This is a genomic window from Chitinophaga sp. Cy-1792, assembly GCF_011752935.1.
Classification (GTDB): domain Bacteria; phylum Bacteroidota; class Bacteroidia; order Chitinophagales; family Chitinophagaceae; genus Chitinophaga.
The window spans coordinates 57,672-115,342 of sequence record NZ_VWWO01000002.1 but is presented as its reverse complement, the minus strand read 5'-3'; the positions used below and the strand labels follow the sequence as shown (position 1 = coordinate 115,342).

At 45.3% G+C, this 57,671-nt stretch carries 58 protein-coding genes (2 of these 58 cut by a window edge); 17 read left to right on the top strand and 41 right to left on the bottom strand.

From position 1 onward, the window contains the following. From F3J22_RS14790 to F3J22_RS14685, 22 genes are all read right to left on the bottom strand, one after another. A protein-coding gene (locus tag F3J22_RS14790) for a baseplate J/gp47 family protein (protein WP_167018687.1) crosses the window boundary here: on the bottom strand, positions 1-145 show its beginning. The gene continues 1,061 nt to the left of window position 1, outside the view; only the first 145 of its 1,206 coding nucleotides appear in the window; it begins with the start codon at positions 143-145; the stop codon falls past the left edge of the window. 2 nt (positions 146-147) lie between these two features. Continuing rightward, positions 148-1,077 carry a hypothetical protein gene (locus tag F3J22_RS14785; protein WP_167018685.1) on the bottom strand — a complete coding sequence of 310 codons (930 nt, stop codon included), beginning with the start codon at positions 1,075-1,077 and terminating at the stop codon, positions 148-150. Next, positions 1,046-1,813, bottom strand: a complete 768-nt coding sequence (locus F3J22_RS14780) for a hypothetical protein (protein ID WP_167018683.1) — start codon at positions 1,811-1,813, stop codon at positions 1,046-1,048. The genes F3J22_RS14785 and F3J22_RS14780 overlap by 32 nt, the downstream gene beginning before the upstream one ends. Next, entirely contained in the window at positions 1,814-2,056 is a 243-nt protein-coding gene (locus F3J22_RS14775; protein ID WP_167018681.1) for a hypothetical protein, read from the bottom strand. A 7-nt stretch (positions 2,057-2,063) separates the two neighbouring features. Beyond that, positions 2,064-2,906, bottom strand: coding sequence for a hypothetical protein (locus F3J22_RS14770; protein WP_167018679.1), 843 nt, complete (start codon positions 2,904-2,906; stop codon positions 2,064-2,066). Between the two features lie 10 nt (positions 2,907-2,916). Further along, entirely contained in the window at positions 2,917-6,390 is a 3,474-nt protein-coding gene (locus tag F3J22_RS14765; protein ID WP_167018677.1) for a hypothetical protein, read from the bottom strand. A gap of 21 nt (positions 6,391-6,411) precedes the next feature. Continuing rightward, a complete protein-coding gene (locus F3J22_RS14760; protein WP_167018675.1) occupies positions 6,412-8,496 on the bottom strand; it encodes a hypothetical protein in 2,085 nt (694 codons plus the stop codon). 4 nt (positions 8,497-8,500) lie between these two features. Beyond that, positions 8,501-8,821, bottom strand: coding sequence for a hypothetical protein (locus F3J22_RS14755; protein ID WP_167018673.1), 321 nt, complete (start codon positions 8,819-8,821; stop codon positions 8,501-8,503). Next, positions 8,821-9,204: a hypothetical protein gene (locus F3J22_RS14750; protein ID WP_167018671.1), complete on the bottom strand. Its 384-nt coding sequence runs from the start codon at positions 9,202-9,204 to the stop codon at positions 8,821-8,823. The genes F3J22_RS14755 and F3J22_RS14750 overlap by 1 nt, the downstream gene beginning before the upstream one ends. Before the next feature lie 53 nt (positions 9,205-9,257). Further along, the gene (locus tag F3J22_RS14745; protein WP_167018669.1) at positions 9,258-9,758 is read right to left on the bottom strand and encodes a hypothetical protein; all 501 of its coding nucleotides are present in this window, start codon (positions 9,756-9,758) and stop codon (positions 9,258-9,260) included. Between the two features lie 49 nt (positions 9,759-9,807). After that, complete coding sequence (locus tag F3J22_RS14740; protein WP_167018667.1) at positions 9,808-11,445, bottom strand: hypothetical protein; 1,638 nt, start codon at positions 11,443-11,445, stop codon at positions 9,808-9,810. A 79-nt stretch (positions 11,446-11,524) separates the two neighbouring features. After that, positions 11,525-12,136: a hypothetical protein gene (locus F3J22_RS14735; protein ID WP_167018665.1), complete on the bottom strand. Its 612-nt coding sequence runs from the start codon at positions 12,134-12,136 to the stop codon at positions 11,525-11,527. Between the two features lie 267 nt (positions 12,137-12,403). Further along, positions 12,404-12,691 carry a hypothetical protein gene (locus tag F3J22_RS14730; RefSeq protein WP_167018663.1) on the bottom strand — a complete coding sequence of 96 codons (288 nt, stop codon included), beginning with the start codon at positions 12,689-12,691 and terminating at the stop codon, positions 12,404-12,406. Beyond that, positions 12,691-13,269 (bottom strand): N-acetylmuramidase family protein, encoded by a 579-nt coding sequence (locus tag F3J22_RS14725; protein ID WP_167018661.1) that lies wholly within the window; start codon positions 13,267-13,269, stop codon positions 12,691-12,693. The genes F3J22_RS14730 and F3J22_RS14725 overlap by 1 nt, the downstream gene beginning before the upstream one ends. Then, a complete protein-coding gene (locus F3J22_RS14720) occupies positions 13,266-13,748 on the bottom strand; it encodes a hypothetical protein (RefSeq protein WP_167018659.1) in 483 nt (160 codons plus the stop codon). Before F3J22_RS14720 ends, F3J22_RS14725 begins: the two co-directional genes overlap by 4 nt. A gap of 3 nt (positions 13,749-13,751) precedes the next feature. Further along, on the bottom strand, positions 13,752-13,982 hold the full coding sequence (locus tag F3J22_RS14715; protein WP_167018657.1) for a hypothetical protein: 231 nt from the start codon (positions 13,980-13,982) through the stop codon (positions 13,752-13,754). After that, positions 13,979-14,296: a hypothetical protein gene (locus F3J22_RS14710; RefSeq protein WP_167018655.1), complete on the bottom strand. Its 318-nt coding sequence runs from the start codon at positions 14,294-14,296 to the stop codon at positions 13,979-13,981. Before F3J22_RS14710 ends, F3J22_RS14715 begins: the two co-directional genes overlap by 4 nt. A gap of 69 nt (positions 14,297-14,365) precedes the next feature. Then, a complete protein-coding gene (locus F3J22_RS14705; protein ID WP_167018653.1) occupies positions 14,366-14,572 on the bottom strand; it encodes a hypothetical protein in 207 nt (68 codons plus the stop codon). A 27-nt stretch (positions 14,573-14,599) separates the two neighbouring features. Then, positions 14,600-14,812 (bottom strand): hypothetical protein, encoded by a 213-nt coding sequence (locus F3J22_RS14700; protein ID WP_167018651.1) that lies wholly within the window; start codon positions 14,810-14,812, stop codon positions 14,600-14,602. Position 14,813: 1 nt separating this feature from the next. Continuing rightward, positions 14,814-15,320, bottom strand: a complete 507-nt coding sequence (locus F3J22_RS14695; RefSeq protein WP_167018649.1) for a hypothetical protein — start codon at positions 15,318-15,320, stop codon at positions 14,814-14,816. Positions 15,321-15,364: 44 nt separating this feature from the next. Continuing rightward, entirely contained in the window at positions 15,365-15,649 is a 285-nt protein-coding gene (locus tag F3J22_RS14690; protein WP_167018647.1) for a hypothetical protein, read from the bottom strand. Between the two features lie 602 nt (positions 15,650-16,251). Continuing rightward, positions 16,252-16,818, bottom strand: coding sequence for a Crp/Fnr family transcriptional regulator (locus tag F3J22_RS14685; protein ID WP_167018645.1), 567 nt, complete (start codon positions 16,816-16,818; stop codon positions 16,252-16,254). Between the two features lie 44 nt (positions 16,819-16,862). On the opposite strand from F3J22_RS14685, the gene F3J22_RS14680 reads away from it, so the two are divergent. Next, positions 16,863-17,597 (top strand): HAD family hydrolase, encoded by a 735-nt coding sequence (locus F3J22_RS14680; RefSeq protein WP_240155106.1) that lies wholly within the window; start codon positions 16,863-16,865, stop codon positions 17,595-17,597. 55 nt (positions 17,598-17,652) lie between these two features. Here the strand turns inward: F3J22_RS14680 and F3J22_RS14675 are convergent, their stop codons facing one another. Beyond that, positions 17,653-18,513, bottom strand: coding sequence for a fumarylacetoacetate hydrolase family protein (locus tag F3J22_RS14675; protein ID WP_167018643.1), 861 nt, complete (start codon positions 18,511-18,513; stop codon positions 17,653-17,655). Further along, entirely contained in the window at positions 18,514-20,025 is a 1,512-nt protein-coding gene (gene mqo, locus F3J22_RS14670) for a malate dehydrogenase (quinone) (RefSeq protein WP_167018641.1), read from the bottom strand. It lies immediately after the preceding gene. Between the two features lie 96 nt (positions 20,026-20,121). Between mqo and F3J22_RS14665 the strand changes: the two genes are divergently transcribed. Continuing rightward, positions 20,122-20,757: a hypothetical protein gene (locus F3J22_RS14665; protein WP_167018639.1), complete on the top strand. Its 636-nt coding sequence runs from the start codon at positions 20,122-20,124 to the stop codon at positions 20,755-20,757. Between the two features lie 118 nt (positions 20,758-20,875). Here F3J22_RS14665 and F3J22_RS14660 read toward each other — a convergent pair whose 3' ends face one another. Then, positions 20,876-25,936 carry a DUF4132 domain-containing protein gene (locus F3J22_RS14660; RefSeq protein WP_167018637.1) on the bottom strand — a complete coding sequence of 1,687 codons (5,061 nt, stop codon included), beginning with the start codon at positions 25,934-25,936 and terminating at the stop codon, positions 20,876-20,878. 27 nt (positions 25,937-25,963) lie between these two features. Further along, positions 25,964-26,389: a hypothetical protein gene (locus F3J22_RS14655; RefSeq protein WP_167018635.1), complete on the bottom strand. Its 426-nt coding sequence runs from the start codon at positions 26,387-26,389 to the stop codon at positions 25,964-25,966. A 216-nt stretch (positions 26,390-26,605) separates the two neighbouring features. Between F3J22_RS14655 and F3J22_RS14650 the strand changes: the two genes are divergently transcribed. Both F3J22_RS14650 and F3J22_RS14645 read left to right on the top strand, forming a co-directional pair. Beyond that, on the top strand, positions 26,606-27,157 hold the full coding sequence (locus F3J22_RS14650; protein WP_167018633.1) for a 2OG-Fe(II) oxygenase: 552 nt from the start codon (positions 26,606-26,608) through the stop codon (positions 27,155-27,157). A 27-nt stretch (positions 27,158-27,184) separates the two neighbouring features. Next, complete coding sequence (locus tag F3J22_RS14645; protein WP_167018632.1) at positions 27,185-28,189, top strand: phosphotransferase enzyme family protein; 1,005 nt, start codon at positions 27,185-27,187, stop codon at positions 28,187-28,189. Here the strand turns inward: F3J22_RS14645 and F3J22_RS14640 are convergent, their stop codons facing one another. After that, positions 28,190-29,680, bottom strand: a complete 1,491-nt coding sequence (locus tag F3J22_RS14640) for a PLP-dependent aminotransferase family protein (protein ID WP_167018630.1) — start codon at positions 29,678-29,680, stop codon at positions 28,190-28,192. It abuts the gene before it with no gap. 132 nt (positions 29,681-29,812) lie between these two features. Between F3J22_RS14640 and F3J22_RS14635 the strand changes: the two genes are divergently transcribed. The 3 genes from F3J22_RS14635 to F3J22_RS14625 all read left to right on the top strand — a co-directional run bounded on the left by F3J22_RS14635 (position 29,813) and on the right by F3J22_RS14625 (position 32,657). Next, positions 29,813-30,424, top strand: coding sequence for a hypothetical protein (locus F3J22_RS14635; protein ID WP_167018628.1), 612 nt, complete (start codon positions 29,813-29,815; stop codon positions 30,422-30,424). 24 nt (positions 30,425-30,448) lie between these two features. Next, the gene (gene bioB / locus F3J22_RS14630) at positions 30,449-31,432 is read left to right on the top strand and encodes a biotin synthase BioB (protein WP_167018626.1); all 984 of its coding nucleotides are present in this window, start codon (positions 30,449-30,451) and stop codon (positions 31,430-31,432) included. 223 nt (positions 31,433-31,655) lie between these two features. Next, positions 31,656-32,657, top strand: a complete 1,002-nt coding sequence (locus tag F3J22_RS14625) for a hypothetical protein (protein WP_167018624.1) — start codon at positions 31,656-31,658, stop codon at positions 32,655-32,657. 71 nt (positions 32,658-32,728) lie between these two features. Here F3J22_RS14625 and F3J22_RS14620 read toward each other — a convergent pair whose 3' ends face one another. From F3J22_RS14620 to F3J22_RS14585, 8 genes are all read right to left on the bottom strand, one after another. Beyond that, positions 32,729-33,523: a sterol desaturase family protein gene (locus F3J22_RS14620; protein ID WP_167018622.1), complete on the bottom strand. Its 795-nt coding sequence runs from the start codon at positions 33,521-33,523 to the stop codon at positions 32,729-32,731. Positions 33,524-33,618: 95 nt separating this feature from the next. Further along, a complete protein-coding gene (locus F3J22_RS14615; RefSeq protein ID WP_167018620.1) occupies positions 33,619-34,218 on the bottom strand; it encodes a Crp/Fnr family transcriptional regulator in 600 nt (199 codons plus the stop codon). 127 nt (positions 34,219-34,345) lie between these two features. Next, on the bottom strand, positions 34,346-35,080 hold the full coding sequence (locus tag F3J22_RS14610; RefSeq protein WP_167018618.1) for a dienelactone hydrolase family protein: 735 nt from the start codon (positions 35,078-35,080) through the stop codon (positions 34,346-34,348). Positions 35,081-35,345: 265 nt separating this feature from the next. Further along, complete coding sequence (locus F3J22_RS14605) at positions 35,346-36,284, bottom strand: hypothetical protein (protein WP_167018616.1); 939 nt, start codon at positions 36,282-36,284, stop codon at positions 35,346-35,348. A gap of 254 nt (positions 36,285-36,538) precedes the next feature. Then, positions 36,539-37,825 (bottom strand): TolC family protein, encoded by a 1,287-nt coding sequence (locus F3J22_RS14600; RefSeq protein WP_167018614.1) that lies wholly within the window; start codon positions 37,823-37,825, stop codon positions 36,539-36,541. Positions 37,826-37,838: 13 nt separating this feature from the next. After that, a complete protein-coding gene (locus tag F3J22_RS14595) occupies positions 37,839-40,949 on the bottom strand; it encodes an efflux RND transporter permease subunit (RefSeq protein WP_167018611.1) in 3,111 nt (1,036 codons plus the stop codon). Between the two features lie 14 nt (positions 40,950-40,963). After that, positions 40,964-42,109 carry an efflux RND transporter periplasmic adaptor subunit gene (locus F3J22_RS14590; protein ID WP_167018609.1) on the bottom strand — a complete coding sequence of 382 codons (1,146 nt, stop codon included), beginning with the start codon at positions 42,107-42,109 and terminating at the stop codon, positions 40,964-40,966. Positions 42,110-42,445: 336 nt separating this feature from the next. Further along, complete coding sequence (locus F3J22_RS14585; RefSeq protein WP_167018607.1) at positions 42,446-42,838, bottom strand: helix-turn-helix domain-containing protein; 393 nt, start codon at positions 42,836-42,838, stop codon at positions 42,446-42,448. A 97-nt stretch (positions 42,839-42,935) separates the two neighbouring features. Between F3J22_RS14585 and F3J22_RS14580 the strand changes: the two genes are divergently transcribed. The 3 genes from F3J22_RS14580 (at position 42,936) to F3J22_RS14570 (ending at position 46,990) form a co-directional block, all read left to right on the top strand. Next, positions 42,936-44,180, top strand: coding sequence for a serine hydrolase (locus F3J22_RS14580; protein ID WP_167018605.1), 1,245 nt, complete (start codon positions 42,936-42,938; stop codon positions 44,178-44,180). A 31-nt stretch (positions 44,181-44,211) separates the two neighbouring features. Beyond that, the gene (locus tag F3J22_RS14575; protein WP_167018603.1) at positions 44,212-45,384 is read left to right on the top strand and encodes an MFS transporter; all 1,173 of its coding nucleotides are present in this window, start codon (positions 44,212-44,214) and stop codon (positions 45,382-45,384) included. 160 nt (positions 45,385-45,544) lie between these two features. Then, complete coding sequence (locus F3J22_RS14570) at positions 45,545-46,990, top strand: hypothetical protein (RefSeq protein WP_167018602.1); 1,446 nt, start codon at positions 45,545-45,547, stop codon at positions 46,988-46,990. A gap of 163 nt (positions 46,991-47,153) precedes the next feature. Here the strand turns inward: F3J22_RS14570 and F3J22_RS14565 are convergent, their stop codons facing one another. From F3J22_RS14565 to F3J22_RS14550, 4 genes are all read right to left on the bottom strand, one after another. Then, on the bottom strand, positions 47,154-47,651 hold the full coding sequence (locus F3J22_RS14565; protein ID WP_167018600.1) for a ferritin: 498 nt from the start codon (positions 47,649-47,651) through the stop codon (positions 47,154-47,156). A gap of 168 nt (positions 47,652-47,819) precedes the next feature. Further along, positions 47,820-49,628, bottom strand: coding sequence for a DUF885 family protein (locus F3J22_RS14560; RefSeq protein WP_167018597.1), 1,809 nt, complete (start codon positions 49,626-49,628; stop codon positions 47,820-47,822). A 94-nt stretch (positions 49,629-49,722) separates the two neighbouring features. Continuing rightward, positions 49,723-50,532 carry an AraC family transcriptional regulator gene (locus F3J22_RS14555; protein WP_167018595.1) on the bottom strand — a complete coding sequence of 270 codons (810 nt, stop codon included), beginning with the start codon at positions 50,530-50,532 and terminating at the stop codon, positions 49,723-49,725. 105 nt (positions 50,533-50,637) lie between these two features. Continuing rightward, entirely contained in the window at positions 50,638-51,858 is a 1,221-nt protein-coding gene (locus F3J22_RS14550; RefSeq protein WP_167018593.1) for a M57 family metalloprotease, read from the bottom strand. A gap of 233 nt (positions 51,859-52,091) precedes the next feature. Here F3J22_RS14550 and F3J22_RS14545 point away from each other — a divergent pair, with 233 nt between their 5' ends. After that, positions 52,092-52,691: a short chain dehydrogenase gene (locus tag F3J22_RS14545; RefSeq protein ID WP_167018591.1), complete on the top strand. Its 600-nt coding sequence runs from the start codon at positions 52,092-52,094 to the stop codon at positions 52,689-52,691. 63 nt (positions 52,692-52,754) lie between these two features. Here F3J22_RS14545 and F3J22_RS14540 read toward each other — a convergent pair whose 3' ends face one another. Together F3J22_RS14540 and F3J22_RS14535 are read right to left on the bottom strand one after the other, a co-directional pair. Beyond that, complete coding sequence (locus F3J22_RS14540) at positions 52,755-53,192, bottom strand: carboxymuconolactone decarboxylase family protein (protein ID WP_167018589.1); 438 nt, start codon at positions 53,190-53,192, stop codon at positions 52,755-52,757. Positions 53,193-53,268: 76 nt separating this feature from the next. Further along, positions 53,269-53,841 (bottom strand): Crp/Fnr family transcriptional regulator, encoded by a 573-nt coding sequence (locus F3J22_RS14535; RefSeq protein WP_167018587.1) that lies wholly within the window; start codon positions 53,839-53,841, stop codon positions 53,269-53,271. Between the two features lie 119 nt (positions 53,842-53,960). Between F3J22_RS14535 and F3J22_RS14530 the strand changes: the two genes are divergently transcribed. The 6 genes from F3J22_RS14530 to F3J22_RS14505 form a co-directional block, all read left to right on the top strand. After that, a complete protein-coding gene (locus F3J22_RS14530; protein WP_167018584.1) occupies positions 53,961-54,548 on the top strand; it encodes a Crp/Fnr family transcriptional regulator in 588 nt (195 codons plus the stop codon). Between the two features lie 74 nt (positions 54,549-54,622). After that, positions 54,623-55,159 (top strand): YceI family protein, encoded by a 537-nt coding sequence (locus tag F3J22_RS14525; RefSeq protein ID WP_167018582.1) that lies wholly within the window; start codon positions 54,623-54,625, stop codon positions 55,157-55,159. Positions 55,160-55,169: 10 nt separating this feature from the next. Beyond that, positions 55,170-55,388, top strand: coding sequence for a 4-oxalocrotonate tautomerase family protein (locus F3J22_RS14520; RefSeq protein WP_167018580.1), 219 nt, complete (start codon positions 55,170-55,172; stop codon positions 55,386-55,388). 4 nt (positions 55,389-55,392) lie between these two features. After that, positions 55,393-56,127 carry an SDR family NAD(P)-dependent oxidoreductase gene (locus tag F3J22_RS14515; protein ID WP_167018578.1) on the top strand — a complete coding sequence of 245 codons (735 nt, stop codon included), beginning with the start codon at positions 55,393-55,395 and terminating at the stop codon, positions 56,125-56,127. A gap of 1 nt (position 56,128) precedes the next feature. Continuing rightward, positions 56,129-56,896, top strand: coding sequence for a nuclear transport factor 2 family protein (locus F3J22_RS14510; RefSeq protein WP_167018576.1), 768 nt, complete (start codon positions 56,129-56,131; stop codon positions 56,894-56,896). A gap of 4 nt (positions 56,897-56,900) precedes the next feature. Continuing rightward, positions 56,901-57,671: the 5' portion of a nitronate monooxygenase family protein gene (locus tag F3J22_RS14505; protein ID WP_167018574.1), read on the top strand. The gene runs 300 nt beyond the window's last position; the window shows 771 of its 1,071 coding nt (coding positions 1-771); its start codon is at positions 56,901-56,903; its stop codon lies off the right edge, out of view.

Genomic DNA, 57,671 nt, shown 5'->3' with positions numbered 1-57,671 from the left:
CCACAATTTTGGATATACCGGTAGCGATACCGGAAAGCACAGAGTTATCTGCTACTTTGGTTACTTTATCCGTGGTATTAATCAGTGTTTCAAGGAAAAGTAATCTCCTTTCAACGGAGGTGGAAGGTTTAATATCCAGAGCCATGATTATATTGTAATACTAGCGTCGATCGTTTCATTCAATCTTGTACTCACCTGGTAATTGATCTGCAAGGTGTCATTTACCACTTTAATTTCTTTAATGGTAAATCCTTGCAGTGTATCATCAGATGCAAAGGTGGCAGTCATCTGCCGGGAGATCACAGGAAAATTGAGCGATGCCCTGTTGCCGCCAATAATTACAGCTGTTTGCAAACCATCATTCGGAGCATGTGGGTTATCGTTGACCTTCAGCGCTGCCAGGATCTCCACACTCTGAAATACGGTATCATCTTCAGAAAGTGCGAGCAAGTCATTATCAGCAAATTGAAGGGCTCTGTGCAGATCTTTTCCGAGAATACGTTTTCCCTCCATAGAATCTACTACTGCAGCCACATTTATCGCTCCTCCGCTGCGTGGTACTGTCAGTTTCAGGCTCACACCACCATCAGGCGTGTAATCTTCCTCACGAATGTTATTGCGGATAGCAATATCTGCCCAATCATCTTCTGACAAGGTATCTTTAAGAAGATCTTTTGAAATCCGCTCCAGTGTTTGTCCGGCAGGCATCACATAATCAAAGTTCATTTGTGCATCGTATGCTGCGATCCCTCGGGTAGAACGGGCCCATCGATTAATATTCCTAACCGTTTTGAGCCGGTTGTCAATGTTCTCGACTTGTTCCAGCAGGTACCACCATTGGCTGTTCGTGAATTGTTTGCCATATGTCTGGAATACTGTCAGATAGATCTGGGTTTCCGATTCCAATGCTGTAAGGCTGGCGAACGGATCACTTTTTACACTGTTTAGGTTACCAGCGTAGTAAGCTGCCAGGAGCGGATAATCATACTGAAAGAAGCTGAGCGCCCGTTGAAAATAGTCGCGGATAGACTTCCCGGTAATACGCTCAAAGTTCATTAAGGTATTTAAGTTGATCATTTTTAATGTTTAATATGCCTGCCAGTTGATTAACAGTCGAGTCCATCTTTTCCTGTACCTGATGTGCTGCTTCCAGTTCCATATATCTTTTTGCGGAATAGCCGCCTGCTGCCAGTGGTGCAATCGCCTTCAGGGCAAGGGTGTAATTATGTAACATGTTATTTTCCTCTGTCATCGATATTTTGAATGACATGGGTTTTACATAATAGCTGTTGCCAAAGGCGAGGTTATAGAAGATAAGAAACCTGGGGCCTTTTTCATCCACCCTGTCTGCATCCTGTATCAGCTCCTCCATTACTTTCAGGCAGCCATACCCCGTTTTAACACGATCGTCAAAAACCTGTCTGGCAGCATCTTTCACCTTTTCCAACAGGTTAGCACCTTTGGGTTTTCTGAAAGAACTGACAAAGTCTGTGAAGTTGGATCCCAGAAGGATTCTAAACTTTCGTCCAAACGTTCCTGACAGGGAAATGTCCACTGGCGAAAAAGTAGTACTGGACATAGCTACAATGCCACCCAATGACCGTTTGAAAATAGTTGGTTTGGGCTGCGATTCTTCCAGACTGGAAGGCATTACGGGGAATATGAAATACTTCAGCGTACTCCCATCTCCATCCACCAGTTCAAGTGCACAAATGTATTGTTCAAACTCTGTGGGGTACATTACATTTATGCCTTCCCTGCCGCTTTGTTCTAGCAGTGCATCTCTGGTTTGCACTGCGGTTTGTATACTCATCTATTTTACAGTTGATTCTAAAACAATCGGTGTCACATTGGCGGCCGGCCCCATCGCTGTTTGTACGATAATGGCTCCAGGTGGAATGGTGATGGTAATGCTTCGCATGGCATTGTATACAGCTGATTCCAGGTATTCACAATGAGCGGTGATAGCAGCTGAGGCATCTTCCTGTTTCTGGTTATTGGCACTTTGAATTTGCGCCTTGAGGCTTTCTGAAAATTTCTTTGGGATTAACGGCATAGATTAATTATTTATTTATAAATCCAACATTACTCAGAAAATCATCGGTCTTATTTTTGAAAGCTGCAATCTGCGTTGCATTCAATAATGGTTGCTGACCAATAGCAGTAGCGACAGTAGTTTTACTCAGTTCATCAATAAGATCAGACAAAAAGCTCTTTAATTTATTTCCGAGTACCAATGGTTCTTCCCCACTATTGATGATAAACTTTTCACCCTTAAAAATATTCTGGCCCGGGTATTGCTCAAATACTGCAGCTTTACTGTCATCTCCTGATTCAGCGGTTCTATCAACAGTTGTACTTCTAAAAGCCCCCTGTTGACGAAACGAAACTTCCTCAGACGTGCTGCAAACCATGCTTCCCTTTACCATAGTGGATAACTGACCATTCTGCTTACCATTTACGAGCAGCATCATAGTACCTTCAGCTTCCCCACCGTTAACAGATAACACCAGGTTTCTATTCTTTGGTGAACCGTGTATATCAACATACGCATCTTCCAAAGTGCGAGACCACTTCATGTCCCACTCTGTGTTGTCACCCATTTGCTCCGAAGCCAGGAATCTGGCTATAACGAGTGGCTGACTCTGACTTTCCTCTGTAACATAAACCACCGGAGAGCCCAGCTTATCAACCGTTGCCGGAAATTCCAGGTGATTCATTACCTCCGGGGAAACCGGTAACCGGTTCATAAAACTCCCGTCATCTCCCCAAACACTGATGGTGTGATTTCTGAAACAATCCTGTATGTATAGCTCTCTGTCAATATCAGTGGGAATAGCAACATAGGCAATCCCTATCGCGTATTTGAGGTCAGACAATGGTGTTCTGCCAAGTGTGTATGACATAAGAAAATATTTATTGTTTTTTGATCCGTTTGGCAGTTACTTCAAATGGAGTAGCGTCATCGTCGCCTACCACCCGCATATCAGCACTATTTAGCGTCTGGTACAGCGGATTCATCTGGAGCCGGTTCAGGAAATAGTTAAATACCGGTTTATTTACTTTGAAGTATTTAAACACATCTTCAATATTGGAAACATTCTTTTCTACCGGTGCGGATTGTTCTGTGTTGAGCACCTCTTTAGGCGGATCGGAGCGTTTAGGTGTTTCACCTTTAGCCAATGCTGCCAGTACAGTATCCTTGATCTGAAAATGCACCGGGTCATAGTATGGCGTACCACTACTGCTTGCGAAGTTCCCATATCCTCTGCCATCAGTCCATTGCATTCCAACCCTGTCACCTGCCTGTACTACCTTCGATGCACGCCATGCACTCAGCGACGAGCTCTTAGAGATCACTGCCCTCGTTATTTTATGACGGAGAGAGATATCCAGTGCGGCACTTTTCTCATGCCTGCTGGTACCCGGGCGGGCGTTCTTCTTGTTCTTATTGTGTAACCTGACCTGATCCTCATATGTTCTCGGACCTGCATCTGGAATGATGATCACCCAGTAATCTGTAGTGTTATTTATTTCACGAATGAAATCACGGATGATCGGCCATTGTTTTTCCGGATACCGCTCCAGCACACCAGGGCTGATTTCGTTACGACTATCCAATTCTCCTCTTCGTCCTGTACGACCTGATGTGGATGTAGTTTCTTTTTTTACATCATTTTCCGCTGTAGTTTTCGCAGTAGCGGCTGGAGCAGGCTTGTTTGTGTCTGCAACAGGCTCCGTTGCTTTATTTCCTCTTAATTCAGCATATTTTTTTTCAGAGATGGTTTCAATGATGTTGAAATAAGAAACATATGTATTTCCGGAATCTGCTGCGCCGGGGATATCCTCTGCGGGTAATCCGTAAATCAACTGCTCCACCATTCCTCGACTTACCTGTATGGACGTAGTGGCATCTACACCGGTATCAGTTACTACCAGGTTATGTTGTACACCTTCAACGAAAAATATTTCGCCAGTAGGCTCAAATCTAATAAAGTTGCCCGCTTTTATTCTCCTGTCGCGCAGGATCGTGATAGTCCCCTGCCTCGTAAAAGGTAGGTAGGCAGTGGATTCGATCATATGTTTGAGATCGAATACAGCTTGCGACTCTATCACATTCATATCCGTTTCGGAACCTCCATTGAAGAAGGTAGCAGGCAGGTAATTATGTGTAAGTTGCATAGCGCGGGAACCGAAGTACTCTGCATATTCTTTAAAATACAGCGCAGGGATCATAGACATAGCCATGGCATTAGAACGTCCGAACGGGCTGGACCTCGGAATCAACTGGTACCAGGACACTGCTTCAGCATCTGAGAATTCGAGTGACTCTGCCAGCACCTGTGTTGTTTCAATAGTTACGACCACCGGTTTCCTGAACGTGGTAGTAGTCGATTCACCATCTGCTCCGCCTTTTGTTTTCTCCGTTCTGCTGCTGCCTTTCAGCGCGCTTAAAATAGACTTACGGTCAAATGGCGGCTTCCGCAGCATGATGTAAAACATGTCACCATAGGTATCCATTTGAAACTCTAAAAAAGGATGCTGGCATACCTTTCTAAAGAAATTGATCAAACTTCCGGATGCGGTTGACAGTGAGCTGTCAATCAAAATACGGTTGCGGATGCCATCATCTGTAACGAGCTTTACGATTTGCCAGATTCCTCTGGCTGCTGTTTCTATCACCTCGGGCTTATATGCCGGCTGACTGCTTTCCAAATCTATATAGGCATCTACCTCTGGCATCCAGACATCGGCGTAGAACGATTTCATGGTGGGATCCTCGTGGTTAATGAAAGCATATACATCCGTAACCAGATAGGAAGGTAACCTGTCTTCCGGCACTTCCTCATTTCCACCACCTTTCTTCACGTAGATGTTTTTTTTCCATCCCGTGGTTTTATTACCAGTTACTTTACGTACCTTCTTTTCCCGGATATGCTTGAAATAGCGTACTACTTCCGAAAATGCTTCCTCTAACTTTTTAGTTTCGACACCAGGATCATCATATGCCAGTCCCTGTTGCCTGCGGATACTTTTAAAACGATCGATTACTATCTTTTTATGCACATTCAGCTTCCCTCTCAGCTGTTCATTGAAGTCAACATTTGCAGGCACCGGGTTAAACCTTGTATTCAACCTTTCACCTTTTTCTTTATATGCACTAAACAGGTCATCAGGAACGATCTTAATCGTTGAGAGTTGCTGAATAATGAACTGGATAATGTTTTCCGGCGTCCTGAAATGGTAAGTTCCAAGTAATGGCAATGCTTGTTTGCTATTTACCCTGGCCATCAACGGATCATCGTTGGCGGCTGTTCCAGGCATTGCCTGTTTCCCGTTTGCAAATTCGTTGGGGAAGAAGTAGGTGCCGTCATCATAGATCAACTTAGAAAGGTCGCGTCCTGTTACATCAATACTCACATCGTTGTTGCCTCCATTTATGCTGATATTCGTTTTATCCACCAGGCCGATCATATCATAGATACGGCCGGGAAGATTTTTTTTACTGATGATGTCAGCCATTTGATCCTTTTCACGTTGGTCCTTCTCCATTTCCAGGGTTTCCAGGCGGATGAAAACAACATCGTTAGGGGTGATAATGTTATTGAAGAGGAAAGTACTTCTGGTCAAAGCCCGGGAACCATCACTACCCACTGCTCCGTTTACTTTGAACATATTTGAATTGGCAAAGAACTGCTGCTGACCGTTATTACCTGACAGGTCGAAGTCTTTGCGGTCCGCTGTTCGCAGCACCCAGGCATTATTCACCATTTCACAGCGTATAGGCGCCAGCGATAGCTGAAAGCGTCCACCACCAGACCTGGTTACACTGGTGGATAGGCGGATGATATAAGGCGTGAGGTCAAATATTTTCCCATTCTTTGTTTCTGAATCAAAATCAGACAAAGCTTTCGTCCAGATCCAGACAGTAGCGCCAGGATACCGTTGCATCGCTTGCCCAAGCCAATTCATATTATCCACAGTATCCAGGTCTACAGCCCTTTTGTAACCGTCGTCTGATTCCAGTTCCGCCAGTTTATCAGCTTTAAACATGGTGATATCATTGCTGACAATTTCGATACCTTCTGTCATTAAAGCACATCTGTCTATTTTAGCGACTTCCACTGCTACCTTGGTATATGGCAGAAGTATCAGCTCTTCAAACCTCTTATTATCTACCTTTTCCTGTTCCTTTTTACGGTCCTCATCCAGCAGATGAGCGGCAATAATAGCCGATGTGTTGCTGACTCCCTGGTCATTTAAAACTTTACCAAACGCTTCAATATCGTTACGATAGGCCGCAGCGGGCGACTCTGGCGCTTTCACAAAATCACCCAGGGTTTTTAATGCGGGATTTGTGTGTGTTATGATATAAATTCTGTCGTTCATATCTAAAATTTAGTCGTCATCCTACAACATCACATGGTTGGAATACCATTGCAGAGAATTCTGGAATGCTTTACCAGTCAATGATTTCTCATTGGATTTTGCCGGTGTTTTATTGAACGATATTTCACCGTTATCCAGCTTAATGGTAGCTCCTTCAAATACGGTTGTGATGGCAGCAGCAATCTGGGCAGCGGTGGCATTTGGATCCAGCACCTTCTTTTCTTCGGCGATACCTTTCAGCTTTTCATCCCTGCTTTCTGCCGTTTCCCGATTCATCTGGGTGGTATTACCCCTGGCAAGATTGTCAATCTTATTACTATTGATAAATTTGTCCAGGTACTCATTATTGGTAGCTCCTTTAAAGGCATCAGTGTTGTTGTACAATTCTTCTGCAGCCGCCAGTGGCATGTTAGGGAAAGCCTCTGCGACAAAGGCCTTGCCATAATCATCATTCCCCATTTTATGGGACATCTTCAGCATGGCATTCATGTATTCGATACCGTGGTCGCCACCGAGGCCCTGCTCTTTCATCTTCATCAACTCGAACATGCCTGCATTAGGTGCGATACTTCGCAGGGCAGCAAAAGACATCGTGTCCATTACTTCCGAGCCTGGGTGCGACAAACCTTCCTGTACCGCCATCGCATTGCTCATTCCACGGGGATCTGTCATGCTGAACATACCACCCACTGCCTGAAACCGGCCCATAATATCAGCGGTTCTTCCGGTAGGCATATACAGCTGGTTTTCCAGAAATGCCTTTTGCAACGTAGTATGTTTGCCGATGAGATCTGCTAGTCCGGTGTAATCATTGGACTTAAGCATGCCTGATTTCACACTTTTATCTGCGAACCTGCTCACAAAGCCTGTCAGGGAGTTATAGCCGTCCTTATTGGTACCTTGCAGTGATACTACCTCTGTCAGTTTATCCATCGGAAGGGAGTAGGCCTTGTTGAGACTTACGGCTTCTCTGGTATACCTGTTCGAGTCGGCCATGCTGCTGTTCTTGGCCATTTCGCCTTTTATCTGGGCTACTTCTTTACGGCTAATACCATACTGGTTGAGGGTAGGTATTTCAATGTTGCCGGCGCCACCTGTAAGTCCGTTCAGATAATTAATCTGCTCCTGAAACTCTTGCTGCGCAATGGCTTTTTTCTGATCTTGTTCTCCGACGGCACCTCCCAATGATTTACCAATCTGGTATCCTGCCATACCACCGATTACCGGGTTACCCGCAAAGAACCCTATTGCTGCACCAGCCACTGCACCTACGCCTCCCCAGATATTTTCCGAATTATATTTGATTTTCTGGAAACTATTCTCAGCGTTGCTATAGTTAGTATACTGCTCCGCCGCCATTGATGCGAGACCGGTATAGGTATCAGGATTGTTTTTCGCAGCAAGAAATGAAAGCCTTGCTGCCGCATTTCGAGGAGACCTGCCAGGGTTACTGATCAGGTGCTGGGCCAATTCAGCTTTATCGTACCGGTATCCATCCAGATCCGGACCGTCTCCTCCTCCGCCGCCACTACCACCGGCGCCAGAAATGCTACCGCCCAGATTTTTCACTTCCTCTTTCACCGCTTCAATAGCGGCTACGATAGAAGTTGAACTGGAGGACATCTGGTTAATCTGCAATTGTGAGGCATTTCTGATGGCATCTGTAGTATCGTTTACTGCACGTGTCAGTTCATCAAATTGCTCAGAACCCTGGCGTCCTGCATCCAGGCCCATGTTTTGCCGGCTGGTGGAATAACTCCAGTCTACCCGACCTACACCTGAGAGGGATAAAGGGTTAGATACATTTGCGGAGAACACATTTTTTGCACGTATGCGCTGCAAATCCAGTTCTGCCTGTCGTTGATCCCGGTAAAAATCATTCCGGCGGCGAGCCATAGTGATTTCGAGATTGCTCAGTTTAGTGAGAGTGTTCAACTGGTCGTTGAGCAGTTTCAGCTGGTCTTGTGCGATTCTGTTCTGCACTTTTCCATCATCCTGTAACTTCCTGTTGGTGTCTGTTGCCTGTTTCTGCAACTTTACGAGATAGGCTGTCAGGTCTGTTCCACCATTACTAATCGTAACTTGAATACTGTTTTCTCCAGCCATAAGATTAATATTGAATAGTGTTTAAATCGATATTGGACAGGTCAACGAAAAGTTTATTTTCCTGTTCAGGATCCTTGCGTTCTTTTATCCAGATACCTTCTTTCAATTCTTTTTCATTCTCTTTCTGGTTCAAATAGAATTCCCGTGATTCCTCAAAGGCCAGCTCTTCCAGGTATTCGACCAGGATATTGATCTGGCACAGCTCACGATGAGCGGCCGTGCCAAATCCTACCTGGTATTTTTTCCTGAACCATTTGTCCAATGGGAAACGATTATTCCATTTTACAGCATATGACTTCAAGTTATCCAATGCCGGGCGTTTCATTATGGTTGTTTGTCATTGGGATTTGCAAGCAGCTGATCCCATTCTTCAAACCAGGGTACTATTTTAGCGATATATTCGCTGAGCACCATTTCCATTTTGTCACGGTCCAGGGCAAAGAGTGACTTCACCGTCAGATCTTCTTTGAGCTGTGGCAGCAACACATTAAGTGTGGCTACAGCATCGATGGTCACTGCGCTACGCAGAAAACCTGCGTCATAGCTGTACTTCAGCTTTTCATAATTGCCTCCGGAGAACTGTGCCTTTAAAACGTCAATATCAATTAATTGACCGGTGTTAGGATAGTTAATGGTATAATCGTTATTACCGATACGGACAGATACAGATCTGAGCGGCATTTTCTTTTCGTTTGTGCCTTCGTTCATTATGAAAAAGCGGTTAAATTGTGTACGATCTTATTAGGGTCAATGAATACTTATTATTGGATATAAGTAATCGGGGTCAGGTATTTGAATGACTGGTTATGTCCTGCGATAGCGGCTTCGCTGATGTTGAAGCTGTCGGATTCGATCAGACAGTTTTTCACGCTGGCGTATGGCTGTAACTTAGGTTTGATCACACCTTGTGCATCAATTACGTCAGAAACTTTTTTGAAGATGTCCAACTGAACACCATCTGTATCGAGGATCAGCTGATCTTCGAAGGAAGATCCGTCATTGAGTACCTGGGAACCGATACTTGGGAATGCTCTTTTGATTGCATTTTTGATTCCTGTTTTATCGAAGCGTACTTCCATAAATTCACAGGTGAGGGTACCTTCCCATTCGGTAACTGCCTGCTCCGATGCCATAATGGTACCGATACCTCTTACAGGTACCCTACGGATATTTTCGGTAGCGGTAACGTTACGCATTAAACCGATTACTTCTCCTTCACTCTTAATTAAAGCAATAGCTCCAGTAAAAACCTTTTCTGCCATTTAAAAAAATATAAAAAAATAGCGATCTTCAATCTTTAAAGGGGAAGAACTATGCTTCCAGGATCACACCGGTGATCACGATTTTATTCACTTCGAAGTTTGGTACGAACTCGTACTGCACGTAGTAGTTATCGCCGGAAACGGAGGCACTTACATTACCGAAACGAATGATCAGGTTATCTGTGAGTGCGTTGGCTGTTCTGCTTTGCAGGAAGCCTTCCAGCCAGGCTTTCAGGTCAGCTTCGGTAACGCTGTTACGGTTAGGACCAACGTTATCTTTACCGAAGAACTTACGTTTAGCATTCACCACAATCTCTTTGTTGAGTTGTGCAGTGATACGTTTCACGGCAATGCTTGGAGAGGTACCGTCTTCATTCACCAGGTACTCATTCTGCTGCAGGGTATTGATGCCCTGAAGAATTACATAGTCATCCAGTTCGTAATCGTAGTGGGTAACGAGCAGACCGCTATCGTTAGCCAGTTCCAGCTCTGCATTTTCCAGTTTGTGTACTTCACCGTTGATGGCTATACGTTTAAAGGTAGCAGGTGTCTGTGGCGCCAGACCGGCGATACGGCCCAGTACAGCAGCAGCTTTATACAGCTGGCTTACCAGTTTAAAACCGGTAGAAGTGGTCAGCTTTGCAGCGCCATGCACCAGGATAACGCGGTCACTGTTATAGTAATGAGCAGCAGCAATGCTGGCGTTTTCACCTGTATTGAATCCTGCTTTATCTGCCTGTGCAGCAGCTACCATAAAGCGTTCGTATTTGGATTCACCACTGGTGATGAAGTCGAGCAGTTTCTGGTTATTGGCATGTTTCACTTCGTCTGCATAGCGGGTGCTGAAGAAGAAGGAGAAGTCTTTCGTATTCAGGGCACTCAGTGCTGCGTCAAAAGCTGCCGGAGTATACGTTTCCGTAGCGCCGGTTGCCAGTACATAATCCGGGTAGGTTGCCAGGTCGGCTGCAACGATAGCACCGGTGGTAGTTACCGCTGAATCTTTCAGGCGGAAGCCGGTTTTAAAAGCGTTGCTGGCATTCATCCAGGTTACCAGTTCAGTGATGCTGGCTACTTCAGGAGAAGAAACGATTTGTGCGGCCCTGGTGTCTGCGGCAGCGATACCATCGAATGGTAAGTTATTCAGGGTATCAGTACCTTTGAAAGCACCGTGATAAAAAGACACTACAAATTTGTTCTTATCGGAAACACCTGCGCTGAGTTTAGCGGCATAACCACTTACCAGTTTACCAGCTGCCAGCGTACCGTTGGCATTCAGGCCTTCATCCAGGGTTACGATTTCCAGGCTACCATTAGCCAGTTGCAGTTTGATATTTGCAGGTGCCGTTTCCCTTGCATGGATCAGAAACACCTTACTGACACCGTTGATAGGCTCAGCAGAAGATCTGGCAGGTTTGAACAGCGGTAAAGCCAGGTTCCACAGCTCACCACCTTTCACGAAATCACGCATGGCCTGCAGGGAAGAAAATTCGTAGATACTGTCGGCGCCCTGCTGTGCAGTACCCAGCACACCTGTTCCAGCGCCAAAACCAGCCCCGATACCATCATCAATAATCACAATGTTGCCATAAGATAAATTACTTGGAGGGTTAACAATGCCTGACTTGGTAATTGCATATACGCCTGGTAACGACGTCAGCTTTCCGTTAATGTTTACTTTTGTTGCCATTAAAAATTCTAATCAATAATGATAGCAATCTTTACTAAAGATGTTGTGAAGCGATCTTTTATGTGGAAATAATCCTGCTTTATTGCAGCCCCGCAGGAATGGAAGGAGCGCTGTAGTTATACTCAAAGTTTAACAGGATACTCCTGTTAGATATGGCGGGTAATAACGCCTCATAACGCGCACTGCTTCCTCCTCCTATCGTTAGCTGCTCCAGCCCCGATAAATGCAGATGTAATTGTATTGACAATAGCATTCCGGTGACAGCGGCATACAACATTGCCACTTCTGCAGGATTATCGGATAGTATCGTCAGCGACATCGTCGCCTTTTTACGCCTGGTGAAATAAGTCGACTCACCGTCTCCCAATACCAGATCGTCCGCGGTAACAAACCCCTGGCCCAATGCCAGCCATTCATTCGTAGTAGCAGGTTCCTCACTTTCTGTAGAGATGATCATCACAGGACCAGCCGTATGTTGTGCATCATAACCATAAGCCATCAACAACTTCCGGCCCCCGGCCTCTTCTACCAGTAATTGCTTCGCCTGCTGATAAAAATTATATCCATCCAGCGCCATCCCATTCAGCAACACCGCCAGGTAATCCGTGCTACTGCTTTTTATATGAGACAATGCCTTACCAATACTTTCCTTCACCAATGCTTCAGGAAAAATATTCAATGATTCCGCCATAAAAAATACAATTGAAAACTAATCCCCGGTGCTAACAAAACCCTGTAGTTTTAATGGTTAAACAAACAAATAACAAGGATAATATTTCATCTGAAAAAATTCACTTCTGTAATAAAAAAAATGAAAGTTGCATCTCTTGAAACGTGCTACAGGAAAGTATTTAAAGGGATTAAATTATTTGGTTAACTAACAATCTTTTGATAAGTCAAAGATAGAAATTACGAAGAAGAAAAACAAACATTTTCATTAAAAATTTTCAACTTTTTTTTACATCATCGTAGTTGCTGAACGCAGATACTGTACCACAGGCACATCATTAATATCTGCAAAGATTTTCAGGTGCAGTCCATGAATTTCTGCAAAATAAATAAACTCATTTAATGTGTAAGGAACACCCTTACTCCAGCAGTAAAACAGCTGCTGATCAAGGTAAGAAATAATCCCGTTAATGGCAGACAGATAGAACTGTTCATCCTTATTCACAGGATCTTTCAGGGTAGTAGCCATCGTCACGTAGATCTTTCTTTCTACATCGGTAAATGTCAGCTGATGCATTAACTCTTATTTTTAATTTGTAAATAATACGTTTGCATTTTAGTATCATATGCATTCAACGCATACGAAGGACCATTGTATTTTTTAGCAAACGTGGTGAAATCTTTTTGCTGTAATGCCACATGCAGTTTATTTGATTGTATAAACTTTACAAAACCCTGTAGCTGCGCATCTTCTCCGGTATTGAATGCGACTACCATATCCGCCACTGTATTAAATCCCGCCGCTTCATGGTTGAATCCCATTATCTGAAACATACCGTAACTGGCACTTTTCATAGCCGCCTCTTCATTTATCTGCCTGGCACGATTTAACTTATCCCATTGTACATTATAAGATCCATGGTCCTGCTTATACTGTGCATACAATACGTCCTTGTAAGTAGCCGCATATCGCTCCGGATTAATTTTCTTTATCAACAGCTGCTGCCAGAAAATATGCGGTTCAAACAGGACTTTCAATTTTCCCGAACTATCAAATCCGGCGCCTGCTGATTCTATTTTGGCAACTGCTTTAATGACGGCCACTTCACAACCAATGGTAGCAGCGGCCTGCCCGAATGCTGTTTCGCTAATCATAATTTTTTTAGTTTATTGAAGATCATCCAAATCAAAGCCAATGCAATCAATAAGCCCCACCACCACTTTCTAATGCCATCGGATACACGCTTTTGTTCGATAGTTTGCTGCTGTTGCTGATGGCTACCTGTACTATCTGTTTGCGTCACGGTCCGGGAAATAATCACCGGCACCTGGCGGGGATCTGTATATATTTTTGCCTGCAGCTGCTTTGTCCTGGTATTAAAAACAGCATGCAAATGGAGGCCATTCTCCTCTACCTTTCGCTCTACCAGTGAATCGCTGCAGGAATCACCACCAAGATCCAGGATGGCACTCATACTGTCACCTTTTATTTCCACCAGTGTATCCAGTTTTGTGGAAGTTGTAGTGGTATGAACAGCTGCCCAGGAAGCAGTACTTTGCGTCTGCTGCACGGACCTCGTCACTTTTGAACACGCTGCCAATGCTATCGGCAGCAATAACAACCCGTATTTCATAGGTTAGGATTTAGCATGTTGATCGATGAGCATCGTGATTTCTGCATACTGTACAGCAGCCTGTTGCAACTGGTTAATCGCAGTATCCAGTTGTTGAAAATTCTGATTACGCTTCGTCACAATCATGCTGTCGATAGGCCGGAAGACTTCCGGCGTAATATCCTCCGGCATGGAGGCCGAAGGGGAAGCACTCATGGTGATCATCACCAGTACTACTACAATTATTGGCTTCATTTATTGGTGTCTTGTTTTATTTGTTCTTCTATCTTTTTACGGATAGCTGTCACTTTCTTCAGCTCCATGGCTGCTTTCAGGCGCAGACTGTCAATCTCACGATCTTTTTCATCCAGTTTTTGCTGTGTCTGTTGCTGCAGGGTTACCGCAAAAGCCGCAAACTTTTCATTACACCGGATCGTTTGAATTTCATTGTGTACTCCCCAGGAAAACAGTGCGATGATCGCTGCTATACATCCCATAAATGCGCCTATAACGAAATCTTTTCTCAGGCTTTTGTCGAGTGTGTCATAAATACTTTTTTTGATACTCATTGAATTGTTTTAAAAGGATACCATTCTTTTTCATGCATGACTACTGCCCACCTGCCGGTCAGCAGGCGGTCATATCATGGCACAACGCTCAAAGCGGGTCCAGTCAATAATATGACCGCCTCCTGCATGTAGAAAAAACGGGCGTTCTTCCTGAATGATAACCAGCAGGTTTTCATAGGATACAGGCAGTTGCATGTCACTTGTGATCATATCGGCCAGTTCTTCATCTGTGGACCATTGATCATCTGCGAGTACATCTGCAATCTGCTGTTTCATTTTCAAGGTTAGGGACATTTGTTTATCTTATTGCGCAGCCACAAGTATAAATCCATACTGTTCTTCATAGTCGTTATACTCATGCCTTCCATCCAGGGAAATCGTTCCTGATGCCTCTGTTTCAATCTTTATTTTACCCTGCCACACCCGCCCGTCAAAAGAAGTAAACCTGGTGATCACATCCAGTATTTCCTCATTGTACAAAGGAGTGTTGGTCACTATCACATCTGGCTGTTGCATCCTATAATTTACTTTCCGGTGTTGCTTTCTCTGTCAATGTTCGCGACTGAAATTCATAAAAGCGCTTTTTATCGATCGTATAAACCACCGTACTTCCTTTATGCACCGCTGCAAAACGCCCGGCATCAAATGCCCGTAGCAGCGATAATTTCAGGAGTTCCAGCCCTTGCGTATATGCATAGGTATAGGCTGTCTGCCTGTGCGGAAAAATCTCCTCCGGCTTATCATCCGGTACATACAAAAGTGTTCGGTTTACTTTTACCAGGCCTGCATGCAGACTATCCTTTGCCGTAACGGGAATATAAAATGGAGCACGTATCACCAATGTTTCTATGTGCAATTGCTGTTCCTGCAATTGTTGTTTTGCTGTAAATACCGGCACCATTCTTTCTTCTGCCGGATGTTGCACCCGGCTGCTGATATTGGCAATAATGTTTTCCCATATCTCATCAAAGTGCGCGCGCTGCCTGCCAGACAGGCTATGGCCTATCGGATGTATCTTCTTCATAAAAAGCGGATTAAATGGTGAATAAATTTTGAGGAAGCAAACAGCTATCCGGGCACGCCATACAGTACCGGCTGATTAATACCAGCACGGACCTGCTGCGTTATCACGCCTATTCTTAACAGTTGCTTTAATTGTGTAGTACCCCACACTGCCGCTACGTCGTACCTGATGCCGAAGTCGAGTCCCACCGTCACCGGGTGTACAAACGTTCCTTTACGGTTAATTAAATATTGGTAAATCCGGTACAGTACTTCCGGTACGTTATTATTGAGGATGGTATAAGCAATAGCAGCCCCTTCTTCCCTGCGGGAAATCACATCTGCTTTCATTAAAAACGGTTATTTAAGTATAGACAAACAATGTCCGGCATGTCCGTTCAGAAAGGACATGGCACTTCCATAGCATATACTCTTTGCAGGGTATAGCACAGGTAGTTGCTCACCGGAGCAAACCAGATTAATATAGGAATTTACTTGTCAACAGTCATGACACGATCTGTAAAACAATCTGCGATCTACAATACTTGAAAGTCCAGATAAGTGGGGTAATCTGAGAAAAGATGTTTCGGATAGCAATCTGCATTTTACAACGCGAATTATAGAGTACAACATCACAAATTTAAATTAAAAACAGGTTCACACAAAATTATCCGGCACGAAAAAACAACATTTTTTTGCATGGTTATTCAACTATCGTTGGTTGTTTTTCAGTGGGTAACAATACAAAGTAAGCAATTCGCTACGCATTGTATTTGCGTAATGAATAAAAATCTGTCGTAGAATTTATGTAGAAAAGAATAGTTGTGAAAGCAAATAAATGACCGGCTGCATCTCCCCTATGAGATTGCGTTTTACACGCTTTTAGCCGCCTGCTGCATTCCTGAGTCAGCTTCTCTAATATGTTCAATTTCATCCTTTTGTAAAGACCACAATTATTGTTGCAGGTTTTTCAGCGCACGGTTCAAACTTCGTATAGTCACGCCCAGGTAAGCAGCCATATTTTCCTTGGAGATTTTCAGCTGCTGCTGTTCCTGTACCTGTAGCAGGTTCTTCAGAGCATGTTCCAGCGTATAGAGCTGTTGGGAAGATATACGGGTACAGGTATTGTACAAACGATCCGCCAATTCACTGATTACCATATTTTTAAATTCCTGCTCCTGCTGCAGCAGCTCTCTGAACAGCTGCACGGAAACAACATATGCAGCAACAGCTGTAATGGCTTCTACACTGCATAAATAACGGGCATCGCGGATAACTTCCAGTTCTCCCATTATCTGGCCTATACCCAGAAATTCAAAAATATAATCTTTGCCATTATCTTCACTGATATAGCACTTGGTAATGCCGCTTTTCAGGATAAAGACATTTCGTGGCTGCTCCTGTTGCAGCAGCAGGAATTCACCCGGCGTATATGTTTTCAGGGAGATATGGCCGCCTTTTGCCTGCTGTTCGTATAATTTCTCTATAAACAGCAAAAAAAATTCATTTGTTCTTAACATAAAAGTTCAACTTCGGGACAAATGTCCTTTTAAATTTCAGTAGCATGTCGGAATTTTGTAGTAATTGCTACAACAGCAAAGATACTATGAGAGATAAAATAAAAACCATCGCCTTTGATGCGGACGATACGCTCTGGGTGAACGAGCCATACTTCAGGGAAACAGAGGTAAAATTCTGTGAGCTGCTATCCTCCTACCTCCCGGCCGATCAGGTAACAAAAATCCTGTTCGAAACAGAAATTAAGAACCTCAAACTGTATGGCTATGGCATAAAGGGATTTATGCTGAGTATGATCGAAACATTACACCACATCACCAAAGGAAATCACCCGGCAGACCTGATTCCCGAAATTATCCGTATGGGCCAGGAACAGCTGCAAAAGCCCGTTGAGATCCTGGATGGCGTACCAACCGTTCTGGAACAGCTGAGTGGTAAATACCGCCTCGTAGTGGCCACCAAGGGTGATCTCCTGGACCAGCAGCGAAAGTTGAAAACATCAGGCCTGGAGCAATATTTTCAGCATGTGGAAATCATGAGCGACAAAAAAGCGAATGACTATTCCAAACTGCTGAAACAACTGAACTGTGCACCGGGCAACTTCCTGATGCTGGGCAACTCAGTAAAATCGGATGTTTTGCCGGTATTGGAGCTGGAAGGATATGCCTCACACATTCCTTTCCACACCACCTGGATGCATGAAGTTCATGAAACGGAGCCGGTACATCCACATTTCCTGAAGCTGAATACTATCAGTGAAATCCTGGGACACCTGGATTAGCGACGTATTATACAAAACAAACAGAGCCGGTCGCTGACCGGCTCTTATCACTGTTTTATTTTCGTTTTCCGTATTCGTACAGCACCTGCCGGGCAGTACCAAGGCCATCGATGCCGTATTCTATCACATCGCCGGGCGCCAGGAACCGTTGTGGCAAATGCCCGATCCCACTACCCGCAGGAGATCCTGTTGAGATAATATCTCCCGGGAATAATCCAAAAAACTCACTGGTATAAGCTGTCAGGTGAGGCACATCACAAATCAGATCAGCAGTATTGCCATGCTGCATGATTTCCCCGTTCAACTTCAGCCATACGCGCAGGTTTCCCGGGTCCGGGATTTCATCTTTGGTAACAAAATAAGGCCCCAGCGGCGCAAAAGTATTACATCCTTTGCCTTTATCCCAGGTACCTCCCCGCTTCTTCATATAGGCACGTTCACTCACATCGTTATGTAAAATATAACCGGCCACAAAATCCATCGCCTGATGAAGCTCCACATTGGTACCGGTTTTCCCGATCACGATGCCCAGTTCCGTTTCCCAGTCCGTTTCCAGGCTATCTTTAGGAATGGTGATACCATCATAAGGGCCATTCAATGCGCTCATGGCTTTCAGAAAGAGTATCGGCTCGGCTTCAGGAATAAAACCCGTTTCGCGGATATGGTCTTTATAGTTCAGGCCTACGCAGACAATTTTTCCGGGATTGGCCAGCGGCACTCCGATTCGTGCATCGGCGGGAATCGGCCGCAGCTTGTTCTTTTCTTTTTCCAGGAAAGATGCCAGACGTGTTAGTCCGCCATTACCCAGGAAATCATTGGTATAATCCTCCCCCAATGCTGATGTATCATATGCTGCTTCGTTAATCAGGACTCCGGTCTTTTCTTCTCCGGGATTACCATACCGTAATAATTTCATCTAGTTCTTTTTAAGTTCAGGCTGTTTCCATTCCAGCTTTAATGATTTGCTGGTCCAAGTCCTGATTTTATAAATAAGTGCTGCGTTACCTTCCAGCGGACTGCCATAACTCGGGATCATTTCATGCAGCTGCTCCATCCATTCGCCACGTAATTCGTTCGGGAAGCAGGTTTCCAGCAGGTTAAGCATGATAGGCACTGCGGTGCTGGCTCCTGGTGAAGCCCCCAGCAATCCGGCTATAGTAGCGTCTTTGCTGGTGACTACCTCTGTACCAAAGCGTAGCTCACCGCCTTTTTCAGGATCGTTATAGATGACCTGTACCCTCTGTCCGGCCTGACGTAACTCCCAGTCTTTTTTATCAGCATTCGGGAAGAATACTTTCAGGGCTTCTATTCTATCGTCGAAAGATAAACTTAATTGTTCTACCAGGTATTTTTCCAATTCAAAATTCTGCATACCGACTTTAAGCATAGGCAGGATATTCCAGTATTTGATGGATTCGAAGAGGTCCCAGAAGGAGCCTTCTTTTAGGAATTTTGTGGAAAAAGACGCAAAAGGCCCGAAAAGTATCGCTTTCTGTCCGTCAATGATGCGGGTATCGAGGTGAGGAACACTCATGGGCGGGGCGCCTACGGATGCCTGACCGTATACTTTTGCATGGTGGCGGTTCACGATGTCGGGGTTGCGGCATACCAGCCATTCACCGCCAACAGGGAAGCCGCCGAACTTCCTGGCTTCGGGGATGCCGGACTCCTGGAGGAGTTCAAGGGCACCGCCGCCGGCGCCGATAAACACGAAATCGGCTGTCACATTAATTTTATTCCTGCTTTGCTGGTTTTTAATGCGTAGCTGCCATTTACCGTCTGTCAGCTGCTTTAGGTCTGTCACCTCATGCTCGAGGTGTAGTTTGAAATCGGGGTGTTCCTGTAATTGTTTTACCAGCGTCCTCGTGAGGGTGCCGTAATTAACGTCGGTACCGAGTTCTATGTAGGTAGCTGCTGCTTTCTCGCTCATATCGCGGCCTTCCATGACCAGGGGTATCCAGGCTTTCAGCTGCTCAGGATCTTCGGAGTATTGCATACCCTGGTAAAGCATATATTGCTGCAATGCTTCAAACCGTTTGCGCAGGTATTCAACGTCCTTTTCGCCATGTACGAAGCTCATATGCGGCACACTGCGAATAAAAGTGGAAGGGTCTTTAATGAATCCATTATCAGCGAGGTAAGCCCATAGCTGTTTTGTTAGTTCGAACTGTTCGTTAATGTGGATCGCCTTGCTGGTATCGATGGTACCATCTTCCAGCTCGGGGGTATAGTTCAGTTCACACAAGGCGCTGTGGCCGGTGCCGGCATTATTCCATGCATCGGAGCTTTCGGCTGCTACTCGATTTAGACGCTCGTAAATATGAATAGATGCATGTGGCCTCAGGTGGCGCAATAAGGTGGCCAGTGTTGCACTCATAATTCCCGCTCCAATCATCAAAACATCTACATGGGTTGATTCCTTCTGCATAATGTACCAAATTTGATCGTTATGACTATATAAATGAACTTAACTAATGAAATGTTTATTAATTTACGGAATTGATTTTAATTTAAAACCCCTTTCATGCGTAAGCTATTCCTATCTATTTCTATGATTACAGCGATGACGGCCTGTAATCACCAGGCCACCAAATCGGAATCTACTGATACTACATCCATCACCAAAAGCGATACAGCAGCTGCTACAGTGGCAATAAGCCCTGAAATGCTGATCGTTCCGGGTAAGCAGATTGGCATAACTGTCATCCGTGCCAATGCAGACTCACTCATAAAAATAATGGGAAAACCTGACTTTACAGATGGTGCCATGGGTACTTATTTTTATACCTGGTATAAACACCACGACACCAGTAGCTACCAGGCAAGTATGTACTCCCGCCGCAATATGGGCGGTGCTGACGAAAGAATCACACATGTAAATTCAGTATATATTTCAAGCCCGTCTTTCAAAACAACGGAAGGATTAGGAGCCGGCACTCCGCTGGCAGACCTGCAGGGACATTTTACATTGCAACGTGGAGGCGTATATTCAAATGGAAAGGATAGTCTTATCATGTATGATGATATCCCCCATGGAATCAGCTTTGAAGTGAAGAAAGGCGATGTCTGCAATGGTGTATTGGTATATGCTCCCAATGATACCACTGCTGCCAAACGCCCGATACATATAGACAAAGATGATTGGGATTATAGACCATAAAAGTCACCTGTAATTATTTACCCAACAAAAACGGATGCCGCTGGCATCCGTTTTTGTTGGGAGTTTCTTTTTATTCTCCCGCACCTGCGGTGCGGGAGAATAAAAAGAAACAAAAAAGTTAATTGGCAGACACAGTATCAATCTGTCGTAATACTGTAGGATCCTGTATTTCCTTATCTCTTGCCAGTAACAGCACCTTGGAAATCAGTTCGGCTGATTTCGGATCATCATCTGCAAATGGCAGGAACAATCGGCCTCTGTGCTGGGAATGTACCGGCAGTATAGACAGGTAATTGCCTGGCAACTGGAACACCACCGCACTGCCCAGATGTATGGAATACTCTCCGTAGTGGCCTTTAATCAGCGCATGGTTACCTTTCACGGAAACGTTGTTCAGCTTAAACAGCCTGGCCGATTCCTGTAATAACACAGCCCTCATTTCAATGGAAGAATGGCTGGCCTCCGGATCTACACCGCCTACATGCGCTACACTCACCACCAGGTCAAGATCACGCATTACCTCACTGAAAATATGTACCGGTATATCCTTGAAGGCAACGCTCTTATAGGATTTCAGGTCATGGAACTCGATCGTTTCCAGCGTAGGACTCTCTACTTCAGCAGGAGTAAACCAGTTCGCCTGTGCATAGATCTTCGCTACGAAACCATTCTTATGAAATACTTTCTGCAAGCCTTCTTCATAATCCACTTTCCATCCTCTGCCCTTCAGCAATGCTACTGTTTGTGCCGGCTGTACCTGGTGTCCTGCATAACGCCTCGAAATAGTGACTTCTTTCAGCTCTTCTTCCAACGGCAAATAAAGCTCTCTGAATACCTGTTTGAAAGGCTGCTGCAGCTGATGCTTAAAGCAATAATGCTGGTAATCGCTCCACTGGCCCAGCTGATGAAGGTCTGAACAATGCGCGATACGCACCTCATCTTTATCCTGTAGCGCATATTCCTTTCCTGCCGGATCGGTCAGTTTACCCTGACTATAAAAACCAGCACCATGATCGGTGATAAATACCAGTTTTTCCAGGTGCTTAGTAATAACCGGATGTCCGAACAGGTTCTTCAATTCTTCGCCCAGGAAGGCATCAGCCTTTACCATCGCATCTTCCAGCGCTTTTTTGGAGCGACGGAACTGTTCTCTCAGCACTTTGCGGTACTCCTGCAATTCCAGGACCTTCGTATCTTTTTTATATTTCGGAGGAATGCTAGCGAGTTTTTTATCTCCCTTAAATGCGACTACATCCGCCATACCTTCTTCGTCTATCACGAGGCCGATCAGGGTATCATCGTATTTGACCTGTGTGTTGGCAGCCAGGATATCCTGTACCTGTTTCGTTTCCATTGCCCATGAAAGTCGCTGTGGATCAGCATATCCGGCATTACGTGCCAGGTTTTCCATCGCGATGCGGTAAGCGAGGTTTTCGCTGGCCTGTTTCTGTGCGCCCCACTGTTTCGTTTCCTTATGGAACTGTTGCAGGTAAGCATAACGCGCCAGTACATCCTTTGCAGGATTAGCTTTTGCCAATGGTATCAGACCATAGATACGCAGGTAATCCTGGTCCCTTTTATCTTTAACTTTAGCACTAACTTCTTTGATCTTCAGGTCGCCGGTAATAACATCTGCATATAACCTCGCTCTCCGATGTGCATTACCATCGCTGATATATTTTGCAGCATCGTAAACGATGGCCCAACGGGCTTTCCCAATTTCCTTGTAAGCCTTGATGAACCAGTCTTTATCTACTGCCCCATCTTTAAAATCCTGCAGGTCTACTGCTGAATAACGGGCGATTTCACTTTCTGCTTCTGCGTTCTGTTCCTGGTAACCGGAGGTTTTCGTATGTGCGTGCATCCACCAGATAGCCGCATCCAGCCCTTTCCATTGAAGGCTGCTGCTCACAAACTTCTGCCACTGTGGCGCATATACGGAGGCTTCTATCAGTCGCTGTTCCGGTGCCTGCAAGGTTTTCATGCCGGCATCAAAAATGGCCTGTGTATCGGATTCAGCAGGGAAACAACGTTTCAGCAGGGTACTGAACAGCTGTACCTTACTCATCAACGTATCAGCATAAGAATAGATGTAACCACGGTTCAGGTTGGATTTGCCCAGTCCTGCCAGCAGTTGAAAGAACCTGTTCATACCAGGAATGTAAAACATTGCCTGTACATAAACGGTTACCGGCGTAGCAGAGTCACCTCTCTTCAATTCCGCATCCAGGAAGGTTTCACGGATACGGTTGTACATTGGCTCCAGGAACGCAAAACGTTCTATGATGCCTTCATTCTTTTTATGGTTATGACGCGATTTCTTCCGCTTGTCGGACAGTAAACGTATATTCTCTACCGTTATAATACCATCATACATTTCATCATCTGAAATTATTCCCTGCTCATAGGCATGACAGAAAATACTTAATGGTGGCTTAGATGGAACGATATTCTGTGGCAAACCATTGTATTGTCGCCAGCGGAACAGTTGCCATGCTACTTTTGCCTGCGCTACTGTAAGACTTCCGATACTCAGGTTTTCCAATGGCAGGTTCAATGTGGGCAATGTCTGCCACCCGTCGCCATGGTAAGCACTTGACCAGTATTCGCGCTTATTCTGATAATTTAAAATCTCCGGGGTCAGGCTGTGATACAGTCTGGTACCCAATCCCAGCAGGTAATCATTTTTCTCTGCAAATGGATACCTGATTGCCAGCACATTGATCACCTTTACCACAGGATTCATATATGGATAGGCGTATTTGTTCAGCAAGGCCTTCGGCATCATTACATTTCTGCCGGGAAGCAGCTCTTTTACGGCCGTCCAGGTGGAATTAACAATACCTTGTTCTGTGCTGGAAATGCCGATCAGAAAGAGGTCTACCGGACTTAAACCTGACTGCTGGTACCATTCGTTCCATACTGCTGCCAGCGGATAGCTGTTAAACTGCTCTTCAACAGATTCAAAAGTATGATTATACCTGCCACTGGTAAAGTGGTTTGCGAGCAGGAACGTCTGTTTTGAGCCATCATATTGTTCTGCTTCGTACTCAAATTTTCCGTTGGCCTGAAACAATTCATGAAGGGATTCCAGCGCTTTATGCAGTACTTCAGGACTAACAGAAAGTCCATGTGGATGTACTTTTGAACGTTGTTCAAAATAGTTTTCGGGGTCAATTTCCGGCAGCGGCGTAGATGTCAGCACAGCAGGGTTGAAGATACCGAAGCCGTTTTCAGGAGAGATAGACAATATATCCCCTGTCGTCAATTGTTCCAGCAGAATTTCTTCTTTCTGGGAGATAGATTTTCTTTCCTGGAACGCAGCGACCCAGCCATTTACCTTATTGGCAAGCCTTTCTTTCTTACGCAGCTGCAAAGCGATGTCGAGGCCCGCCAGTCGCTGTTCTGCATCTCCCTGTAACAACTGTTCATTAACAGTTGCCACCTTTTCATCCTGCTGGTTTAAGATAAGATCAATGGAACGGCTCCTGTTGGAAGCGCTCTTACGCTTCAAAATATCCACGAAAGGCTCCATTTCTGCTACTTCCAGCTGCATATCCCCGAATACACGAAATGCTACATTCACGTTAAATTCACCACGGTCTTTGAGGATGCGGTAAGCATAATCGCGCTGGAAGGCTGTTACTTCAGCATTTTCTTTTTTCTTTTTCTCTTTCCAGTTATAATCGCTATGTATTGGCAGTACCACACGGGTCAGCTGTTCACGCACCTCGATATCCATCTCATCGAAATATGACATCATGATATCCAGTCTGTCCTGACGGCCATCGATCATATTGGCCATACACTGCAGTACATACTTGCGGGAATAGGTGATCGGCAGCCAGGAGAATACTTTTCCTTCAAAGTTCTTTTCTTTGGTATCGATGCGATCGAGAATAGCCCGGAGTTTATCAAATAGCTGCGGATAATATTGGTTATAGTGTGCTTTATGACTATTAAGCAGATGCAGAATACCCATCACTGCGGAACCCAGGACAGCCATGTCATTGCTATCCAGCGCCGCCTCGAAGAGCGGCATGTTCAGCATAAAATGTTTGGTTTCTCCCGCAAAGCGGAGCGCCAGGCATTTTTTCTCTGAAGTTCCTTTGTCCAGCAGCCGTTGCAGGTAAGGCAAGGTTTCCTGCACATCCAGGATTCCCTGCGCCCACAAAGCCATCCAGACATCGCCATTATTAATTTCTGCCACCCCGTCCACAATAGTTTCCGGTTTGGTGAGGTATTGAAATCCTTTCTCAAAGAAGGTTTTAACGGTACTTTCCTTTTCCGCCATCCATCCGAGTCCGGCCCAAACGTCCAGTGCACGCACCACGGAAGAGAAGCGGAACAGCTTTTCTTTGATGATAACGTTCATCATGTATTTCATGGCGCCCAGACTACATTCATCCAGTGCTTCCACGATAGTCTGCCGCAGGCCTTCCTGGCGTTGAGCCGCCAGCAACAGCTTTTCCACGAGCTGCCAGCAGCGTTCCTCATTGCTGATAAGCAGCGCATGTAGAATTTGTGTAGTAACTTTTCCTTCTGTCGATTTATTGAAAATGATATCTTCCATCGTCTGGAAAAGACTATCATCCCCCAGGTCCATAGCTGCAGACCAGATCCTGACCATATTCTGGCCGCCCATCATATGACTTTTCAGCACCTGCTCTTCCATACTGAGGTCATAGCAACAGATCTTGGAAAGACCATGGTAATCCTGAATAGAACACTGCGGAACCGCCTTCATCAGGAAATTTACCTGGTTAGGAAAATACAGTTCCCTGTTAGACGGGGCCCTGAAAGAACGACGATAGTAGCCACGCTGGTAGCTACTGTAGCGAAGTTGCTTCCAGGCATAAATTACGGCGGGGGTTAACGCTTCACCAAATATAAAATAAAGCAGCTGCTTAGGTTCTTCGGCATCCCATTCTTCGGTGCCGAGAAAATTCAGCAGGAATTCATAACGTTTATCACCGTACGAAACTTCTTCCAGGCCATAGCCACGTGAAGTTATCTTGTAATCCGGATGCTCGTTCAGTAACACGAGTCCGGCGGTGGCAGCATGCTGCGTTAACAGGTTATGGGAGGTGGTTCCATCAGCTACGCTTGTCAGCGTGGCAAGCATGTTTTTCATATAGTCAGGCTTCAGCCTGTCTTGCAACAATCCTTTTACATCCATGGTTAAAAATTTATTTGATCAGGACAACTACCAATAGCTGCCAGCCAGAAAAGTCAGTCGAATAAAAGTGATAACGGTAGCAGGTTCCAGGGATATGGTCTGTTCCAGGTCCTGCAATTCCTCTTCATCGGCAAAAACGGCAAACATACCGTCTTTAAAGGCAAGCAGCGCGGTTTCCTGCGCCTGTACCACATCGGCCTTTTGTTCATTGTAATTGACGCCAAAGCCAACCTTTCCGGAAAGTGCCTGTGTGGCAACTTCATCGGAGCTGAGAAAAGGCAGTATATGCTTGTCTGTGGGCCTGTTGTTATATGCCAGTACCTGTTGCTTAACTACTGCCATCAGCAGATCGCTGAGCGTCGGGTTAACGCCTATGTCATCGATCTCTATTTCCTGTCTGGCAATCAGTGCATGTTTCCGGCCTAACTGTTTTACATTTACTAATAGGTTCATTCATGAAAAGTTGGGTCTGGCAAAAATATAAAAAAACATAAGATGGCCATATTAACTTAATACCACCATCAGTAGCAATTTAACGTTACGAAGTTATATCGGGTGAGCATCTTCCCATATACCTGATATCAGGGATATTTTCGAAAATCTGCCGATGATGATTATTTTTTTGTTTCTTCGTATTGTAATTTGATTTGTAACCCAATAATTGAGCCAATGGAGCTACACCACTATTCCCCGGAGATCTTTACCATCAATAATTTTCTTTCTGCAGATGAATGTCAGCACCTGATAGACAAGAGTGAAGGCATAGGCTATGAAGCCGCTACCGTTAATGTGGGCGGCGGACAACAACGTCTCCTTACATCCGTACGCAATAATGAACGCGTCATGCTGAAAGATGATGGTTATGCCACCGAACTATGGCAGAAACTACAGTCCTTTGCGCCGGAAGGTAAATTAAACCGGCATGCCTGCGGCCTCAATGAACTATTCCGGTACTACAGGTATACGCCGGGCCAGCGCTTCAAAATGCACCTGGACGGCCCTTTCATCAGAAACACACAAGAAGCCAGTCAGTATACATTCCTCATCTACCTGAACGATGGCTATACCGGTGGTGAAACCGTTTTCCATACTGGCGAAGTAGTCAGGCCGGAAGCCGGAAGTGCTTTGGTATTTTACCATTCTTTGCGCCACGAAGGCGCCATACTCAGAAGTGGTACCAAGTATGTGCTGCGCAGCGATATTATGTACAAAGAAATATAGACCGGATTTAAATATTACTTTAGAAAGATGACCAGCATTTTCCCTACCCAGTACTCTACCCTGTCAGCGGTAGCACTCAACAATTATATTCAATCCAGGTATGGATTTCAGGGAACCACCTGCCGTATCCTGATGCGAAATGTCAGCGACACCTACGTTATTTCAAATGAAACGAATAAGTGGGTATTTAAGATTTACAGAGATGCTCACCGCAAGTACGAAGAGATCAGCGGTGAAGTAGAACTCCTGGAAAAGCTTCGTGCAGGCGGCGCCAGTGTATCCTACCCCGTTCGAGACCAGGACGGCGTGGCCCTGCAAAAATTCCAGGCGGCAGAAGGCATTCGATATGGTGTATTGTTTTCTTGGGCAAAAGGTGAAGTGTCTACTAACCTCAGCCACGGCCAATTGCAAACATTAGGACATGAGATGGCCAGGCTTCATAACATCAGCGCCGGTATTGACTTAGCGTTTCCACGGAAGCCATTCAACCTGCAAACTACTATCCATGAGCCGCTGGCAGTATTAAAACCAGCATTTGCCGGACTGGATGCGGAGTACAACTATTTATATGAAAAAGGCATAGAAATAGCTGCAGCACTGGAAAAAATAACATCCGGTCAAACTAATACCGGCTATATTCAATTTGACTTTCTGCCCAAAAACTTCCATTTCGATACAGATGACAATGTTACCTTCTTCGACTTTGACTTTGCAGGAAAAGGCTGGATAGCCAATGATCTCATGAGCTTTCTTGTGTGTGGCTTCTTCGATGTAATGAACAACAGGTCAACAATAGCGGAAGCCAGAGAATCATTCGCCAAATTTATGACGGCATATAAGGAAGTCAGGCCCATAAATGACGAGGAAATAGCTGCGTTACCTTTGCTGGGCTATGGTTTCTGGCTATTTTATCTGCAATTTGCCTATGACAACTTTGATGACTGGTCCAATAGCTTCTTCACCAGCAGGTACCTCGCAGCACGTACCGGGCATATCAAAAGCTGGCTGGAACTGGCGCCACAACTGATATAGTTAATGTAATTGCTGCTGCACACCGGCTTTCAGGATAGCCACAGCGGCGGCGGCCTCCTTAGGTGTAAGATGCCCGAAACCCAGTCTCATAGCGGATAAATCGCGATGCTGATACAACAGGGTTTTAGGTATGAAGAGATTATTTTTTGCACATTCTTTACTGAGTTGCATCAGATTGACCGGCTGTTTCCAGCGGGTCCATACGGCGAGGCCGCCGGCAGGCTTTTTAAATGCGATATACTCATCCAGCTGGTCACTCAACAGCTCCGTGAAATGGTCGCGGCGCTCCTGGTATACTTTCAGTGATTTTTTCAGGTAGCGGTGTATCTCCCCTTCTTCGATCATTTCTCCCAACACCTGCTCCATCAGCACATCTCCCTGACGGTCTATTATTCCCAGGTGCTTGCGCATCTCTGTCATCAGGTCTTCCGGGGCCACGATAAAGCCTGTACGAAAACCTGGTGCCAGCGACTTCCCGAACGCACCTATATAGATCACCATACCGTTTTTGTCGGCGCTGGCCAGCGGCAGCACCGGACTTTTATCATAGTGGAAATCATAATCGTAATCATCTTCCAGGATAACAAAGCCGAATTCTGCGGCCAGGCTCAATAACTCCAGGCGTCGGGCAGCACTGAGCGTTACCGTTGTAGGATAATGGTGGTGTGGTGTGATATAGAGCATACGAATGGTATGCTGCTCGCAGATTTTGCGCACTGCCGTCACATCAATTCCATCCTCATCAATAGGTACCGGCATGATGCGCGCCCCTGATTTCTGGAAAATCATGTTTACGGAGAAATAACTCAAAGAGCCCACCAGCACTATATCTCCAGCAGATAATAAAATCTCCGAGGTAATATATACGCTCATTTCCGTGCTTCTGGTGATGAGGATATTATCATTGGAGATATGTAGTCCGCGGGTAAGATTGAGGTAGTTGGAGAGATGTCTTTTAAAAAACTCGCTGCCGTCGTGGTTATAGTAGCCCAGCTTTTTATGGTTGCTTTTCCTTTTCAGGTTGGCGCTATAGAGGCTCGACAGGTGGTCTACCTGTGTCAGGCGGATATCCGGGGTACCGTCGTTGAAAACGTATTCGCAGGAAGAGTGTTCGAAAGGGTTGTCCAGCAGGCTGGATTTGCGGAAGGCGAAGCCGGTGGTTTTAGGGTAGGCATCCAGCTGTAAAGGTGCTGCTGTCCTGATTTTATGCGGTCTGGCAGCAGATTTTGCCAGTACAAAGGTACCGGTATTGGGTCTTGTTTCCACCCATCCCTGGGCGTCCAGCTCTTCGAAAACTGCTACGATCGTGTTGCGGTGAACGCTCAATAACTCGCTGAAGCTGCGGGTACCGGGTAGTTTGGCGCCTGTAGGCAGGTAGCCCCGCTGGATCGCATTGATCAGCTGATTCGCGATCTGGAGGTATACCGGCGTCGCCGACGACCGGTCTATCTGTACAAAGCTCTTATATGGAACCGCTGCCGGACTACTCATTTTGCTGGATTTAGGCGTTTGTTTTTAACAGACCGGCAAGATAATAAATAAACCGGACTAGCTACAATATAAAATCCGGCCCATACCAACCATCCGGCAAGCCCTTACATTTGAATCGAAACTTCGTATAATATGTACCAGCTTTTACAAGATATCGTAGGACAGCCGGCCCTACACAGCAAATGGTTAAATACCCTGTCATTTATGGAAAATGCAGGTGCCAAAAAGATCTCTGCCTGTGAGCATCCGTCGCTGGTAGACCTCATACAGCTGAAACATGCTGCCGAAGAACACCGCCATGCCTTCTACCTGAAAAAGCAAATCCTTAAACTGGACCCGGAAGCCTGTAAAACCTACCAGCGCCATGAACTGCTGGCACCGGACCATACCCGTCATTACCTCCACCAGCTGGACATACAAACCTGCCGTTACCTGAAACACCACTTCCAGCTTAGCGGCCAGGCACTCAAACATGCAGCCTACCTCTATGTCACCTATGCCATAGAAGTAAGGGCAGATGAACTCTACCCGGTATACCAGCAAGCCCTGGATGAGGCCAAAAGCAAGGTAATGGTAAAGTCCATCATCCTCGAAGAAGAAGGCCACCTCGAAGAAATGATACAGCAACTACGCCACTTCAGCTCCCATTGGGAATTGCACGCCCAACAGATCCAGCGACTGGAACAGCAGCTGTTCGACGCCTGGACCGCCGCCGTGGAAGCAGAAGTGAATATCTACGCATAAATACATTTAAATATATAAGGAAGCATGACCACTACAATCAGACACGACTGGACCCAGGCAGAAATCCAGGATATTTACAACCTGCCGCTGATGGAGCTGGTGTACCACGCCGCCACTGTTCACCGTGAATTCCATTCGGCAGACAAAATACAGGTATGCACATTACTGTCAATTAAAACGGGCGGTTGCCCGGAAGACTGCTCCTATTGCGGCCAGGCAGCACGCTACCATACAGATATCAAAGTACAGGCCCTGTTGCCTACCGAAACCGTTATTGAACACGCACAAAAGGCTAAAGACAACGGCTCCACCAGGTTCTGTATGGCAGCAGCATGGCGCGAAGTAAGGGATAACCGCGACTTCGACCGTGTGATCGACATGGTGAAAGGCGTGAATGAACTGGGCATGGAAGTATGCTGCACCCTGGGTCTCCTGACCGAAGAACAGGCTGTACGCCTGCAGGAAGCAGGATTGTATGCCTACAACCACAACCTCGACACATCCTCAGATTATTATAGCGAAATTATTTCCACCCGCAATTTTGATAACCGCCTGCATACGATCAATAATGTCAGGAAAGCCGGCATCACCGTATGTTCCGGTGGCATTATCGGCCTGGGCGAAACCCATGAAGACCGTATATCCATGCTGCATACGCTGGCTACCATGCCCAAACATCCGGAATCCGTACCGGTGAATGCACTGGCTCGCGTTAAAGGCACGCCGCTGGAAAACAACCCCAAAGTTGACAACTGGGACATGGTGCGTATGATCGCCACCGCGCGCATCGTTATGCCGGGATCAGTAGTACGCCTGAGCGCAGGACGGATTGAAATGACCGAAGCAGAACAGGCCTGGTGCTTCATGGCCGGCGCCAATTCCATCTTTACCGGCGAACGCCAGACCCTGCTGGTGACACCGAATCCGGGTGTTTCAGAAGATATGCAGATGCTGCAGACACTAGGTTTGAAGCCAATGGAGAACAAGAAGGAAGTTACTCATTGCTAACCCCAACAACAAAAGCAAACTGGCCTCTACTATGCAGAGGCCAGTTTTTTATTTAGATAACTGTTTGTGCCTGCTTGCTTTATCATACACATTATTATATATTCGCATCTTTCAACCAACTGTCAGAGCAAAATATCTACACTGTTCCTGTAAATGTCAACGAATGAATCCTTGGAATGCAATTCGTTTTTCGGGCCATATCTTAAAAGGTGTGCTCACTATTATGCGTACACGAAAAGAGGAAGCACGCCGTGCCGCCACTCTGATCGGGGCTTTAGAAAACAATACGGGCATCCGGTTGTCGCCGGAGGTACGGAAGAAAGTCGTCAAGAGCTATTCTATTTTTGTTCCGATGACCTGCGACCTGTTTACCGGGCTGCATGGCCGCACTACCACCATAGCAGAAAAAGAGCGGCTACTGCTATATTTCATCTGCAGCAGCCTGTTTGATGATTTCTCTGACGAGAAATTACTCAACAATCATCAGCTACGGGAAATAATGCTTCACCCGGCCACCTATCAGGCACAAACTGCGGAAGAAAAACTCTTTATCCATGCATCCCTGCGATTACGCGCAGCCGTTATTGACAAAGCAGGCTACGAACATGTAATGGAACAACTGCTGGAATCGCAGCTAAATTCTGAAAAACAGTTCAACCCGGCCATTGCTGATGAAGAGCTGGAAGATATCACCTTTAGCAAAGGCGGCAACTCCTTGTTGCTGGTGCACTTTTACCTGGATGTGCCGGCAACTGAAGAAGAGTGCAGCTGCTGGTATTTACTGGGGGCCATCATACAACTCACCAACGATCTGTATGATATCTATAAAGATTTGCAGGAAGGTATTCATACACTCCCCAACAGAATGGAATCCGCCTATCAATTCCGGCAATACTTCGACAGTATAGTATTACAACTGGAAAGTCATCTGCATAAACTACCCTACACGCATAAACGAAAACACGCCTTTCACCTGGGACTTGCTTCCATCTGCTCTTTCGGTCATACTGCACTGGAGCAGCTGGTCAGGCTACAGGGAGCGGCAGAAAGGCTTCCGCCGCTGCATACCGTACCCAGAAAGGAGCTGATCACAGATATGGAAAAAGCAGCAAATATCTGGGCCTGCATGAAATACTGCTACCTGCGCACAAGCACTACTGATAAGATCAGACCAATTGCCCTGCCTGCAGACACACTGCCACAGCAGGAGCAATATGTGGCGTAAAGCCATATTTGTCAGGCATCTACCTAAAAAAAGCTGCTATAGACAGCAGCTTTTTTTAGGTAGATGATTATTTAGTTTGTAACGCCTCCGGCCACGGCTTCTTCCGGGAACCGGCGTGCCTGGATTTTATCATATTCCTTTACATAATCGGGATGCTCTGTTCCCATCAGGCGGTCCCACACACGGAAATACAAGCCATAATTGCCTTTGAATTTGCTATGGTGCAGGTTATGGTGCACGGAAGAATTAAAGACTTCAAACAACACGCTGTGCCTGAATTTGCGCGGCATAATCTCATACCCCAGGTGTCCATACACATTTATCATGAATCCCACTACCGTAAACAGCAGCACTGTCAGCGGGTGCATTGGCATGATCATGGTGATAACCAGCAGTACGCCACCTTCCGCAATGGCTTCCAGCAAGTGAAAGCTGTAGGATGTCCAGGGCGATGGATTGGTGCTGCGATGATGCACCAGGTGGGTAAGATTAAACAGTGATTTATGGTGCAAAGTGCGGTGCATCCAGTAGAAATAGGTATCGTGTACCACCAGGCTAAGGGCCAGACTAACAAAAATATACCAGATCGGATAGTCGTTGATGTTAGTATACAATTGCGTATAGCCTTTTACGGGAGTAAACATGATCACCACGGATATCACGGTAAACACTAATGTACTCTGTAGAGAATGCCATACTTCACGGATGAAATCCTTTTTGCCGGCGGCTTTCAGCTGTATCTTCTTCGAAGAAAACTTCCTGGGCAGCAGCAGGTAAAAAATAATAAACGGTATTCCTGCCAGCAGGAAATAACGAATTGTGGATACGGTAAAAATCCTGACGATGGCTGCTAAGATTGGGTCCATGCTCACGTAAATTGATTATTGGTTAGTTGATCAAATTTACAATGGGAGCAGGTTACACGTGGTTAACAATGGATAAGAAATCAGATTAACAAAAGTTAATTTTTGCGGCCTTTGTCGTGCAAACGTTTCCTGATACGGCTCAGGGAAACAGGGGTAATCCCCAGCATGGAAGCGATGTATTTGTCGGGTACGCGGTTCACGATATCCCAGCGGCTGTCCAGGAGGCGCTGGTAGCGTTCTTCGGGGGAAAACATCACAAAAGATTCAATATTTTCCAGCGCTTCGGAAAGCATTCTTTTCAGGAAGAATATACGTAGTGGCTCGAATTCCGGGCGTTCACGGAGTACGGCCTCCAGTTTATCGTAATCTATTTCCACCATGGTAGCGGGTTCCAGGGCGCGGTAAATAAATCTGGCCGGTTGATGGTGAATAATGGTATCATGCGAAGCGATGAACTGCCCTTCCCAGCGGAGAAACAAAGTGGCTTCGTCGCCATTGGCTTTGGTTGTATAGGCGCGGAGCATCCCTTTTTCGATAAACGCCAGCTTCCTGGAAGTATCACCCTCACGAATATACGCTTCTCCTTCTTCCAGCTTTACGGTAGTGGTTAAAGCAAATAGCGGCGTCAGATCGGCAGCCATCACTCCATTTAACTCCTGCAACAGCGTTTGCAGCACATTTATCGAAACAGACATTTAAATATTTTTAATTTTTTACCGGGATAGTTCCGCACCGGAGGCGCAGAACTATCCCGTATTTGAAAGGATGCCGCAGGCATCCTTTCAAATACGGGAGGCTGGCATAAATCTTACCCAATAATACTTATAAAATTTCTTTCAGGAACATTAAGGTATGCTGCCATGCTCTCTTCGCCATTACTTCATTGTAGTCAGGAGAGGTTGGATTGGTAAAAGTATGCTTACTATGCGCATAGGTAATGATCTGCCAATCGGCTTTACCTTCATTCATTTCGGTGATGAGGTTTGCCATATCTTCCGGCTTCACGCTGCCATCATCAGCAGGGTTTTCTATCAGCATTTTCGCGGAGATAGGGCCATTTTTGCGGTCGGCGGCTTTAGCGAGGCCTCCATGAATAGAAACGATACCCACCACAGGCAGTTCGCCGCGAGCCGCTTCCAGCGCGCCGCTACCGCCAAAGCAATAACCGATCACGGCTACTTTGGTAGCGCCTTCTTTCTTCAGCTGCTCCAAAGCCGCTGCAATACGTCGCTGATATGCTTTATAGTCCTGCTTGTACTGGGAAGATAATTTACCCGCGCCTGCGTTATCGGCCGGGGTATTGCCTACGCCGTAGATATCGGCCACAAAAGCAATATAGCCTTGCTTTTCCAGCTCCAGCGCCGCATGTTTTGCCTCCTCATCGATGCCCATCCATGCAGGCAGAATGAGGACGCCAGGTAATTTCTTACCTGCATTGGAGGTAACCAGTCCACTTAATTTCTGGGAGCCTTCCGTATAGTTAACGGTTTTCAGGTTCTGTGCAGATGCAGCCAGTCCCGAAAAAATCAGTGCCGTCATAACAATGAGCTTGTACATGTGAATATGTTTATACCTGAAAAATACAAATGTTTAAGATCATTTATATACCACCGGTACAATAACTGCTATATAAAACAATAAAATCAGCAAGTGGTTTAGGCACAAACATGATCAGGTATTATATGCAATCGTTTTCAGCACTTAGGAAGGCAAAAAATGAAAATCCTTTGTATCATCACCCATCATCTGCATGTGGATTAGTAATAATACAAAGGATACTTATTAAACAAAACACCGTACCTGTAAATTATTTATAACCCTTTTACAGGTGAGGCTGCATAAAATCTGGCAAAGGTCTTGTCAGCGGCAGTATTACCTGTTGATAGTTAGCATGGATATAATCATAGATATCAGCCATGGAATAGGCATAGGTATTGACACGATTAAAATGTACCAGATACGTTTGCGTAATGATGAATGCAATATCTTCATTTGTATAGCTGTCATATACAGGATATGGATCATCATCTAACTGGCCAAGATTATATGATTCAAATGCATTAATTACCAGCTGATCAATGGATCTTGCCTTGGCTTTGGCTGCTTCTGCGAGGTTAATATCAACATCTACCGATGGCCCGGGATCAATTCCGACAACATCCCCGGCAGAACGCAAAAAGAAGACGCAGAACCTATAGGTGACCTGGATACCTATCAAACGTTCTTTAAAACCATTTAATGCCAGCGAAGATAAATTGCCTGGAAAACTTGAACTACCTAAATAGTTCAAAACGTCTTTTGTTAACGTGGCCATATTCTGATTATACTCATCAATGCAGTTATCTGATCCAAAGGCCGACTTCGGAAGGTCATCTCCGGTAACGTTATTATTCGCCTTTCCTATCGCCACGAGATAATTATACGTATCTGTAAAATCCTGGTACGCAGCCTCCATAAATAAACTATCCGCCCCTAAAACAGCTACCTGCTGATTATAATCAAGACTGGTAACATTTAGCTGCTGCATACGCCGAATGCCTTTCTTGACCAGTAATACACGATCTTGCTGAAATTCAGCTGTCAGCGTATGTTGGCGGATCACATCATACACATCCCCATTCTGGTTAGTGGTAAGCGTCATAGACTTCTTTTCCGCGGAGAATTGCTGTAGCTGAGGATCAACAGTAATTGATACTTTAGTACAGCCATTCAAAATGAAAATAAGGGACAAACTAAAAAATACTACAGGAATAAATTTCATAAATAGGTTTTGGTTATTAAAATGTCAAAACTGGATTACAGGTCAAATACCATCCTTTACTAACAAACAATCTAAATAATTACTACAGGTACGAGTGTAAACAAACTTAACCATTAAATTCCGTCTTCCCGCACTAAAATCCTACTGGATAACTTACACATTCTTCCGGCAACAGGATACCATAAAAACACAACAGGCTGCTCAATAATGAGCAGCCTGTGCGGGGTCTTTCTATACTAAATCCGGGCAAATATCTACTGTAAATCCCAAATACCTGCACTACGTTCCAGGTTGATCAGTGCAGCGGCATAGTTGTACTGCGCCTGATAATAATTCTGCTGAACATCGTTGTAGGTACGTTGTGCATTCAACACTTCGAGCAAAGAGGTTTCACCACGCTTGTAACTATAAATCTTTCCTTCCAATACTTTCTCTGCTTCCGTCATCAGACCGCTCCTGTACTGGGCTACCTGTTTTCTGGCAGCTTCATAGTTCATATAGGCCTGCGTAACTTCTGTGCTTATCTGTAGTAATACTTCCTGGTATTGCACTTCAGACTGCTTCAGGGTATATTTTGCTGCCTTCAGCTCCCCTTTATAGGTATTGGAAAATTTTAAAGGGATGGCAATGCCTGCGCTTACACTCCTGTAAGCCGGCGTAGGTGCTATTTCGTTGGTAGACTCCCCGTTAAACTGCAAGCCTGCATTAACGCCCAGGTCTATTTTACGGTTAGCCTTTGCCAGTCGTAACGTCTTTTCCGCCACTGTTTTACTGCCTTTGGCGGCCACTACATCGGCACGGTTATTCTGCGCATTATCGATCATGTTCATCAGCGGAAAATCCCTGTTCAGGTTTTCAAAATCACCGACAGGCAACGCCAGCGTATCCCGCTGCTCCTTACCCATGAACAGATTCAGCTGCACCAGTGATGTTTTCCAGTCGGCCTCGCCCTGGTAAAGGGTATTGAGCAGGGTTCCTGCTTCCAGCTTCGACTGGCGCGCGTCCACTTCCATAATAGCGCCCAGTTTGAACCGGATTGAATCGGCATCTGCCAGCTGTTTCATGGTACGGTAGGAATCTGTCAGCACCTTATACTGATAGTATTGCTGTAAGGCATTGTAATAGGCCAGGGCAGCGTCGGCACGCAGGTTGCGGAAATAGTCCTGCAACAGGGCTTTGCTTAGTTCAGCCTGGCTTTTAGCCAGCCCTATCCTGGCAGGTCTTTTACCGCCCAGTTCAAACGTGGTGCTGAGTGCCGCGTTATAACCGCGGCCCAGCTGCAGGGTAGCCTGCTGGTTATCAAAGTAACCGAGTGACAATTCCGGGTCCGGGAATACTTTGGCACTTTCAATACCTGCTTCCGCAATGCTGACATCATACTGCGTAGCGATGTATCCCAGGTTCTGTTTGCCCACCTTGCCCAGGTACTGATTCAGCGCCAGGTCTGTGTGAATAAAACCGGTATCTGTCTGCGCCTGTGAAGAGAAGCCTATACCGGCCAGCATCAATAGCAGGAGCATCTTTTTATATTGTTGGTACATACTATTAATCATTTTAGTGGGAAGAATTATCTGCTGCCACCTGGCTGTAATCATTGTTTCCCCATTTCTTTTCCAGCAGGTAATACAATGCAGGCAATACGAACAGTGTAATAGCGGTGGCTACAAAGAGACCGTATACAATTACTGTTGCCAGTGGCCTTTGTACGTCAGAACCTATACCAGTGGCCAGCGATGCCGGCAGTAACCCCAACGCAGCCACGGTGGCGGTCATCAGCACCGGACGGAAACGATGCTTCGCTCCTTCTGTCACCGCCGTGAGCAGTTCATACCCCTGCTTTCGTAAGTCGTTGATATGTGATATCAGGATGACCCCATTTTGTATGGCCACACCAAATAATGCGATAAAACCTACTGCAGATGAAACGTTCAGCGTCATACCACGTACGTTGAGTGCCAGCATACCACCGAATAAGGCCAGCGGCACAATGCTCAGTATCAGGCCTGCCTGTCTGAACCTGCCAAAGGCGCCGTATAACAGCAGGAACATGATGGCCAGTGCCAGCGGCACGATCACGGCCAGCCTTGCATAGGCGCGGTTCTGGTTCTCGAATTGGCCGCCCCAGGCGATATGGTATTTGTCGTGATCGTATTTTACAGAAGATTCTATCTTTTGCTGTGCTTCATTCAGGAAGGTAGTGAGGTCTGTTCCGCGCAGGTTCAGCTTCACTGTCAGGTGACGCTTGTTCATTTCGCGGGTGATGGTACTTTCACCGGTAGCGGTTTTTACGGTCGCCACCTGCGATAATGGTATCTTCGCGCCGGTGGAAGATGTCAGCATCAGGTTGGCTATCTTCTCCGGTGTATTTCTGCTGTCTTCATCATACCTGCATATCACGTCATATACCTTATTTCCTTCAAACACCTGTGATACGGCCTTTCCGCCGATGGCCACTTCTATCAGCTCGCTCACATCGCTAACGTTTACGCCATACCGTGCCATAGCGTCTCTGTCTGCCGAAATCTGTAATTGCGGCAATGGCGGTTCCTGGTCAATGGCCAGGTCAGCAGAGCCTTTCACTGTTTTGAGCGTGCCAAGTACTTCTTCGGCTATACGACGGGTTTCGCTGAAATCATCTCCATAAATCTTTACTACCAGCTCACTATGCGCCCCTGCGATTTTATCCATCACCCCATCGATCATAGGCTGACTGAAACCTACCGTATATCCCGGCATAGCAGCATATTCCTTCGCGAGATCGTTGATCAGGTCTTCTTTGGTACGGCCATGCTTCCACTCTTTATAAGGCTTGATGCCAATACTGCATTCGAAGTGGGAGGCTGTCCACGGATCGGTACCATCGTCGTTGCGGCCCGCCTGTACCATCATATAGGTTACTTCTCCAAATTTCATGGTATGTGCACGCAGACTATCACTCATCTCTTTCGACTTTTCCAGCGACACACCCGGCGGGAGCTGCACCTGTACCCAGATAGAACCTTCGTCCAGCGGCGGCAGGAAGTCCTTACCAACGGTAGCGGAGAGAATGACAGCACCTGTGAGTACGATGATCAGCGGAATAAATACCTGCTTAGGTTTTTGCATGATCTTACGGATACGGCTATCGTAAAATCCGGTCAGCTTCTCCAGCCATTTGTTATGATAGAGTTTACGCGGTTTGCGGTAAACAGCATAGGCGAGTCCGGGAATGAGCAGCAAAGCCACCGCCAGTGCACCTATCAGCGCATATCCTACCGTAAAGGCCATTGGTGTAAACAACTTTTTCTCTACACGCTCAAAAGAGAATAATGGCAGATAAGCGGTGATGATGATAATGGTGGAGAAGAGAATAGGCCGGGCTACCATCGCTGCATATTGTCCTATCGACCGCTCCTGTAATTCTTCTGCCGGATTATCTTCACGCTTCTTCAATATCGTTTCCATCATTACGATAGCCCCATCCACGATGATCCCAAAGTCAATAGCACCAAGGGATAACAGGTTAGCCGGGATATGCGTAAAATGCATCAGAATGAATGCAATGAGCAGTGCCAGCGGGATGGTAATGGCCACGATCAGGGCCCCACGCCAGTTTCCGAGGAAAACGATGAGCACAATAATCACCAGGCTCATACCTTCCAGCAGTGTATGCGACACCGTATCCAGCGTAGTATCTACCAGGTTTGTTCTGTCGAGATAAGGACGAATGGTAACCCCTTCCGGCAGCAGGTTTTTGTTAAGGTCTTCTACCGCATCATGGATGCCTTTCAGCACCACGGAAGGGTTCTGGCCTTTCAGTAATAACACAATACCTTCTACCCCTTCGCTATAATCTACCTTACGGTCGGTATAACCGAGTATACCTTTACGTTCGAGGTTGCCGTATTTGAGCGTACCTATATCTTTTAAAAATACCGGCACACCATTTACTGATTTCACGACAACATTTCCCAGTCCATCGAGTTTTTTTACCAGACCGATACCACGTACCACATAGCCAAGGTCGCCGCGTGTAAGCACGCTACCACCGGCATTTGCATTGTTATTGTTGATGGCTGTCTGCACATCCCCCAGCGAAAGATTGTATTGTTCCAGCTTTCGCGGGTCCAGCTCTACCTGGTATTGTGTGGTGATACCGCCAAAATTGGTTACATCGGCCACACCCGGCACCTGCCTGATGCGGGGAATGATGGTCCAGGTCTGTAAGTCAGTCAGCTGGCGGAGGTCATGATTTTTGCTTTCAATAATATAGCGGTAGATCTCACCGATCGGCGATGTCAGCGGATCCAGTCCCGGCTTGGCGCCATAAGGAAGGTCCACATCATTCATACGCTCTGTGATCCTTTGCCTGGCCCAGTAATCATCAATTCCATCATCAAATACAATGGTGATGATACTCAGTCCGAACGTGCTTTTGCTACGCATTACGTGCATGCCGGGCATGCCATTGAGTGCGCGTTCTACCGGAATGGTGATTTGCTGTTCTACTTCTTCTGCAGCGAGTCCGGGCACCTGTGTAACCACCTGTGAGGTAACATCGGCGATATCCGGGTAGGCTTCTACAGATAATTGTTTCCAGGAATAATAGCCGAAAACACCCAGCAGTATGAATAGCGCTGCTAACAGCCAGCGCTTTTGTATGGCAGTAAGTATTAATTTCTTCATGTTCAGTACAGGGGTTATTTAGCGTCCAGTAAATAGAAGCCGCCGGAAGAAACGATCTTATCTCCGTTATTCAGACCAGACTGAATAACTACGCGGTCGCCAACAGTAGCGCCAGCAACCACCTTACGACGGATATACCTGTGAGGTGCTATCTCTATAAATACAAAGCTGGCATCATTCATCTGCATCAGTGCTTTGGCAGGTATCAGGATAGCATCCGTGGGAGCATCTACAAAATTCACGGTCACGTACATACCTGGTTTCAGCGTATGGTCAGCGTTATTGGCTTCAATCAATACTTCCACGCTACGGGTGGACTCATCCACGATTTCATTCACGTGATATACCTTGCCTTTAATATGTTTCTCCGGAAGTGCTGCAATTTCGATATTGCATTCGTCCAGTTCATGAATAAAGCGGATATCTTTTTCCTTTACCTGTCCGGCAATCCATATTTTAGAGAGATCAGCCACCGTGGCCACACTCGCAGCATCATCCTTAATAAACTGACCCAGCACCACTTTATTCTCTACCACTTCACCAACGATAGGTGCATGTACGACTAATGGTTGTCCTAACGATAACTTATCCGGGTCTGCCTTAAACAGGCGGATGCCGGCAGCGGCATTTTCAAATTCTTTCTTTTCAACATCATAGGCTGTCTGTGCTTCTTCCAGGTCTTTTTGCGAGCCTACCCCGTGTGTTACAAGGTCTTGCTGACGTTGCAGGTTTTTACGTGCCTGTTCCAGTTGTGATTTCTCCTGGAAAAAGACTTTCTGTGCCTGTATAAAATCAGGTGATGATATTTCAAACAGCGGTGTGGATGGGGTAGTTTTCATGCCCAGGTGAAGGTAGGAGCGGGTTACCCTACCCTGGAAAGGAGGTGCAATTTCCGCATACTGCGTAGGGATAGCTTTCACAGTACCAGCGGTAAAGAGTTGCAGGCGATAGGGTTCTGTTGTCACTACCGTATCTTTCAATTTACTGATAAGATTAGAATTGAGCGGTATCGTTACAGTATCTCCGTTATTTGTATAGGAAACCGTTTCATTGCCGCCCTGGGCCTGTTGGCAGGAAACACCGGACATTACCATTCCTGCTCCCATACATAGCAGCACAAGAGATTTCATGCCATGCATATGGACTTGTTTTACAACCATGATTTTAGATTTTACTCGCCTTTGTTTTTTGTTGAATTGTGCAGATATATGCTGTGATCAGTAATAAGGAATACTATAAAGTTGTAGGTACATGTTGATGGTATAAGGCTCCTGGCAAAGGATAGCCATTGCCATCCTACAGCGAAGAGCGGTTTGTCAAATGATTTACTTCCGAAAATGAACTATCCATTAGTCAGATCATTATTTTAAATGCAGTGCAAAAGTAAAATAGCCTCAGAAAGAGGCCATTAGAAGGGGTATAAAATCTTATTAGAAAAATATTAGAGAGAACCAACGCACCGATGCCAAAGGCATCGGTTACAGAATAAAACACTGTTAATCAGCAATTGCCAGTGCTTCTACAAAAGAGAGGTCCGCATTGCTTTCTTTGTGCTTCCTTCCCCACTGGCTTAACTGCGCCCATATTGGCACCAGCTCCCTGGCAATGGCTGTCAGTTCGTAATCTACCCTTGGTGGAACTTCGGCATATACCGTTCTTTTTACCAGTCCTGCTTTCTCCAGCTCTTTCAGCTGCAATGCCAGCATCCTTTCTGTAATGCCGCCAATGGCATTACGCAGCTCGCTGAAACGTAACTTCCCATGCTCCAGATTGCATAATATCAACAGTTTCCATCTGCCGCCTACCATGCAGATAGCATAAGTCAGATCACACGCTTTTATATATTCTTCATTGATGATGTTGGTCGAATTTGTCTTTCTTTTTCCCATTACTTACAAATTTGTTAGTACCATACAATTAGCTGTATACTATACAAAAGTAAGGATAGCGCAATAATTTTGAAGCTCAATTTAAATTATGACGAATATGAACAGGATATATGCAACATGGATAGGCTTAATAATGGCCGGCAGCGCCGTAGCACAGGAAAATCAACTGACAGCAAAACTGGATGAGCTATCCGCAAGATTAGTCACACAACAGTCAGTTACCGGTATTAACGTGCTGGTAATTAAAGACGGTAAAACAGCTTATAATAAAGCCTTCGGATATGCCGATATGGAGACAAAACGCAAATTACAAACGGACGATATATTCCGGGTGGCCTCTCAAACAAAAGCCATCACCAGCGTGGCCGTCATGATGCTATGGCAGGATGGTTACCTCCTACTCGACGATCCCATCTCAAAATATATTCCCGCCTTCAAAAACCCAAAGGTACTGGCCTCTTTCAACCCGGCAGACAGCAGCTACACCACTGTGCCCGCCAGCAAAGAAATCAGCATCAGGGACCTCCTGCGTCATACTTCCGGACTCAGCTACCCTACCTTCTCCTCCGATCCCCGGTTCAATGCCATTTACGCCAAATCAGGGACAGCAACCGGCATTGGTAGTAAAGGCCTGTTAAAAGACAAAATAGCCCTGCTGGCAAAGCAGCCGCTCGTACACAATCCCGGAGAAGCCTTTACCTACGGCCTCAGCACCGATGTGCTGGGATATCTCGTAGAAGTGATAAGCGGCATGCCACTGGACGAATTTTTCCGCAAACGCATATTTGAGCCACTGGACATGAAAGATACCTACTTCCATCTGCCGAAGGAAAAAGCTAACCGGCTCGTTAGCATCAGCGAAAAAACTGACAAAGGATGGGCTACAATAAAACACCTTATCTATGAAGGAAACCCGGCAGACTACCCCCTGAAGAAGGACACCTATTTATCCGGAGGCGCAGGTTTAAGCACCACTACCACCGACTATGCAAAGTTCCTGACCATGCTGCTGAATGGCGGCAGTTACAATGGTAAACAGCTCCTCAGCAGCAACACCATTGCCCTGATGACTACCAACCAGCTACCACAGGCAACGATAGCACACGGAGAACCTGATCGCCGCTTCGGGCTGGGCTTTGAGCTGGTGACACCGGAAAATAAATTTAAATATGCAGAAAACCCTGGTACTTTCTATTGGGGCGGCGCATTCAACACACAATACTGGGTAGACCCGGCCGCAAAGATGATTGTACTGATCTTTTCGCAGGAGTACCTGCCGGCAGACTACTTTGAGCTGCAAACCCGCTACAGTAACGTAATCTATTCCCATCTGACTAAATAATAACAGGCAGGCATAAACGAAAAAAAACAGGATGAAAAAATATGCATATATAGGCAGTCTGGGCTTCCTGGGCGTTATTACCACAGAGTTTGGCGTAATAGGAATATTGCCACAGATAGCTGCGCATTATAAAATAAGTATAGACAAAGCCGGACTATTGCTAAGTTCTTTCGCGCTGGTAATAGCACTCACCGGGCCTTTCATGACATTGCTGGCATCTGGCTACGACAGAAAAAAGATCATGCTGGCATCTATCGGCTGCTTCCTGATCACAGGCGTGGTTTCTTCCTGCTCTCCGCCCTTCTGGTTGTTGATGGTGGTACGCATACTACCTGCATTCCTGCAGCCGGTATATATTGCCACAGCCTTGTCTGTGGCAGTTTCCAGGGGCAACAAATCGAATGAAAATGAACTGATGAGCATCGTATTCAGTGGGGTAACCTTAGCCATGGTTACCACGGTACCGCTGGCCACCTATCTTGCCAGCATCTTCACCTGGGAATATTCATTCATGGTGCAAACAGTGGTCAGCCTGATTGCCCTGCTGACGATATATTTCGGACTGGAGAATATGCCGGTGACAGCGAAGAAATCTTACGGGAGTCAGCTGAGCATTCTGAGGCAGCCTACTTTTATTGTCAGTACATTGATGAATTTCTTCATGATTTCCGGCTGGTTCTGCACCTATAGCTACTTTGCAGAATACCTCAACAAAGCAAAGGGTATGGACGAAACGATGGTCAGCTATATGCTTTTTGTATTCGGCATCATTGGCGTTGTTGCTACGTGGTTAGCAGGGAAAATGCTCAACAGGAATATTACGGCAACAACTGCATTCTTTCTTTCCGGTACTTTGTTTATTCCGGTATTGCTGCACTGGTCCAACGGCAATATGGTGGCCACTGTAGCGGTAATCGGCCTGTGGGGATTTATGTATTCGCCGGCATTTCTGAATGCCTCTACCTATATGATTTCCTCGGCGCCGCATGCACTGGAGTTTGCCAATAGCCTGGCTACCTCTTTCGGTAACCTGGGCGTTACGTTAGGCACTACTGTCGGTGGATGGATCATTGCCAGCAAAGGTGTACAGTATACCCCCTGGATGACAATCGTTTTCGGGGCGCTGGCATTTGTGATGATATTGTTGCGGGCTTCGCTGGAGAGGAAGGAATCGTATGCGATGAAAGAAGAGTGTTTACAATAAACTTAAAATAATGTACTGATAACCTGGGTCTTTATTGAGAGACCCAGGTTATCAGTAAACGATGACCAAAAAGACAAAACCCAGGTACCCATCGCCAGCTATATTCGTTTTCATTTTACAGCATGAATTCATATATTTATTATTTATAATAAATATACCTATGAAAAAACTACGCATGGCCTTCCCGCTCTGTATCGCTATATTGCTGTCCCTGCCTGCATTTTCGCAGCAATTTACCTCTATCAAATCGGAATATGAGAATGGCGATTATTGGCATGTCATATATGCTTTAAACAACAAGATAATTTGTCTGGAATATGCTTCTCCACACAGTGCATTTAATTATAACAGAAATTATAATCATACCAACATGGTTGTCCTGGACGATCAATTAAAAGTGATAAAAGAAAATGAATTAGAGGCACTGGAGAAGAAAAAACTTATAACTACCTATACACAAAATAATGAACTATATGCCTGTTATCAGGATAAGAAAAACATGGTTGGCTTATACCAGATAAACGCCGATAACAACACGGCCACATTAAAGGAAAACCTGTTTACCGCGCGGCAGGACGACTACACGATGTACAGTGGCGAATCCGAGAATAAAAAATACTTCTTTATAATGTACAGGACCTATGAATCAAAAGAGTCAGGTACTTATGACCTTCAAATTTTTGATGAGCACATGAAAGCTCAAAAAACAATCACGTTTCACGACAAACATACTAAAAAACAGATTGCGCTATTTGATATTGAAATCAGTGATGAAGGAATACTGTATATGGTCACCAATTATCGTCCTGCTCCAAACGATTATATGAAATATGAACTCACCACTGTCAGGAGCGAAAAAGATATAACAACCATTGCTTTACCCACTATTAATGAAGACCTCAAATCAGTTCCAAGCTGGAAACTAAAAGGAAATAAATTAGCATGGATTTCTACACAAAATGGACTAAAAGAATTATCTAACGTCTATTGGGGCAGTTATGACCTGGCGACCAATACCATGGACCCTGTAAAAAACATTGAAATGGTGCAGCCTATCACCAACAAAGCGAGTTTGGAAAATATAATCTGGGCGAAAGATGGAAGTGTATACCTATACTACGACCAGCTGGAATTCTGGAACTGGGGCACCGGAAATCACACAGGTACAGACTTTGGCAGTTTCGACGGCTATGCCATGAAAATAAATACGGATTATACGATGGCCTGGCAGCACACCATCGCCAAAAATCAGTTTGAGAATATGGACAGGAACTATTCCGGAACCATATGTAATGTTGACAGTACCGGCAATATGCATTTATTCTTCCTGGACCTGCTTCAAAATACCAGTGTATCCAATGAAGGTGGCAAAAAACCGGACCGTCTCCTGATTGGTGGAAAAATGCCTAATAGTGGCGTTGCCTATGTATGCATCAACAAAGATGGTAAAGCAGAAAAACACTTTGCCTCCAAAGATGAAACCGATGTACATCATCTGTCACTGGACTCTTATAAATTCAAGCCCGGCCAGCTAGTGTATACTGCGTTTAACATTAAAACCATGGGCAGATCTACCTATAAAATCGGAAAAATAAACTGGAAATAACACTAAACAAAACTGCCATCCTTAATGGTGAAGGAACAGTGCACACAATAACTACCTGACAGGGAAATCATCAGGCAGCAGCTGGCATATACGTCAAAATAAAGCATTGAAAAAGGAAAAGCCGATGGCAATATTTGCCATCGGCATAATATAAAATAAGATTTTATTCCTGGTCCATGGTCATAATATCCCTGTCAAAGAGATACAGACCACTTTTATCATCACCAATCATCTCCAGTTTATCGTTACAATCACGTGCAAGCCTTTCTTCTTCCATTTGCTCCATTACAAACCATTGCAGGAAATTATGGGTTGCATAATCCTTCTCTGAAAGTGCAATTTCAACCAGGTCATTAATACTTTCACTTACCTTCACTTCATGTCTGAATAGTTGCTCAAAGGCAGATTTCAGCGACACGAAGGTCATTACAGGCTGTTCTAATGCAGGGATCACGGCAAAACCACCACGTTCATTTACAAAGTGGATCAATTTAAGCATGTGCATTCGTTCTTCATCGCTGTGGCGATAAAAGAACTTTGTTACACCTTTCAGTCCGGGTTGAATTTCAGCCCAGCTTCCCATGGCCAGGTATGCTTGTGACGACTGCGCTTCCATCAGAATCTGCTGATTAAGTGCATCTTTCATTCTTTGTGATAACATGCTAAAATAATTCAGGTTAAGTACTGGTAATAGATACGATTAGTATAGACTTTAAGATTAAATCCCGGTACATCGGCAAATAATATCAAAAGAGAATACATTTTATCCTTGAAAAATACGGTAAATTAACCAGATTACCTGCTATCATGGGCATAATAAGGATTCCTGCTACCGCTCCCTGCTGCGCCTGCCTGTTTCTATGCCTGCATTCCAGTCGTCCAGGTAACGTTCCAGGACGTCCAGCGGCATACAGCCATATTTCAGCATGGCATAATGAAATGCCGGTGCGCTAAATTGATTCCCTTGTAACTGCATATACTTTGCTTTCAATGCCTTGATTTTTAATTCGCCAATCTTGTAAGACAACGCCTGTCCCGGCCAGGCCATATAGCGCTCAATTTCAGCCGTAGCTATCTCTTTGCTGACCGACTCATGGTCCATCATATACTGAATAGCCTGGTCTTTCGACATCCTGCCGGTATGAATAGCAACATCCACCACCAGTCGTATTGCCCGGTGAATTTCATTATTTAAAGCGCCCATTTTCTGGTAAGGATCTGTGTAACACCCCAGGCTTTCTCCCAGTGATTCACAATACAATGCCCATCCTTCCATGAAGGCGTATAAGGCATTCTGCCGCAGGAATGCCGGTAAGCCAGCCTGCTCCTGCTGCAAGGAAATCTGGTAGTGGTGCCCGGGAATGGCTTCATGTATGAACGTACATTCAATGCCATAAAAGACAACATTGATTTTCGAGGCATCCGGTACCGGCACAAAGAAAGTGCCCGGGCGCTTTTCCTTCAGATTACCCTTGATGTAGAAAGGCCCACCCATAGCGGCCTCCTGGAAAGGATCTACCCGACGGATAACAAAAGCAGTTTTAGGCTCATACTCAAAAAGATCCTTTAGATGTGGCTGGATTTTCTGGTAGATCCCACGATAGGCATTCAATACTTCCTCCGGCGTTTTAAATGGCCTGAACTGCGGATCTGTACGCAGAAAGCGGAAATACTCCTGCAGACTGCCTTTAAATCCCGTCTCCACCTTATTCTGTTCCATAGCCGCTGTAATACGGTTAACCTCGCTGATGCCGAGATTATAGATACTATCCGGTGTCAATGCGGCAGAAGTCGTATACTGCTTAATAAAATACCTGTACAGGCTATCCCCTCCCGGCAATGCCGCCAGCCCTGGCTGCTCCTGCGCATAAGGCAGATAATTGTGTTCCAGGTAGCCCGCCAGTGTATCATAGGAATGCAATACATAAGCCGGGATAATTCGTTGGTACATGACCGTTATACGCTGCTTTTCCTGTGCAGAAAATGAGGCAGGGAACTTATGGAGTGGCATGTAGAAAACACTTTTGGCGGTATCTCTCTCTGCCAGGGCAGCCATTTGCGGAATCATTTTGCTCACCAGCGATTTTGGCAATACCCTGCCCGCTTGCTTACCTTTCTCAAAATTAGCAATGGCGGTATCTGTCCACTGTTTAAAGGCAATCATCCGCCTGGCCCAGTTGTCATAATCCTTAGGCGTCGCAAACGGCTGGGGCCCTTCGCCTGAACCAAAAGAGGCCATATCTGTAGCAACAGCACCGATAAACTGATTAAACGGCATATACTCCAGGTGTAGCTGCAATCCTTCCAGGCTCACATTCAGCATATATTCCAGGATATCATAGTAGATCTGGTCGGCGGCCGACAGGCGGCCACGGTTGAATTGATGCAGTGCTGTTAAGGTAGATTGATAAAACGCCTTTCTTGATTTGAGAAAATCAGCAGCACCATCATTTTGCAGCAGGTCGTCGTATTGATGGTAGCCATCGGCGGTGGCCTGTAATGGGTTAAACCAGGCTTCCTTCTCATTATAACGCTCAAACAACTGATGTAAGGCCTGATTTTGCTGTTGCGCTTTTACCCCGCCCGAAAAAACCAGCGGAACACTTAAAGAGATAAAGAAACGGATCAATTTATTCATAATACTTCGCTTGACAGAACATGCTGAATGGCATTGCTCCTGCAGCGAAGGTAGGACCCTCGTCAGGCGAAAAATTGTACGTAATTAACCTGACTTATAGTTTCTGGTATTGTTTGGGGGTAATACCCGTAAGGCGTTTACAAGTTTTTATAAAGTGGGCCTGATCTGCAAAACCGCAATCATAGGCGATTTCCGTCAGCGATTGCTGTTTGGCCCTTATCATGGCCAATGCTTTTTCAATTTTTATTTTACGGAGATACTCCCCCATTGTACACCCGAAATACCGGGGAAAATACCGGGAGATCGTAACAGGATGCAGCGCTACTTCCACTGCAAGATCCGCAAGTGATAACGGGCTGCTCCAATTGTCGTACATAGCTTCTTTAACTTTTCTTGTCCAGGCAGGACTTAACTCCTGGTCAGCGGCGGGGGCACTGAGTAAATCCAGGCATAGCTGATGTACCGACAAACTACTCCCGATGGCATCATTCAGGTAATGCTCTGCCATAATTGTGATGAGCAGATGGCTGTTCCACTGGGTATTATCACTAAACATCCAGGATTCTTCCGGGATGGCAATATTGTATTTCGTGAAAAATTCGCTGGTAAATTCAAGATTAAAGATCCGGGTACCGGGCAGGTAATCGATATTCTGGTGAGGGATGCCAGGATAGTAATACAGCGATGAACCTGAGCGTTGTTGTCCACTGCCTTTGCCACGCATTTCCTTACTGCCCCCATTCAGGATATGCGAGAAATGCGGGTTTTCATGAAAATGCCAGTCAGATACTGTTCCTTCTTCATAAAAGTTTTCTGAAGCGATGATACCATCAAACAATTGCTGACGTACCGGTTCTCCAACATAGGTTCCTGCTTCCAATAATATGGCTGAGCTATTTTGCATGGTCAATACAAAATAGGAAATTTTCGTGGAATTTGTATAGCTGGCGGGCATCAATAACTACAACAGCTGGCTATTTTCACCAGCTGTTGTAATGTTTATAAGCTTTTACAGCGGCTGCCAGGAGAATTTCTCCCATGGGCCGATGGCTTCACGGTTGGCGATCAGTGGGTCAGCGCCGGCACTTTCAGCAGAAATAAAGCTATTATTCACAAATGCCTGGATACTGATGGTACCGTCTCCGTTGTTGATCCAGCGGAATTTTTCCCAGATGTTGATAGCAGTATGGTTGGCTATCATTGGAGATGCGCCGGCATTATCGGCACAAACGTAACTGTTATTTACGAGGGCTTGTAATGCAATAAGGCCGTTACCGGCATCAATCACCTTAAACTGTTCCCAGGCGCCGACAGCAGTTCTGTTGGCAATTAATGCAGCAGCACCGCCATTTTCGGCACAAACATACTTACCATTGATACCGGCTTTCAGGGAAATGGTTTGTCCTATAGGCGCGGCATCACCAGGATAAGTACCAGGATAGGTAGTTACCAGTGCAATCCTGTCGTAGAAAGTAAAAGGGCGGTCAGTATTACTGGAACAAGCCAGCATCCACGAGCCGGCAGATGGTGTCGTAGGTGTGCCCAGAATAGGATTGGCACCTACACCCGCATCTCCTTCATTGCCACCGCTGCCTCCGCAGCTAAATGCCCTGTTCATATAGTCGGTATGTCTGAAACCAATAGCATGGCCAATTTCATGTGCAATGGTGGTGGCAGCATCGGCACGCTGTGAGCTACCATTGTAGTAATAGGTATTCAGGCGTATAGGACTGGCAGGATTTCCTCCTGTAGGAAAACCTGCACTATACCCCAGTACATTGCTAACTTCATAGAAGGAAATAATGCTGATGTCCGCAGCAGCAGCCGAAGTAGCCCGCTGGAAGCTAAGAGCAAGATGCTGGTTGTTATACCTGCCCAATGCCTGATCAAACGCATTTTGCAGGTAACTGTCAAATCCACCGTCTATGAATACACGAATTGTTCGTGGAGTACCAGTAATCAGGTTATTGGTACTATAATGTTCTACCTTAACTTTTTTACTGTCTTTCTCATTTGCCAGCGCGCTGATCTGTTCAGGCGTCAGGAAAATATCATACTCCACGAGGTAGCCATCTTTGTACTTCATAACACCTTCGCTGGTATCGAAGCCGGCTGTCTTGAGTTTGGCGATAATATCGTCCGGAACCTTAGAAAGGGCCTTATCGCCTTTGTTGCAGGAAAATAAAATTGCTAACAGAAATAGGGTGAGATAACAAAACACTTTTTTCATTTTATATTGATTTTGGGTTCTTTGCTACAGGTATTGTTCGAGGGTTTGGGAAACATCACAATCTACTTTACCCCACTGCAAACCAATTGCACAGGATATAATATTATGGACTCCTATTTACCTGGAATCCGGATGATGAAATTTTTGTAAATTGTTTATTCATCTACCTGAATACCCAATAAACAGCTAACTTAATCGTCTGCATAACAAGACGATTAAAAAATAAATGCTACATGAAAATCCTGATTATCGGCGCCAATGGTACCATTGGCAAAAAACTCACCCCACAATTATCTCAACACCATACCATAATAACTGCAGGTAGAAACAGCGGAGATATCCGTGTAGATGTATCTTCTGAGACATCCATCAAGGCCATGTTTGAGCAGGTAACAGCCATCGATGCCTGCATCTGTATTGCTGCTTCCGGCCCATTGGATGATTTTTCCACACTTACGGAACAACAGCTTTCAGCTGATCTTAAAGGGAAATTATTTGGTCAGATAAACCTGGTACTCATCGGCCAGAAATATTTAAATAACAATGGTTGTTTTACGCTAACCTCCGGGATATTTGCTGACATCCCATACAGGGGAGTGACTGGTGGCGCCATTACCAGCGGTGCTTTACATAGTTTTGTGCTGTCGGCAGCCATTGAATTACAGAGAGGGCTTCGGATCAATGTTGTAAGTCCGGGGATGGCGGAAGATTCCGCAGCCGATTACGGCCACCTGTTTCCTGGCCTGAAACCTGTATCCATGCAGGCACTCGTAGATGCTTATGAAAAAACTATCAATGAAGATATTACCGGGCAGATCCTAAGGGTATACTAGTCAGTAACAACAGTTGCAGCGTTCAAAACAACGCTGCAACTGAAAATTTCTGTACCAGCTTTACTATATAAGTTCCATATGCGTACTGACAGCAATCCTGTTCCAGGAGTTAATCGTAGCGATACACATGATTATCTGGGCAATGGTATGCTCATCGAAAGTCTCTTTCGCTTTTTGATAAGTGGCTTCAGTAAGGCCATGCTGACTTATCAACGTAATTTCTTCCGTCATTTCCAGGATTACCTGTTCAGCGTCGGTAAACAGCGTAGTCTCTCTCCATGCGCTCAATACGAATATCCGTTGTGCCGTTTCCCCCAATTGTAATGCTTCTTTTGAATGCATATTCAGGCAGAAAGCACAGCCATTAATTTGTGATGCACGGAGCTTAATTAAATGTATCTGAATAGGAGTAAGATTGCTGGTTTTAAGATATTGCTCCAGCATATACATTCCTTTATAGGCTTCACTTTCAATTTTATTAATATTAATTCTCTGATCCATAATCTGTATTTTTAAATCATTAATTGAACCTGAGAACAAAATTGAGCAATGTATGTTTAAATAAACTTGAACTGGATTAAGAAATGTGCTTTTTCCGGAGTTTACTGAGATATTCAGGCGTGAATCCCAGGAAAGAGGCTAACAGATACTGAGGAACACGTTGTACAAAAGCTGGGTACTGCCTTACAAAGTTCTCAAATAATTCTTCCCGCGACAACTCATACAACAGCCTGATCCTGTGTTGTGTAGCTGCATAAGCCCGTTGAAATACCAGGTGAAAATACCTTTCCATTTCAGGAAATTCTTTTAAAAGCCGCTCCTGGTGCTCTGCAGAAAGTACCATGACCACCGTTTTTTCAATTGCCTGAATCGTATACTGCGATTTTATACCCTTCGAAAATGCATTAAAATCCGTAGCCCACCAGTTTTCCAACGAAAACTCCACCGTTTGTACGACACCGTTAGTTTTGGTAAAACAGGTTTGCACACAGCCTTTACAAATAAAGAACTTTTCTTTGCACAACTCCCCTTCTTTCATTAAAATTTCTTTTTTGTTGTAGGTCCGCTCTTCGAAAAAATCAGCCAGCGATAATAACCTTTCCTCATTAATGGAAATATATTGCAGGATATGTGTATTGAGATAATTCATAACTGTAAAACTGGTGTAATGTCTATTTATCTAAATTACGAAAAGCATCGGATTCAATGGTATTCCAGTCATTCTGGTAATTAATCGTATATTTCATTACAGATTCTACAAACTAAAAAATGGCACAGGATATCAATATATTAAAAGCGCATGTTTCCAAAACGATTTCTTTGACGGAAGAGGCATTCCTTCATTTCAGCTCGCATTTCAAGCCGCTCTCCTTCAAAAAGGGCCAGGCAATTGTAACGGAAGGCGATAAGGTAGAAGGAGAATATTTTGTGCTCAATGGTTGCCTGAAAGCTTTTTATATTAATGATGAGATAAAGATGCATATCCTTCAGTTTGCCATGCCTACCTGGTGGACCTCCGACTATGACGCGCTCTACAATCAGACCAAAGCAACCATCAATATAGATTGTATTACAGATGCTGAAGTACTGTTTCTCTCCGGAGCCGACCGCGAACGGCTGTGCAAAGAAATCCATGAGGTAGAATATTTCTTTCGCTGGCGCACCAACAGAGGATATGTTGCCGCCCAAAGGCGGCTTCTTTCCCTCATGAACAATGATGCAAAAACCCGGTACGAGGAGTTACTTAAATTATACCCCCAGCTATACACCCTGGTTCCCAAACACCTGATTGCCGCCTATCTGGGCGTTTCCAGAGAAACACTCAGCCGTTTATATAATGCCTCCAACAAAAAGTGATGTAGATCACGTAATCACCCCATAGCGCCTTAGTTACTTTGTATTGTAAATTTTAAAACAAAAAAATACAAAGTATGAAAACGCAAAAATTCAACATCGACGTTACTAAAAGTAATATTGACTGGGTAGGTAAAAAGGTTACCGGCGCCCATAACGGCACCATTCAGCTGAAAGGAGGAGAACTCATTATTTCAGACGGACAGATCACTGCCGGTCAGTTTGTAGTCGATACTACTTCCATCAGGATACTTGACATCACCGATCCGGCTACCAATGCCCAATTTGCCGGACACCTCGCCTCCGACGATTTCTTTGGCATCGACCAGTACCCCGAAGCTACCTTCGTCATCACAAGTGTTAATGATCAACATGTTAGCGGTAATCTTACCATTAAAGGCATTACCAATCCGGTAGCATTCGATATCGCTACCGCCCTCAGCGACGACCTGTTAACCGCTACCGGTAAGATTATCATCGATCGCACCGCCTATGGCATCAGATTCCGGTCAGGAAACTTCTTCCAGAACCTGGGCGACACGCTCATCTATAACGACTTTGAGCTAAACTTTATATTAACCGCAAAAGCAGTCTTAGCACATGTTATTGTATAAATACCGTTTTATGCCATTCGTAAAAATTGATTTAACCCGGGAAGGCGTTACCCGTGAAAAAAAACAGCAGCTTATAAAAGGTATAACTGACCTGTTTACCACCATTCTTAATAAAGATCCGCACCTTACCCACATTGCTATACAGGAAATAGATTTAGACAACTGGGGCTATGCAGGGGAACAGGTATCCGTGTTAAGAGAAAAAAACATCACAGCAGATAAAAAATAGCAGTATGAGCAAACAAACAATTATTGTAACCGGTGCGTCATCAGGCATAGGAGAAGCAATAGCGAAATATTTTCTTGAAAGAGGAGATAATGTTGTCATCAATTCATCTACCCCGGAAAAATTATCATCCGCATACAAAAAGCTCGGATACAGTGAAAATCTGGCCATGGTAGCAGGAGATGTTAAAGATAAAAAGACCGGCGAACAGCTGGTGGCGCTCGCGCTGGAAAAATTTGGCGCCATAGACGTACTGGTAAATAATGCCGGCATCTTCGAAAACAAAGCATTTCTTGAAGTGGACGAAGCATACCTCGATAAATTTTTGAACACAAATCTCAAAGGAACGTTCTTTACTACACAGGCAGTTATTCCGCAAATGTTGTTACAGCAAAGCGGGGTAGTCATTAATATTGGAACGCCACTGGTAAACTACGGGTTAGGAGGAGCGCCGGCAACAGCACCCATTGCAAGCAAAGGCGCTATACATGCCCTGACAGTACAGCTGGCAGCAGAATTTGGCAAAAAGAACATCCGCGTAAATACCATTGCCCCCGGTGTCATCCGTACCCCCATGCATGGTGATGGAAGTGATAAAATGGCCGGCTTACACCTTGTCAACCGGGTAGGCGAAGCAGAAGATATTGCAGAAATGGTATACACTGTGGCTAAAAGCAATTTTATCAATGGTGCCACAATCAACGTGGATGGTGGCATGGGAGCCGGATATAATTTAATTTAAAATGAAAAACATACTTCTGACGGCTTTGCTGGTCTCCCTCTCGTGGACCAGCAAAGCACAAAACAAAACTACCATGGAAACACAACATCAGGATTCCATCGCTATCTCCCAGGTACTGGAGAACAGCTATTTTAAAGGAATTTACGAAGGCGACGTAACCTTATTAAAATCTGTTTATTATCCCGGCACATTGCTATTCGGCGACGTAAAAGGCCAGCCATATGCCAAAACCTTACCTGAATACCTCGACGGCGTACAACATCGCCAAAGTCCTAAAAATTCCGGTAAGCTTTTCAAAGGGGAAATCATTACTATTAAAGTGGTAAATTCCATCGCCATCGCAGAGGTACGGGTAAGCATGTACGATTTTGTCTACCACGAATTCCTGTCCTTTCATAAATTTGACGGAAAATGGCTGCTGGTAAATAAAATGATCAGTGACACCGCCGGCCAGCCCGTTACTGCTACGGAAAATAAAGCATATGTGGTGGCGTATATGGATATTTTACCGGCTTTCGAAAAACAAGTAAAAGATGCGTTGAACGTGATGGCGGAAGAAAGCAATAAGGAACCAGGTTGTGAGCAATTTACCGTAAATACCAAAAAAGATGCGCCATTATCTATTGTAGTCTATGAGATATACAGCAATGAGGAAGCTTTCCAGGTCCATAAGACATCACCACACGCAAAAAATTTCTTCGAATTTGTAAAAGGGAAAATCGTAAACGATCATATTCAAGTCGATTTACTGTCAGGCTTAAATCATTAAACGGATGTGGCATCAAACTAAAGTAACGGAAATATTAGGGATCAGGTATCCTATTCTGCAAGGGCCCTTTGGTGGCAACCTTTCTTCCACTCAGCTGGTGGCCGCAGTATCCGAAGCAGGTGGCTTAGGCGGCTACGGTGTATACACCAATACGCCGCAGGAAATTGCAGACATTGACAAACAAATCAGAAATGCTACCAATAAGCCCTACAATTTAAATCTCTGGGTTTCAGATACTGATGCAACAGAGGGTACTGACAGCCAGTATAAACAGGCAGTACAACTGTTCGGGCCTTACTTTGAAGAACTAGGACTACCAATACCACCTAAACCTGAACCCTATTTATCCAGGTTCGAAAACCAGCTGCAAACTATACTGGATATACAGCCCAGGGTATTCAGCTATATGTTCGGCAAACTAACAGCGGATATTATAGCTGAATGTCACCGGAAAAATATCATCACTATCGGCACCGCCACCACGCTGGACGAGGCCCTGGCACTGGAAGCTACCGGAACTGATTTGATAATTGCTTCGGGATTTGAAGCTGGTGGCCATCGTCCTTCATTCCTGGACAACGCCGCTACTTCGGCCACCGGCACTTTTGTACTGGTGCAACTGATCAGAGAAAAAGTAAAAACCCCCGTGATAGCAGCAGGTGGCATCGCCACAGGTGCAGGTATCAAAGCTGCCATGACATTAGGTGCAGAAGCCGTACAGATAGGAACTGCATTTCTTGCCTGTGAAGAATCCAATGCCTTACCGCTACATCGC

Excerpts from the sequence above, each read along its gene's own strand:
- F3J22_RS14785 (WP_167018685.1), bottom strand. The coding sequence starts at position 1,077 with ATGATCAACTTAAATACCTTAATGAACTTTGAGCGTATTACCGGGAAG.
- F3J22_RS14780 (WP_167018683.1), bottom strand. The coding sequence starts at position 1,813 with ATGAGTATACAAACCGCAGTGCAAACCAGAGATGCACTGCTAGAACAA.
- F3J22_RS14775 (WP_167018681.1), bottom strand. The coding sequence starts at position 2,056 with ATGCCGTTAATCCCAAAGAAATTTTCAGAAAGCCTCAAGGCGCAAATT.
- F3J22_RS14770 (WP_167018679.1), bottom strand. The coding sequence starts at position 2,906 with ATGTCATACACACTTGGCAGAACACCATTGTCTGACCTCAAATACGCG.
- F3J22_RS14765 (WP_167018677.1), bottom strand. The coding sequence starts at position 6,390 with ATGAACGACAGAATTTATATCATAACACACACAAATCCCGCATTAAAA.
- F3J22_RS14760 (WP_167018675.1), bottom strand. The coding sequence starts at position 8,496 with ATGGCTGGAGAAAACAGTATTCAAGTTACGATTAGTAATGGTGGAACA.
- F3J22_RS14755 (WP_167018673.1), bottom strand. The coding sequence starts at position 8,821 with ATGAAACGCCCGGCATTGGATAACTTGAAGTCATATGCTGTAAAATGG.
- F3J22_RS14750 (WP_167018671.1), bottom strand. The coding sequence starts at position 9,204 with ATGAACGAAGGCACAAACGAAAAGAAAATGCCGCTCAGATCTGTATCT.
- F3J22_RS14745 (WP_167018669.1), bottom strand. The coding sequence starts at position 9,758 with ATGGCAGAAAAGGTTTTTACTGGAGCTATTGCTTTAATTAAGAGTGAA.
- F3J22_RS14740 (WP_167018667.1), bottom strand. The coding sequence starts at position 11,445 with ATGGCAACAAAAGTAAACATTAACGGAAAGCTGACGTCGTTACCAGGC.
- F3J22_RS14735 (WP_167018665.1), bottom strand. The coding sequence starts at position 12,136 with ATGGCGGAATCATTGAATATTTTTCCTGAAGCATTGGTGAAGGAAAGT.
- F3J22_RS14730 (WP_167018663.1), bottom strand. The coding sequence starts at position 12,691 with ATGCATCAGCTGACATTTACCGATGTAGAAAGAAAGATCTACGTGACG.
- F3J22_RS14725 (WP_167018661.1), bottom strand. The coding sequence starts at position 13,269 with ATGATTAGCGAAACAGCATTCGGGCAGGCCGCTGCTACCATTGGTTGT.
- F3J22_RS14720 (WP_167018659.1), bottom strand. The coding sequence starts at position 13,748 with ATGAAATACGGGTTGTTATTGCTGCCGATAGCATTGGCAGCGTGTTCA.
- F3J22_RS14715 (WP_167018657.1), bottom strand. The coding sequence starts at position 13,982 with ATGAAGCCAATAATTGTAGTAGTACTGGTGATGATCACCATGAGTGCT.
- F3J22_RS14710 (WP_167018655.1), bottom strand. The coding sequence starts at position 14,296 with ATGAGTATCAAAAAAAGTATTTATGACACACTCGACAAAAGCCTGAGA.
- F3J22_RS14705 (WP_167018653.1), bottom strand. The coding sequence starts at position 14,572 with ATGAAACAGCAGATTGCAGATGTACTCGCAGATGATCAATGGTCCACA.
- F3J22_RS14700 (WP_167018651.1), bottom strand. The coding sequence starts at position 14,812 with ATGCAACAGCCAGATGTGATAGTGACCAACACTCCTTTGTACAATGAG.
- F3J22_RS14695 (WP_167018649.1), bottom strand. The coding sequence starts at position 15,320 with ATGAAGAAGATACATCCGATAGGCCATAGCCTGTCTGGCAGGCAGCGC.
- F3J22_RS14690 (WP_167018647.1), bottom strand. The coding sequence starts at position 15,649 with ATGAAAGCAGATGTGATTTCCCGCAGGGAAGAAGGGGCTGCTATTGCT.
- F3J22_RS14685 (WP_167018645.1), bottom strand. The coding sequence starts at position 16,818 with ATGTTAAGAACAAATGAATTTTTTTTGCTGTTTATAGAGAAATTATAC.
- F3J22_RS14680 (WP_240155106.1), top strand. The coding sequence starts at position 16,863 with ATGTCGGAATTTTGTAGTAATTGCTACAACAGCAAAGATACTATGAGA.
- F3J22_RS14675 (WP_167018643.1), bottom strand. The coding sequence starts at position 18,513 with ATGAAATTATTACGGTATGGTAATCCCGGAGAAGAAAAGACCGGAGTC.
- mqo (WP_167018641.1), bottom strand. The coding sequence starts at position 20,025 with ATGCAGAAGGAATCAACCCATGTAGATGTTTTGATGATTGGAGCGGGA.
- F3J22_RS14665 (WP_167018639.1), top strand. The coding sequence starts at position 20,122 with ATGCGTAAGCTATTCCTATCTATTTCTATGATTACAGCGATGACGGCC.
- F3J22_RS14660 (WP_167018637.1), bottom strand. The coding sequence starts at position 25,936 with ATGGATGTAAAAGGATTGTTGCAAGACAGGCTGAAGCCTGACTATATG.
- F3J22_RS14655 (WP_167018635.1), bottom strand. The coding sequence starts at position 26,389 with ATGAACCTATTAGTAAATGTAAAACAGTTAGGCCGGAAACATGCACTG.
- F3J22_RS14650 (WP_167018633.1), top strand. The coding sequence starts at position 26,606 with ATGGAGCTACACCACTATTCCCCGGAGATCTTTACCATCAATAATTTT.
- F3J22_RS14645 (WP_167018632.1), top strand. The coding sequence starts at position 27,185 with ATGACCAGCATTTTCCCTACCCAGTACTCTACCCTGTCAGCGGTAGCA.
- F3J22_RS14640 (WP_167018630.1), bottom strand. The coding sequence starts at position 29,680 with ATGAGTAGTCCGGCAGCGGTTCCATATAAGAGCTTTGTACAGATAGAC.
- F3J22_RS14635 (WP_167018628.1), top strand. The coding sequence starts at position 29,813 with ATGTACCAGCTTTTACAAGATATCGTAGGACAGCCGGCCCTACACAGC.
- bioB (WP_167018626.1), top strand. The coding sequence starts at position 30,449 with ATGACCACTACAATCAGACACGACTGGACCCAGGCAGAAATCCAGGAT.
- F3J22_RS14625 (WP_167018624.1), top strand. The coding sequence starts at position 31,656 with ATGCGTACACGAAAAGAGGAAGCACGCCGTGCCGCCACTCTGATCGGG.
- F3J22_RS14620 (WP_167018622.1), bottom strand. The coding sequence starts at position 33,523 with ATGGACCCAATCTTAGCAGCCATCGTCAGGATTTTTACCGTATCCACA.
- F3J22_RS14615 (WP_167018620.1), bottom strand. The coding sequence starts at position 34,218 with ATGTCTGTTTCGATAAATGTGCTGCAAACGCTGTTGCAGGAGTTAAAT.
- F3J22_RS14610 (WP_167018618.1), bottom strand. The coding sequence starts at position 35,080 with ATGTACAAGCTCATTGTTATGACGGCACTGATTTTTTCGGGACTGGCT.
- F3J22_RS14605 (WP_167018616.1), bottom strand. The coding sequence starts at position 36,284 with ATGAAATTTATTCCTGTAGTATTTTTTAGTTTGTCCCTTATTTTCATT.
- F3J22_RS14600 (WP_167018614.1), bottom strand. The coding sequence starts at position 37,825 with ATGTACCAACAATATAAAAAGATGCTCCTGCTATTGATGCTGGCCGGT.
- F3J22_RS14595 (WP_167018611.1), bottom strand. The coding sequence starts at position 40,949 with ATGAAGAAATTAATACTTACTGCCATACAAAAGCGCTGGCTGTTAGCA.
- F3J22_RS14590 (WP_167018609.1), bottom strand. The coding sequence starts at position 42,109 with ATGGTTGTAAAACAAGTCCATATGCATGGCATGAAATCTCTTGTGCTG.
- F3J22_RS14585 (WP_167018607.1), bottom strand. The coding sequence starts at position 42,838 with ATGGGAAAAAGAAAGACAAATTCGACCAACATCATCAATGAAGAATAT.
- F3J22_RS14580 (WP_167018605.1), top strand. The coding sequence starts at position 42,936 with ATGAACAGGATATATGCAACATGGATAGGCTTAATAATGGCCGGCAGC.
- F3J22_RS14575 (WP_167018603.1), top strand. The coding sequence starts at position 44,212 with ATGAAAAAATATGCATATATAGGCAGTCTGGGCTTCCTGGGCGTTATT.
- F3J22_RS14570 (WP_167018602.1), top strand. The coding sequence starts at position 45,545 with ATGAAAAAACTACGCATGGCCTTCCCGCTCTGTATCGCTATATTGCTG.
- F3J22_RS14565 (WP_167018600.1), bottom strand. The coding sequence starts at position 47,651 with ATGTTATCACAAAGAATGAAAGATGCACTTAATCAGCAGATTCTGATG.
- F3J22_RS14560 (WP_167018597.1), bottom strand. The coding sequence starts at position 49,628 with ATGAATAAATTGATCCGTTTCTTTATCTCTTTAAGTGTTCCGCTGGTT.
- F3J22_RS14555 (WP_167018595.1), bottom strand. The coding sequence starts at position 50,532 with ATGCAAAATAGCTCAGCCATATTATTGGAAGCAGGAACCTATGTTGGA.
- F3J22_RS14550 (WP_167018593.1), bottom strand. The coding sequence starts at position 51,858 with ATGAAAAAAGTGTTTTGTTATCTCACCCTATTTCTGTTAGCAATTTTA.
- F3J22_RS14545 (WP_167018591.1), top strand. The coding sequence starts at position 52,092 with ATGAAAATCCTGATTATCGGCGCCAATGGTACCATTGGCAAAAAACTC.
- F3J22_RS14540 (WP_167018589.1), bottom strand. The coding sequence starts at position 53,192 with ATGGATCAGAGAATTAATATTAATAAAATTGAAAGTGAAGCCTATAAA.
- F3J22_RS14535 (WP_167018587.1), bottom strand. The coding sequence starts at position 53,841 with ATGAATTATCTCAATACACATATCCTGCAATATATTTCCATTAATGAG.
- F3J22_RS14530 (WP_167018584.1), top strand. The coding sequence starts at position 53,961 with ATGGCACAGGATATCAATATATTAAAAGCGCATGTTTCCAAAACGATT.
- F3J22_RS14525 (WP_167018582.1), top strand. The coding sequence starts at position 54,623 with ATGAAAACGCAAAAATTCAACATCGACGTTACTAAAAGTAATATTGAC.
- F3J22_RS14520 (WP_167018580.1), top strand. The coding sequence starts at position 55,170 with ATGCCATTCGTAAAAATTGATTTAACCCGGGAAGGCGTTACCCGTGAA.
- F3J22_RS14515 (WP_167018578.1), top strand. The coding sequence starts at position 55,393 with ATGAGCAAACAAACAATTATTGTAACCGGTGCGTCATCAGGCATAGGA.
- F3J22_RS14510 (WP_167018576.1), top strand. The coding sequence starts at position 56,129 with ATGAAAAACATACTTCTGACGGCTTTGCTGGTCTCCCTCTCGTGGACC.